The sequence below is a fragment of the Psychroflexus sp. MES1-P1E genome (assembly GCF_002836055.1).
Taxonomy (GTDB): domain Bacteria; phylum Bacteroidota; class Bacteroidia; order Flavobacteriales; family Flavobacteriaceae; genus Psychroflexus.
On record NZ_PJBS01000315.1, the window covers coordinates 1 to 45,787 of the forward strand.

Annotated in this window: 45 protein-coding genes; 13 read left to right on the plus strand and 32 right to left on the minus strand. The window is 35.7% G+C overall.

Features of this window, described 5'->3' with window-relative positions:
* From CXF67_RS12745 to CXF67_RS12755, 3 genes are all read left to right on the plus strand, one after another.
* A partial coding sequence (locus tag CXF67_RS12745; protein ID WP_257984690.1) for a TetR family transcriptional regulator C-terminal domain-containing protein occupies positions 1 to 633 on the plus strand: 633 nt, incomplete at its 5' end.
* Positions 634 to 636: 3 nt separating this feature from the next.
* Complete coding sequence (locus tag CXF67_RS12750; protein WP_102089089.1) at positions 637 to 1,944, plus strand: ABC1 kinase family protein; 1,308 nt, start codon at positions 637 to 639, stop codon at positions 1,942 to 1,944.
* 132 nt (positions 1,945 to 2,076) lie between these two features.
* Positions 2,077 to 3,081 (plus strand): 3-oxoacyl-ACP synthase III family protein, encoded by a 1,005-nt coding sequence (locus tag CXF67_RS12755; RefSeq protein WP_102089090.1) that lies wholly within the window; start codon positions 2,077 to 2,079, stop codon positions 3,079 to 3,081.
* A gap of 82 nt (positions 3,082 to 3,163) precedes the next feature.
* Here CXF67_RS12755 and secDF read toward each other — a convergent pair whose 3' ends face one another.
* The 4 genes from secDF to gyrB form a co-directional block, all read right to left on the minus strand.
* On the minus strand, positions 3,164 to 6,184 hold the full coding sequence (gene secDF / locus CXF67_RS12760) for a protein translocase subunit SecDF (RefSeq protein ID WP_102089091.1): 3,021 nt from the start codon (positions 6,182 to 6,184) through the stop codon (positions 3,164 to 3,166).
* Between the two features lie 190 nt (positions 6,185 to 6,374).
* Positions 6,375 to 7,298 (minus strand): malate dehydrogenase, encoded by a 924-nt coding sequence (locus tag CXF67_RS12765; RefSeq protein ID WP_102089092.1) that lies wholly within the window; start codon positions 7,296 to 7,298, stop codon positions 6,375 to 6,377.
* A gap of 26 nt (positions 7,299 to 7,324) precedes the next feature.
* Entirely contained in the window at positions 7,325 to 8,341 is a 1,017-nt protein-coding gene (locus tag CXF67_RS12770; RefSeq protein WP_102089093.1) for a DUF6588 family protein, read from the minus strand.
* 12 nt (positions 8,342 to 8,353) lie between these two features.
* Positions 8,354 to 10,294: a DNA topoisomerase (ATP-hydrolyzing) subunit B gene (gyrB, locus tag CXF67_RS12775; RefSeq protein ID WP_102089094.1), complete on the minus strand. Its 1,941-nt coding sequence runs from the start codon at positions 10,292 to 10,294 to the stop codon at positions 8,354 to 8,356.
* A 229-nt stretch (positions 10,295 to 10,523) separates the two neighbouring features.
* On the opposite strand from gyrB, the gene CXF67_RS12780 reads away from it, so the two are divergent.
* On the plus strand, positions 10,524 to 11,060 hold the full coding sequence (locus tag CXF67_RS12780) for a DUF2911 domain-containing protein (protein ID WP_102089095.1): 537 nt from the start codon (positions 10,524 to 10,526) through the stop codon (positions 11,058 to 11,060).
* A gap of 77 nt (positions 11,061 to 11,137) precedes the next feature.
* On the opposite strand, the gene CXF67_RS12785 is transcribed toward CXF67_RS12780, so the two are convergent.
* The 11 genes from CXF67_RS12785 to CXF67_RS12835 all read right to left on the minus strand — a co-directional run bounded on the left by CXF67_RS12785 (position 11,138) and on the right by CXF67_RS12835 (position 20,355).
* The gene (locus CXF67_RS12785) at positions 11,138 to 12,526 is read right to left on the minus strand and encodes a pyridoxal phosphate-dependent decarboxylase family protein (RefSeq protein ID WP_102089096.1); all 1,389 of its coding nucleotides are present in this window, start codon (positions 12,524 to 12,526) and stop codon (positions 11,138 to 11,140) included.
* 3 nt (positions 12,527 to 12,529) lie between these two features.
* Entirely contained in the window at positions 12,530 to 14,143 is a 1,614-nt protein-coding gene (bshC, locus tag CXF67_RS12790) for a bacillithiol biosynthesis cysteine-adding enzyme BshC (protein ID WP_102089097.1), read from the minus strand.
* 61 nt (positions 14,144 to 14,204) lie between these two features.
* Positions 14,205 to 15,527, minus strand: coding sequence for a 30S ribosomal protein S12 methylthiotransferase RimO (gene rimO, locus CXF67_RS12795; protein WP_102089098.1), 1,323 nt, complete (start codon positions 15,525 to 15,527; stop codon positions 14,205 to 14,207).
* Between the two features lie 109 nt (positions 15,528 to 15,636).
* Positions 15,637 to 15,936, minus strand: a complete 300-nt coding sequence (locus CXF67_RS12800) for a hypothetical protein (RefSeq protein ID WP_102089099.1) — start codon at positions 15,934 to 15,936, stop codon at positions 15,637 to 15,639.
* A gap of 2 nt (positions 15,937 to 15,938) precedes the next feature.
* Positions 15,939 to 16,898, minus strand: a complete 960-nt coding sequence (gene ftsY, locus CXF67_RS12805; RefSeq protein WP_102089100.1) for a signal recognition particle-docking protein FtsY — start codon at positions 16,896 to 16,898, stop codon at positions 15,939 to 15,941.
* 123 nt (positions 16,899 to 17,021) lie between these two features.
* A complete protein-coding gene (locus tag CXF67_RS12810; RefSeq protein ID WP_102089101.1) occupies positions 17,022 to 17,174 on the minus strand; it encodes a DUF4295 domain-containing protein in 153 nt (50 codons plus the stop codon).
* 3 nt (positions 17,175 to 17,177) lie between these two features.
* Positions 17,178 to 17,360 (minus strand): 50S ribosomal protein L33, encoded by a 183-nt coding sequence (gene rpmG / locus CXF67_RS12815; RefSeq protein WP_015024931.1) that lies wholly within the window; start codon positions 17,358 to 17,360, stop codon positions 17,178 to 17,180.
* Between the two features lie 21 nt (positions 17,361 to 17,381).
* Positions 17,382 to 17,621 carry a 50S ribosomal protein L28 gene (gene rpmB / locus CXF67_RS12820; protein ID WP_003440977.1) on the minus strand — a complete coding sequence of 80 codons (240 nt, stop codon included), beginning with the start codon at positions 17,619 to 17,621 and terminating at the stop codon, positions 17,382 to 17,384.
* Positions 17,622 to 17,705: 84 nt separating this feature from the next.
* Complete coding sequence (locus CXF67_RS12825; RefSeq protein WP_102089102.1) at positions 17,706 to 18,953, minus strand: competence/damage-inducible protein A; 1,248 nt, start codon at positions 18,951 to 18,953, stop codon at positions 17,706 to 17,708.
* Positions 18,954 to 18,957: 4 nt separating this feature from the next.
* Positions 18,958 to 19,572 carry a fumarylacetoacetate hydrolase family protein gene (locus tag CXF67_RS12830; protein ID WP_102089103.1) on the minus strand — a complete coding sequence of 205 codons (615 nt, stop codon included), beginning with the start codon at positions 19,570 to 19,572 and terminating at the stop codon, positions 18,958 to 18,960.
* Between the two features lie 12 nt (positions 19,573 to 19,584).
* Complete coding sequence (locus CXF67_RS12835; RefSeq protein ID WP_102089104.1) at positions 19,585 to 20,355, minus strand: 3'-5' exonuclease; 771 nt, start codon at positions 20,353 to 20,355, stop codon at positions 19,585 to 19,587.
* Positions 20,356 to 20,498: 143 nt separating this feature from the next.
* Here CXF67_RS12835 and CXF67_RS12840 point away from each other — a divergent pair, with 143 nt between their 5' ends.
* Complete coding sequence (locus CXF67_RS12840) at positions 20,499 to 20,927, plus strand: BLUF domain-containing protein (protein WP_102089105.1); 429 nt, start codon at positions 20,499 to 20,501, stop codon at positions 20,925 to 20,927.
* A gap of 54 nt (positions 20,928 to 20,981) precedes the next feature.
* Here CXF67_RS12840 and CXF67_RS12845 read toward each other — a convergent pair whose 3' ends face one another.
* Together CXF67_RS12845 and CXF67_RS12850 are read right to left on the minus strand one after the other, a co-directional pair.
* Positions 20,982 to 21,935 carry a transketolase family protein gene (locus CXF67_RS12845; protein WP_102089106.1) on the minus strand — a complete coding sequence of 318 codons (954 nt, stop codon included), beginning with the start codon at positions 21,933 to 21,935 and terminating at the stop codon, positions 20,982 to 20,984.
* Between the two features lie 49 nt (positions 21,936 to 21,984).
* Positions 21,985 to 22,830 (minus strand): transketolase, encoded by an 846-nt coding sequence (locus CXF67_RS12850; RefSeq protein ID WP_102089107.1) that lies wholly within the window; start codon positions 22,828 to 22,830, stop codon positions 21,985 to 21,987.
* Between the two features lie 143 nt (positions 22,831 to 22,973).
* Between CXF67_RS12850 and tgt the strand changes: the two genes are divergently transcribed.
* From tgt to CXF67_RS12875, 5 genes are all read left to right on the plus strand, one after another.
* On the plus strand, positions 22,974 to 24,104 hold the full coding sequence (tgt, locus tag CXF67_RS12855; RefSeq protein WP_102089108.1) for a tRNA guanosine(34) transglycosylase Tgt: 1,131 nt from the start codon (positions 22,974 to 22,976) through the stop codon (positions 24,102 to 24,104).
* A 10-nt stretch (positions 24,105 to 24,114) separates the two neighbouring features.
* Positions 24,115 to 25,191 carry an LptF/LptG family permease gene (locus CXF67_RS12860; RefSeq protein WP_102089109.1) on the plus strand — a complete coding sequence of 359 codons (1,077 nt, stop codon included), beginning with the start codon at positions 24,115 to 24,117 and terminating at the stop codon, positions 25,189 to 25,191.
* A 74-nt stretch (positions 25,192 to 25,265) separates the two neighbouring features.
* The gene (locus tag CXF67_RS12865) at positions 25,266 to 26,219 is read left to right on the plus strand and encodes an acetyl-CoA carboxylase carboxyltransferase subunit alpha (RefSeq protein ID WP_102089110.1); all 954 of its coding nucleotides are present in this window, start codon (positions 25,266 to 25,268) and stop codon (positions 26,217 to 26,219) included.
* Between the two features lie 165 nt (positions 26,220 to 26,384).
* A complete protein-coding gene (dnaB, locus tag CXF67_RS12870; RefSeq protein WP_102089111.1) occupies positions 26,385 to 27,926 on the plus strand; it encodes a replicative DNA helicase in 1,542 nt (513 codons plus the stop codon).
* 12 nt (positions 27,927 to 27,938) lie between these two features.
* Entirely contained in the window at positions 27,939 to 29,195 is a 1,257-nt protein-coding gene (locus tag CXF67_RS12875; protein ID WP_102089112.1) for an asparagine synthetase B, read from the plus strand.
* A 4-nt stretch (positions 29,196 to 29,199) separates the two neighbouring features.
* Here the strand turns inward: CXF67_RS12875 and lptB are convergent, their stop codons facing one another.
* Genes lptB through CXF67_RS12900 form a run of 5 tightly spaced genes read right to left on the minus strand, consistent with a single transcriptional unit; the run spans position 29,200 to position 32,805 of the window.
* Positions 29,200 to 29,955: an LPS export ABC transporter ATP-binding protein gene (lptB, locus tag CXF67_RS12880; RefSeq protein ID WP_102089113.1), complete on the minus strand. Its 756-nt coding sequence runs from the start codon at positions 29,953 to 29,955 to the stop codon at positions 29,200 to 29,202.
* Positions 29,952 to 30,617, minus strand: coding sequence for a hypothetical protein (locus tag CXF67_RS12885; RefSeq protein WP_102089114.1), 666 nt, complete (start codon positions 30,615 to 30,617; stop codon positions 29,952 to 29,954). Before CXF67_RS12885 ends, lptB begins: the two co-directional genes overlap by 4 nt.
* 19 nt (positions 30,618 to 30,636) lie before the next feature.
* A complete protein-coding gene (locus tag CXF67_RS12890) occupies positions 30,637 to 30,996 on the minus strand; it encodes a carboxymuconolactone decarboxylase family protein (RefSeq protein WP_015024916.1) in 360 nt (119 codons plus the stop codon).
* Positions 30,997 to 30,998: 2 nt separating this feature from the next.
* Positions 30,999 to 31,841 (minus strand): twin-arginine translocase subunit TatC, encoded by an 843-nt coding sequence (gene tatC, locus CXF67_RS12895; protein ID WP_102089115.1) that lies wholly within the window; start codon positions 31,839 to 31,841, stop codon positions 30,999 to 31,001.
* 1 nt (position 31,842) lies between these two features.
* Complete coding sequence (locus CXF67_RS12900) at positions 31,843 to 32,805, minus strand: KpsF/GutQ family sugar-phosphate isomerase (RefSeq protein WP_102089116.1); 963 nt, start codon at positions 32,803 to 32,805, stop codon at positions 31,843 to 31,845.
* Positions 32,806 to 32,893: 88 nt separating this feature from the next.
* Between CXF67_RS12900 and CXF67_RS12905 the strand changes: the two genes are divergently transcribed.
* A complete protein-coding gene (locus CXF67_RS12905) occupies positions 32,894 to 35,080 on the plus strand; it encodes an ATP-dependent DNA helicase RecQ (protein ID WP_102089117.1) in 2,187 nt (728 codons plus the stop codon).
* A gap of 51 nt (positions 35,081 to 35,131) precedes the next feature.
* Here the strand turns inward: CXF67_RS12905 and ctlX are convergent, their stop codons facing one another.
* The 4 genes from ctlX to CXF67_RS12925 form a co-directional block, all read right to left on the minus strand.
* Positions 35,132 to 36,064: a citrulline utilization hydrolase CtlX gene (gene ctlX / locus CXF67_RS12910; protein WP_102089118.1), complete on the minus strand. Its 933-nt coding sequence runs from the start codon at positions 36,062 to 36,064 to the stop codon at positions 35,132 to 35,134.
* Positions 36,065 to 36,976, minus strand: coding sequence for a dimethylarginine dimethylaminohydrolase family protein (locus CXF67_RS12915; protein ID WP_102089119.1), 912 nt, complete (start codon positions 36,974 to 36,976; stop codon positions 36,065 to 36,067).
* Positions 36,977 to 37,039: 63 nt separating this feature from the next.
* Complete coding sequence (locus tag CXF67_RS12920) at positions 37,040 to 37,723, minus strand: peptidoglycan DD-metalloendopeptidase family protein (RefSeq protein WP_102089120.1); 684 nt, start codon at positions 37,721 to 37,723, stop codon at positions 37,040 to 37,042.
* A 76-nt stretch (positions 37,724 to 37,799) separates the two neighbouring features.
* Positions 37,800 to 38,228, minus strand: coding sequence for an organic hydroperoxide resistance protein (locus tag CXF67_RS12925; protein WP_102089121.1), 429 nt, complete (start codon positions 38,226 to 38,228; stop codon positions 37,800 to 37,802).
* Positions 38,229 to 38,315: 87 nt separating this feature from the next.
* Here CXF67_RS12925 and meaB point away from each other — a divergent pair, with 87 nt between their 5' ends.
* On the plus strand, positions 38,316 to 39,395 hold the full coding sequence (gene meaB, locus CXF67_RS12930) for a methylmalonyl Co-A mutase-associated GTPase MeaB (RefSeq protein WP_102089122.1): 1,080 nt from the start codon (positions 38,316 to 38,318) through the stop codon (positions 39,393 to 39,395).
* 14 nt (positions 39,396 to 39,409) lie between these two features.
* On the opposite strand, the gene CXF67_RS12935 is transcribed toward meaB, so the two are convergent.
* Genes CXF67_RS12935 through CXF67_RS12945 form a run of 3 tightly spaced genes read right to left on the minus strand, consistent with a single transcriptional unit; the run spans position 39,410 to position 41,561 of the window.
* Entirely contained in the window at positions 39,410 to 39,973 is a 564-nt protein-coding gene (locus CXF67_RS12935) for a phosphatase PAP2 family protein (RefSeq protein WP_102089123.1), read from the minus strand.
* A complete protein-coding gene (locus CXF67_RS12940; protein ID WP_003440919.1) occupies positions 39,973 to 40,197 on the minus strand; it encodes a hypothetical protein in 225 nt (74 codons plus the stop codon). Before CXF67_RS12940 ends, CXF67_RS12935 begins: the two co-directional genes overlap by 1 nt.
* Positions 40,197 to 41,561 carry an MATE family efflux transporter gene (locus CXF67_RS12945; RefSeq protein ID WP_102089124.1) on the minus strand — a complete coding sequence of 455 codons (1,365 nt, stop codon included), beginning with the start codon at positions 41,559 to 41,561 and terminating at the stop codon, positions 40,197 to 40,199. The genes CXF67_RS12940 and CXF67_RS12945 overlap by 1 nt, the downstream gene beginning before the upstream one ends.
* 199 nt (positions 41,562 to 41,760) lie before the next feature.
* Here CXF67_RS12945 and CXF67_RS12950 point away from each other — a divergent pair, with 199 nt between their 5' ends.
* The gene (locus tag CXF67_RS12950; protein WP_102089125.1) at positions 41,761 to 42,363 is read left to right on the plus strand and encodes a hypothetical protein; all 603 of its coding nucleotides are present in this window, start codon (positions 41,761 to 41,763) and stop codon (positions 42,361 to 42,363) included.
* Here the strand turns inward: CXF67_RS12950 and CXF67_RS12955 are convergent.
* The 3 genes from CXF67_RS12955 to CXF67_RS12965 form a co-directional block, all read right to left on the minus strand.
* Positions 42,360 to 43,532 (minus strand): sigma-54-dependent transcriptional regulator, encoded by a 1,173-nt coding sequence (locus CXF67_RS12955; protein ID WP_102089126.1) that lies wholly within the window; start codon positions 43,530 to 43,532, stop codon positions 42,360 to 42,362. The genes CXF67_RS12950 and CXF67_RS12955 overlap by 4 nt on opposite strands.
* 204 nt (positions 43,533 to 43,736) lie before the next feature.
* Positions 43,737 to 44,867 carry a molecular chaperone DnaJ gene (gene dnaJ / locus CXF67_RS12960; RefSeq protein WP_102089127.1) on the minus strand — a complete coding sequence of 377 codons (1,131 nt, stop codon included), beginning with the start codon at positions 44,865 to 44,867 and terminating at the stop codon, positions 43,737 to 43,739.
* Positions 44,868 to 44,873: 6 nt separating this feature from the next.
* The gene (locus CXF67_RS12965; protein WP_102089128.1) at positions 44,874 to 45,458 is read right to left on the minus strand and encodes a nucleotide exchange factor GrpE; all 585 of its coding nucleotides are present in this window, start codon (positions 45,456 to 45,458) and stop codon (positions 44,874 to 44,876) included.
* Positions 45,459 to 45,787 lie beyond the last annotated feature (329 nt).

Here is a 45,787-nt window from a genome sequence, read left to right on the forward strand (position 1 = left end):
TTATCTAAGATCGACATCATAACTTATTATATGGATCATGTCTTAGAGCATGAACACATTCCTAGGTCGGTTTATAAGTTTGCTAAGGATAACAAATTTGAAGAAAAAGATTTTTATAAATACTTTGGAAATTTTCAAGCCCTAAGGGAAGATATCTGGGAATCCTTTTTTGATAATGCCCATTCCCTGATGAATCAAAATGAAGAAGTGGCTAATTATGGAAGTAGAGAGAAAATGCTCACCTTCTTTTTTACCTTTTTTGAAATTTTGACTGCCAATAGAAGTTACGTACTTTATGTTCTTGAGGAAAATGAGGATCAGCTTAAAAACTTAAAACAATTAAAAGGCTTGCGGAGAAATATCAAATCTTTTGCAAAGGAGTTGATAGAAGATGACAATGATGAAAAGTCTTACAGCTTTCTAAAACGAAATGAATCTATCTATTCTGAAGCAGCATGGATTCAATTTTTATTTCTGTTAAAATTCTGGAAAGATGATAAATCAGCAGATTTTGAAAAAACAGATGTTGCTATTGAAAAATCCGTCAACACCATTTTCGACGTACTTGATAATACCCCACTTGAAAAGGTTTTTGATTTCGGGAAATTCCTTTACAAAGAAACAATGAAATAAGCGATGAAAACAATTGATAAAATACCCACAGGCAAATTTAGTCGTACTTCAAAATTAATTGGAACAGGGACTAAAGTTGGCGCTAATTATTTAAAGTATTATTCCAAAAAAGCCTTCAACCCGGAATTGACTAGAGATAGTCTGGATGAAGACAATGCCAACGATATTTATGATGGATTAAAAAATCTAAAAGGGAGTGCGCTTAAGGTAGCACAGATGCTATCCATGGACAAGAGTCTGTTGCCAAGTGCCTATGTGGAAAAATTTAGTTTAGCTCAATTTAGTGTTCCTCCTCTATCTGCACCTTTAGTGAGAAGAACGTTCAAAAAGTATAACGGTAAGTACCCAGAAGAAATCTTCGACAAATTCACTGCAGATTCAGTAAACGCAGCGAGTATTGGTCAAGTTCACAGGGCTGAAAAAGATGGCAATAAGTACGCTATAAAGATTCAATATCCAGGAGTAGCAGAGAGCATTAGTTCTGACCTTGCGATGGTTAAGCCTATAGCGACAAGGATGTTTAACTTAAAAGGTGAAGATTCTAAAAGATACTTTAAAGAAATTGAAGATAAACTCATAGAGGAAACAGATTATATCCTTGAGGTTGAACAAAGTCAACGTATTTCTAAAGCGTGTGCAGTGATTCCGAACTTGAAGTTTCCAAAGTATTATGAGAATTTATCAAGTGAGCGAATTATTACCATGGACTGGATGGATGGTAAACATCTAAGTGATTTTGTTAAGTTAGAATTTAGTGAAGAGACAGGGAATTCAATAGGACAAACCCTTTGGAATTTTTATATGTTCCAATTTCACAAACTTAAGGAAGTCCATGCTGATCCTCATCCAGGAAATTTCTTAATCGATAAAGACTATAATTTAATCGCCATCGATTTTGGATGTATCAAAACAATTCCACTTCAATTTTACACACCCTATTTTGAATTGGCAATACCTAAAAATATAAATAACCCCGAATTCTTTTTTGAAAAGCTTAAAGAATTAGAAATCATAAGACCCGATGATTCTGAAAGGGAAATCGAATACTTCTCATCTTTATTTCACGAGATGCTTAGCTTATTTACCAGCCCATTTCATAAAGAGACATTTGACTTTGGAGATGCAGAATTTTGGTCTAAGATTTCAGGATTAAGCGAAAAGTATAGTAGTGATAAAGAATTAAGAAAAATGAATGGTAACAGAGGAAGTAAGCATTTCCTTTATATTAACCGAACATTTTTTGGTCTTTATAATTTGCTTCACGATTTGAATGCAAAGGTTGATATTAATGATTACAAGAAATATATGTAAATCATCTGAAGGTTATTGATTAAGTTGATTAAGAAACGCTCTTTGAAAATTAGTAGAAGAGCGTTTTTTTTTGGTCTTAATCTTAAGGAATCCTCAATTATAAGTAACTTGCGTTGCTAAATATTTAATTCAATGTATACATCAAAAATAATAGGTTTAGGAAAATTTGTCCCTGAGCACGTCGTTACAAACGAAGACTTGAGTAAAGTTATGGATACCTCCGATGAATGGATTCAAGAACGAACGGGCATAAAAGAAAGGCGCCATATTAAAAAAGGAGACGGGAATTCTACTGCAGTAATGGGCTTAAAAGCAGCTCGACTGGCTATAGAAAGAGCGCAAATTGACAAAGATGATATAGAACTTATCATTTTCGCGACGTTAAGCCCAGATTATTACTTTCCAGGCTGTGGTGTTCAGATTCAAAAAGAATTGAATATTAAAACCTGTCCTGCATTGGATGTTAGAAACCAGTGTAGTGGTTTCGTTTATGGACTTTCTGTAGCCGATCAATTTATAAAAACAGGTATGTATAAAAATGTGCTTGTAATTGGAAGTGAAAACCATAGTGGTGGACTGGACATGACCAATAGAAGCCGCCACGTGTCTGTCATATTTGGTGATGGTGCAGGTGCGGCTATTTTGAGCAGAAGTGACGATGAGTCAGGAATTTTATCGTCACACTTACACTCGGAAGGTGAATATATTGACGAATTATCTTTAAGAGGTCCGTCGACTGAGAAATGGGTGCCAGAAATCATCGCTGAAAACTCGCAAGAAAATATTCCTTACTTTCCAAAAATGAATGGACAGGTTGTTTTTAAACATGCAGTCTCAAGGTTCTCTCAAGTGATTGAAGAAGGCTTAAAATTCAATAACTTAACCAAGGAGGATATCGATATGTTTATCCCTCATCAAGCGAATCTAAGGATTTCTCAATTTATTCAAAAGAAATTTGGCTTGAAGGATGACCAAGTCCTTAACAATATCGAAAAATATGGAAACACAACTGCAGCTTCTATCCCTATAGCGCTCACGGAGGCTTGGGAAGAAGGAAAAATTAAAAAAGGAGACTTAGTAGTTATGGCTGCTTTTGGAAGTGGTTTCACCTGGGGAAGTGTTATCATTCGATGGTAGCCATATCTCATACGAACTAGACATAAAAAAAGCCTTGAAAATAATTTCAAGGCTTTTTTTATGAAGTTATAAGATTATTGTACTAAGCATTAACTTGGCCTTTTTCTTCAGCTACAGTTATGCTAAGATCAATTCCTTTTTTCTTAACTGAATCAAACATAATAGGCGTTGCAATAAATACAGAAGAATATGTACCTACAACCACCCCTATAATAAGAGCAAACATAAATCCTCTAATGCTATCTCCACCGAAAATAAAAATGGCTGTCAATACGACAAGTGTGGTTAAAGAGGTATTGATTGTTCTACTTATCGTAGAACTTACTGCTAAGTTAACCAGTTTGTTCATCTTCCAAGTTGGATGCTCATTGAAATATTCTCTGATTCTATCAAAAACAACGACTGTATCATTCAAAGAATAACCAATAACCGTAAGAATCGCAGCAATAAATGCTTGATCTATTTCTAGACTAAACGGTAATACATTAGAGAGTAGTGAGAAAAGACCTAAAACTATAATGACATCATGAATAACAGCAGCTACAGCACCTAGAGAAAATTGCCATCTTCTAAATCTCAAAAGAATATATAAGAAAACAACAATAAGAGATCCGATGATAGCATAATACGATGCCGTCTTAATATCGTCTGCAATCGTTGGCCCCACTTTTATAGAAGACATGATACCAAACTCTTTTTCATCATTTCCAGATTCACCAACCTTAAAGGATTTTAATATCATTCCTCCTGGGAGATACTCTTTTAAATTATTAAATAGAATGGCTTGAATCTCGTCATCTATGACCGTTCCTTCCTCTTCGATTTTATAATTAGTTGTAATTTTAAGCTGACTTGAAGAGCCGTAAGTTTTTGCTTCTACACTCAGTAAATCTTGAACCAATTTAGTTTGGATTTCAGTAGGGTTTACTGGTTGCTCAAATCTTACTGTATAGCTTCTTCCTCCAACAAAATCTACACCTTGGTTAAGGCCTTTGGTAGCTAAAGAACCTATACTGATAAGTATAGCTAGCGCAGAGATAATATAAGCAACTTTTCTTTTCTTTAAGAAGTCGATGTCAATATTCAAAAACCAATTCTTAGTTATACCTGTAGAGAATGGTAAAGATTTACCTTTTTTCCCTCCTCCAGCAATAAATAGTCGGGTTAAGAAAATCGCACAGAATAATGAAGTGACGATACCGATTAATAAAGTGGTTGCAAAGCCTTTAATTGGTCCTGTACCAAAAGTCAAAAGAATTAATCCAGTAAGACCTGTGGTAATATTGGCATCAAGTATAGACGACAGCGCATTTTTAAAACCGTCGCTAATGGCTTCGGCTTGTGTTTTGCCTTTTGCAAGTTCTTCTCTTATCCTTTCAAAGATAAGAACGTTTGCATCTACAGACATACCAATGGTAAGAACTATACCAGCGATACCGGGTAAGGTGAGAACAGCTCCAAGTCCAGATAAAACTCCAAATATGAATAAAATGTTTACAACTAGAGCAATATCAGCATAGAGCCCAGCTTTTCCATAATAGAAAATCATGTAAAGAAGAACAAAAATAAGAGCGATTCCAAAAGATAAAACTCCACTGTCAATAGCTTCTTGACCTAAAGAAGGTCCTACTATCTCACTTTGTACAATATTTGCTGAAGCAGGAAGTTTACCAGCTCTTAAAACATTCGCTAAATCTTGCGCCTCTTCAATAGAATATTCTCCTGAAATTTCACTTCTACCTCCAGTTATAGGACCACTTGAAACACCTGGTGCAGAATACACGATATTGTCTAAGACGATAGCAATTTGAGAACCTTGAGAGGACGCTTTACCTGTCATATCTTCCCAAATTTTAGAACCACGTCCATCCATTTGCATACTCACTGCTAGACGACCTACTTGATCGTAAGTTTGTTGAGCATCTGTAACTACAGCACCACTTAATTGTGGCTCGTTATTTCTATTGCCTTTTAAGGCATATAATTCAATTATTTCTGAATCCTTTGCTGGTTTTCCCCAAACAAATTTAGCGAACTTTTTACCAGCAGGCAATTGAGATTTAACCTGAGGCATTGATAGGTAGGAATTCACTTTAGCAGTATCTTTTATAGCAAAATACGCTATAATAGGGCCTTGAGGTTGTCCAACAGTCTGAACCAAACTTAAAAGAGGATTGGATTTTGAAAAATCTTCAATTTCTTCATCTTCAGAAGAAAGTAAACTTTCTAAATCGTCAGTTTCAGTCTCTCCTTGTTCCTCCACTTCTACTTGGGAATCTTCAGACTTTTCAGTCTCACTTTTGATATTTTCAGAAACAATAGCATCTGCGGTTACTAAGTAATCCGAGAATTCATTAGCTCTATAAACATCCCAAAATTCAAGCTGAGCAGTACTCTGCAAAAGGTTTTGAATTCTGCTGATGTCTTTAGCCCCTGGAAGTTCGATTAAAATTCTTCCAGAATCTCCAAGACGTTGAATGTTAGGTTGTGTAACACCAAATTTATCAATACGTTCTCTTAAGACCTCAAAAGCTGAAGTCACACTTTCATCAATTTTCCTATTGATAATTGGCTTCACACTGCTGTTTTCCATATCAAAGCTTACCTCATCGGATAAAGCTTTAGTTCCAAAAATATCAGGAGAAGCTAAACTAGCTCCTTCTTTACTTTCAAAAGCCTGATAAAACAATTCCAAAAAGCTGTCTTGACTATTTTTCCTTGCTTCGCCAGCATCAGCTAGAGCTTGATTAAAAGCAGGATCTTTTGAATTATTAGCTAAACCTTTTAATAAATCACCGACCGATATTTGAAGTATAACATTGATACCTCCCTTCAAATCCAAGCCTTTATTGAGCTCTTTACCTTTTGCAGTATTGTAGCTAATACCTGCAAAAATTGACTCATTCCCGATGGAGTCTAGATACTGTTCGGCAGCATTATTCCTTTCCTGTGTAAAGTTTTCTACACTTTCTGGTATTTCACTTTCTGCGAAAGTTTCTGCTTCTGTTTCAACGTTACTCGCTATAAAAGTAAATGACAATTGATATATACTTACCAAAGCAAATAGTACAGCAAATAGTTTAATGAGTCCTTTATTCTGCATTCTTAAAATTATTAGTGTCTTGTTTTAAATCAGGCAAATATAGGTTTTCGATATAGAAATGGCAATTTTTTTATTAAAGATAATTTTAACTTTTGAGTCATCTTTTTTTGTGGTCAAAAGTCCGAATCGATATCGAAAACAATCAGAAAACCCGACCTAAGTCGGGTTTAAAGTTATATGAATCAGAAACTTACTCTAAAAGACCATTTGTCTTTCTCACAGCTTCTGCACTTTCTTTAAGTTTTGCTTTTTCGGCATCATTGAGATCTATCTCAACAATTTTTTCAATTCCATTTTTTCCGATGATAACTGGAACACCAATACAAAGATCTTTTAGACCATATTCTCCATCTAATAAAGTAGAACAAGGGAACATTTTCTTTTGATCACAAACTATAGATTGAACAAGAGAAGAAACCGCAGCTCCTGGAGCATACCAAGCACTTGTACCTAGCAATTTCGTTAAAGTAGCTCCTCCAACTTTAGTGTCTTCAGACACTTGATCCAAACGCTCTTCTGATAAAAATTCAGTTACTCTCACACTATTTCTAGTTGCTAAACGAGTTAACGGAAGCATTCCTGTATCACTATGCCCTCCTATTACCATGCCTTCAACATCAGAACCCGGGCAGCCTAATGCCTCACTTAATCTATATTTGAATCTTGCACTATCTAGAGCACCTCCCATTCCAATAATTCTATTTTTTGGAAGTCCTAGTTCTTTATGAGCAAGATAAGTCATCGTATCCATTGGATTGCTTACGACTATAATTGTAACATCAGGAGAGTGCTTTACCAATTGAGTAGCAACATCTTTTACAATTCCAGCATTAATACCAATGAGTTCTTCTCTAGTCATTCCTGGTTTTCTAGGAATTCCAGAGGTGATAACCGCCACTTGAGAATCTTTTGTTTTTGAATAATCTCCAGTGGTTCCTGTAATTTTTGTATCGAAATCATTGAGCGTTGCAGTTTGCATTAAGTCCATAGCTTTTCCCTCGGCAAAGCCTTCTTTAATATCAAGCAGAACTACTTCTGAAGCAAAATCTTTTATAGCTATATACTCTGCACAACTAGCGCCTACTGCACCTGCACCTACTACTGTAATTTTCATCTTTAATTGTTTTATATAATTAGTAACTAAATTCCAAAATTAATTCCAACATTTAGGCTATTGTACTCTTGAAAACTATAATCGATATTCAGTTTAAAAAAAGCCAATGATAATTTTGTACCTAGAGTTGCTCTATACCCATTTACTGATGTATCTAAACGCAAAGGGTCTATAAAAGTATCACCTTGGACTTCTGAAACGCCAGTATTGACGATATATTCTCCTTTTAATCGAGTAACTGCAGATCCAGAAACCCCTCCTATACTCCCATAAAAATTAATAATAGGTAGTTTTGTAGAAACTAAAATTGCATAGTGCCAAGAGTCGATATCGGTAGAAATGGATTGATTGGTACCAGAAATAAAACTGCTTTGCTCTGAAAACTTGTATTCTCCTTCAAAACTGTTGTATCCTACAAAACCAGAGAATGCAATAGGTAAAAGCTTTAAGCCAGGAATCCAATTTGTAAACTCATGTTGTAATCCTGCACCATAGAACTGGGAAGTAACATCTTTAGTTTCAATTTCTGGTAAAAACCTCAACTTGAGTTCTGTACTAAAAGGGAGACCTACACTCCCTTGAATTATTAGATTAGGAATGTATTCTATGTTTTCTGAACCAAGACCTTGCGGTAAAGAGATTGAGCCTATAGTTTGATTTCCCTCTAAAATGTTCATATTAATGTCAGGGGAATTCTGACCAAATAAAGTACCCACCTCCTGTTCACTTGGCCCCGTAGCGAATCTTAAAAAATCATAGTCATTTTCATTTAAGATAAACCTTGTGTTATTATCTTGAATTTGAGAAACTCCTGCAATAAATGAAATTTCAAAACCACCAAGCCCTTTGACCTTAGCTGAATTATACCACCCATTAGAAAGACCATAAATCAAGGCTTCAGAACCTGGTTCTGCATAAAGATTCATAAATCTATTGGCATCTTCTAAACCAGAAGATAATAGATTCTCAATACCATTCTGTGAATAGGTTACTGAAAATGAAATAAAAAAAATTAAACAAATTACAGACCTATAATGTTTCATGATATATATTATTTAAGCATCAATATTCGCATAAACTGCATTTTGTTCGATAAACTCTCTGCGAGGTGGAACCTCATCTCCCATCAACATTGAAAAGATCCTATCCGCTTCAGCCATATCGACAATAGTAACGCGTCTTAGAATTCTGTTTTCAGGATTCATAGTCGTATCCCAAAGTTGTATTGCATTCATCTCTCCAAGACCTTTATAACGTTGAACGCTCACTGAAGTCTTGTATTCATTTACAATTTCATTCCTTTCTTTTTCATTCCAAGCATAACGCTTTTTACTTCCTTTTTTAATTAAATATAAAGGAGGAGTAGCGATATAAATATGACTGGCTTCTATAAGCTCTTTCATATATCTGAAAAAGAACGTCAGGATGAGTGTGGCAATGTGGCTACCATCCACATCCGCATCACACATTATAATTACTTTATGGTATCTTAATTTAGAAAGGTTCAAGGCTTTACTATCTTCTTCAGTACCTATAGTTACACCAAGAGCCGTATAAATATTCTTGATTTCTTCGTTTTCAAAAACACGATGTTGCATCGCTTTTTCAACATTCAGAATTTTACCTCTAAGTGGCAAAATAGCTTGAAATTTCCTGTCTCGTCCTTGCTTAGCCGTACCACCAGCAGAATCACCCTCTACTAGAAATACTTCGCAAGCTTCTGGATCTTGTTCTGAACAGTCAGAAAGCTTACCTGGAAGTCCCCCTCCACTCATGACGGTTTTACGCTGAACCATTTCACGTGCTTTTTTAGCAGCATGTCTTGCCTGTGCAGCAAGCATCACTTTTTGCACAATGGTTTTAGCATCATTAGGATTTTCTTCAAGGTAAATCTCCAGCATTTCGGTAACTGCCTGAGATACAGCAGAAGTCAATTCTCTATTTCCTAACTTAGTTTTTGTTTGTCCTTCAAATTGAGGGTTAGCCACTTTCACAGAGACTATCGCGGTGAGTCCCTCTCTAAAATCATCACCTGTGATTTCAAATTTCAACTTATCTAGAAGACCAGAATTATCTGCATATTTCTTTAGAGTTGCGGTTAAGCCTCTCCTAAATCCTGAGAGGTGAGTTCCCCCCTCATGGGTATTGATGTTATTTACATAAGAATGTAGATTCTCACTATACGAGTTGTTATACACCATAGCAACTTCTACAGGAATGTTATTTTTTTCACTTTCCATAGAGATTACATCGGTGATGATGGGCTCCCTATTTTGGTCTATAAACCTTATAAATTCTTTTAACCCTTCTTCAGAATAAAATTCATCCTGTCTATACTCGCCGTCATCATTAGTTTGACGCTTATCGATTATAGATATTCTTATGCCTTTATTTAAGTAAGAAAGCTCTCTTAAACGCTTAGCAAGAGTTTCATATTTAAATTCAACAGACTCTTGAAAAATTTCATAATCGGGTTTAAAGGTGATCTCCGTTCCATTATGTTCAGTATCTCCAGTAGGTTTAACAGGATAGATGGCTTTCCCTCTTTCGTACTCTTGCTCCCAAACTCTTCCATCTTTAAATACTCTGGCATGAAGTTTAATAGACAATGCATTTACAACTGAAACTCCTACGCCATGAAGTCCACCAGAAACCTTGTAGGAGTCTTTATCAAACTTCCCTCCTGCTCCAATTTTGGTCATAACCACTTCTAAAGCAGATACGCCTTCTTTTTTATGTAAATCGATAGGAATACCACGACCATTATCTAAGGTGGTGACAGATCCGTCTTCATTTATGACTAAGTCAATCTTATCACAATACCCTCCCATAGCTTCATCTATGGAATTATCAACTACTTCGTATACCAAGTGATGAAGACCTCTTTCTCCAACATCTCCTATATACATAGATGGGCGCATTCTCACGTGCTCCATCCCTTCTAAAGCCTGAATACTATCAGCTGAATAATTGTGTTTTTTGACTTCTTCGCTCATAACTTTTATTAAATTAACAACAGACAAATATAGTAAATTGGATATGTTTTCTGATGATTTTAACCTACTTAAATCGATTTTATTGAAGTTAATTTCAATTGCAGTATTTTGCTTTAGATTAGTATGATGTCAGCTTAGAATCCAATTTTAGTAAAATTATATATTACTTTAACACAAATTAAACTCAAAAGGAGAATCCATAGATTTAATTTGATAAAAAATTAAAAAAATGAAATTACTCAACTTATGTCTCCCCCTTGTGCTTATGCTTACAACAGTATCCTTATCTGCGCAAGATTTTAAAGATCTGGATAAAAGTCCGATGGATGCTGTAATCACAAGGAATCAAAACAACTCCCCACTGGCTAGAATCATTTACAGCAGGCCAAAAAAGAAGAATCGCGTTATCTTTGGAGACTTAGTTCCCTATGGTGAAATATGGAGGACAGGAGCAAACGAAGCTACAGAAATTACATTTTATGAAGATGTTCTTTTTAATAGTGAAAAAGTAAAAGCTGGCACTTATACACTATATACCATTCCTAATAAAGAAAACTGGGTTGTTATAATTAATAAAGTAATCAACACTTGGGGAGCATACAGCTATAAGGACTCTTTAGATGTATTAAGAACAACTGTGATGGCAAGAAATACAGCCGCTACTCTTGAAGATTTCTCTGTCACTTTTAAACCTACCGAATATGGCTCCGACCTTTTGATGGGTTGGGATGATACTTTCGTGGAAATTCCGATTCAGAAATTATAGCACACTTCATAACGAACATAAATTAAATTTACAAGACCTCCTCATTAGAAAATGAGGAGGTCTTGTTTTTAAAGGGTTTATTTCATAGACTCTAATATCTCTTTAACGTCCTTTTCAGTTGTATCTGGATTGATAAAGCAAAACCTAGCACAGGTAATTTCACCGTCCTTCCCAGTCCATTTGGTAGGAGTGACTAAAGCGAAACCACTATCGTGATTGGTATAGGTCCATTCTCTGTAATCATCTGCAGTCCACCCTAGTCTAGAAAATAAAACACAGGATAATCCAGGCTCTCGAACCAGTTCTACAAAAGGCAATTGTTCAATTTGTTTAGCAGCGTTATTTGCTAATTCAAGACCTCTTTCTATTGCTACAGTATATCGATCTGTACCGTGCATTGCCAAAGAATACCATAAAGGCAAACCTCTAAGGCGTCTTGTCAATTGAATTTGATAATCTGATGGATTAAACCCTTGAGCTCCTTCGTCTTTAAAGATATCTAAGTAAGCTCCTTTTTGGGAATGGGCATTACTAGCTAGATCCATATTTTTATAAATAATCGCTCCACAGTCGTAAGGAGAGAACATCCATTTATGAGGATCTATAGTCACGCTATCTGCTTTTTCAATACCGTTAAATAGATGTCTTACAGAAGGAGCAGCCAAAGCTGCACCCCCATAAGCAGCATCAACGTGAAACCATAAGTTCTCTCGCTCACACACTTCGGCAACGCCACTCAAATCATCAATAATCCCAGCGTTTGTGGTTCCTCCTGTCGCTACCACAGCAAATAATCGCTTCCTGTCAAATACAGACAAACCTTTGATTTCTTTTTCCAAACACTCCTGTGTGAGTTTGTGTTCATCATTATTATCTACAGTAATAATTTCGGCATCAATAACTTGCGCCATAGATTTTACGGAAGAGTGGGCTCCACTAGAAGTAATAATCAAACCCTTCAATGCTTTATTTTCATCATCTAAAGACCTCCAATACTCTCTAGCCGTCACTATTGCTGAAAGATTGGCTGCAGTTCCACCACTGGTAAAAACTCCAAAAGTTCCTTCTGGCATTCCAGTAAGAGACACCAACCACTCCATTGCTCGATTTTCGCAAAAAATACCACCACCGCCAGTCATCCAATAGGCACCATGAATACTTGCAGCCGAGGTCACCAAATCAAATAACACTGCAGCACGTGTAGGAGCAGCAGGAACAAAAGCCAAATGTCGAGGGTGATCTACAGGTACAGCAGCTTTCACCAAAACATCTTTAAACAATTGGAACGCTTTCTCACCTCCAATACCTTCTTTGGTAACGGTATCTCCAACAAGTTTTAAAAGCTCTTTTTCCTGTTTTGGTTTACCCAACTCTGGAGAAGTATTCGATATTCTATTGATAGCGTATTTCATGATATCGAGTGTCATTTCGATAGTATCCATGTCTACGGCGTGCATGCTTTTCATAATTTAATGTTTTTTATTGTAAATGGTTAACTCTAGGCAGAGGAACTTCATTTGAAAAGGGTCCAGTTCTTCCATTAATTCAGGGATCAAACGCGCTCCATAATCTATGTAGATTTCACTAAAATTTAGAGATCGCTCTTGAAGTGATCGCTTTGGAAATAACACCGTTTGTATCTTCAAGACAAGTTCATTCTCTGACTTTAATCTACGCTTTTGTGCTTTTAGCAGACGCTTCTCAAGATGATCTAGACCGTTTTTTTGCTTTTTCTCTTGTGCTGCAACAGCACCATAAAATGATTTATCTGTGTTTTTAGCCAGCTCATATAAATCTTCAAATTGCTTCTCTAAGACCTGCTTCTGCTTTCCAAAATCGATATCTATCTTTGAGAGTTTTTTGGTATGCTGGGCTTCTAGCTCTTCTGGTGAAAGAAAAAGGTCTTGAATTTTAGCATTTAATGTATTGAGCTTACTCGAGGTTTTATCTGAGTATAGCAAAACTGAATTTCGTAAAACGAGAGAAGGGAAGGTCACCTTTTCCGCTTTAAAATAAGATTTCAATTCCAACCAATAAGCCAACTCACCTCCTCCTCCAATGTATGCTAAATTTGGTAAAATCACTTCTTGGTAAAGCGGCCTTAGCGCTACGTTGGGCGAAAAACGCTCTGGATGTTGATCGACCAAATCTAAAACTTCTGCTTTTGTGAATTTCAAATCGGTATCCAACACATAGTAGTTTTCATCTTTTTGGACTATTCTAGATCGTGTTTTTTCATGCAAATAAAAAAGATTGATTTCTCTTGGGTTGACTTGAACGCTATACCCGAGTTTAGACAGTTTATCTGATTGCTTCTCGATTTGACGAAAAGCAGTGTGATAGACTAAATCATTTTTTATTTGCTTACTAAACTTGAACTTCAAGCGGGCATCATCAGCATCCAAAATGACCAGCCCGTAGTCTCCAAATAATTCGTTAGCTAAAAACTGTGTAGCTTCAGCAAGGGTTTCGTGCTTTAGATAGGCCTCTTTAAATAGATTTTTTAGATATTCAGCATTATCACTTTCCCCAAATTCTGTTTCAATGGACTTACTAAGTTGATCTAAACCCGCAGTAGATAAATGACCTACAGCTCCTTGAGCATTGGTTTTCCACTCTAACTTCTTCTGTTGAAAATTAAAATAATTAATTTCTTCAAAATCATGGTCTTCTGTGGCCATCCAATAAACAGGAACAAAATTAAAATCTGGATAGTTTTCCTTTAGCGATTTAGCTAAATTTAGTGTAGAAACTATTTTATAAAGAAAATAAAGCGGACCTGTGAATAAATTAAGCTGATGCCCAGTGGTTACTGTGAATGTAGAAGGTTCTTGAAGGGATTCAATATGAGATTTAGTATCCTCCGATGATGATAGGGTCTGGTATTGTTCTTTCAGAACTTCAACTAAAACCTTTCTGTTATCATCATCATAACCCTTCTGCTTTTCTGTAATTTGATCTTTAAAACTTTCAATGGATGGAAATCTATTATAAAACAACTTTAAATCTTGGTTTTGCTCGATATAATCTGAAATAAGATCACTAAAATAACCTGTTGAACGGAAAGATAAACAGTCGGCCATAAATTTAAGTTTGAATCTTCACAAATATAAATAAGGGTGATGAAAGGCTATTAAAGTTAAATTAATTCAAAATAGCTTCTACTAAAACCGGCTCACCATACAAATCAAAATCAGCAGCTTCAGTTATTTTTATATGAGTGAAATCTCCCGTTTTTAAGTAATGTAATTTGCTATCTATAAGAACTTCATTATCCACATCAGGTGAATCAAATTCCGTTCTTCCTACAAAGTAATTGCCTTCTTTTCGATCGATGACACATTTGAAGGTTTTTCCAATTTTTTGTTGATTCAACTCCCAAGATATTTGTGACTGAATCTCCATAATTTCATTAGCACGTTGCATTTTAACTTCTTCAGGCACGTCATCCTCAAGGTTATAAGCATGTGTATTTTCTTCATGAGAATAGGTGAAACAGCCAAGACGCTCAAAACGCATCTCCTCTACCCATTGTTTTAACTCTTCAAAATCTTCTTCAGTCTCACCAGGATAACCTACGATTAGTGTAGTTCTGATGGTCATCTGAGGAACTTCTTTTCTAAACTTGATAAGCAAGTCTGTTGTTTTCTTATGAGTAGTTCCTCTTCGCATAGATTTCAGTATATGGTCTGAAATGTGCTGCAATGGAATATCAATATAATTGCAAACTTTTGGCTCTTCCCTTATAACGTCAAGGACGTCGACTGGAAAACCAGTTGGAAATGCGTAATGTAGACGGATCCATTCTATACCCTCTACTTTAACTAATTCCCTAAGCAATTCAGCTAAATTTCTCTTTTTATATAAATCAAGTCCGTAATAAGTCAGGTCTTGAGCAATCAATATTAGTTCCTTAACTCCATTTGCAGCAAGGCTTTTAGATTCTTTTACAAGATCTTCGATCGGTGTAGATCTATGAATTCCTCTCATTAGCGGTATTGCGCAAAATGAACATGGACGGTCACAACCTTCAGCAATTTTTAGGAAAGCATAATTTTTTGGAGTCGTCGTTATACGCTCCCCAATAAGTTCGTGTTTGTAGTCTGCTCCTAAGGCTTTAAGAAGCGCTGGGAGTTCAGTTGTTCCAAAATATTGGTCTACGTCAGGTATTTCTTTTTGAAGGTCTGGTTTATAACGTTCTGACAAGCAACCTGTCACAAACACTTTTTTAACTTCACCTTTCTCTTTCTTCTGAACAAAATCAAGAATTGTATTGACAGATTCTTCTTTTGCATTATCAATAAAACCACAGGTATTAATCACTACTATATCACCCTCTGTTTCGTGAGCAACCTCTTTACCGTTGGCTTTGAGTTGTCCCATCAGAACTTCGGAATCGTAGATGTTTTTACTACACCCTAAGGTGACTACATTGATTTTATTCTTTTTTATTGATTTTGTCCTCATCTGCTTCTTGAAAATTTAATTGCGAATATACAATCTCTTAAGTTGTAATATGATTTAACACCCTTAAACCTATTATAAAAGCTTGAGTGTGTTTATTTAATGTACCCACTTAGATCGAATTATGAATCCAAACGATTAAGTCTTGTTCATAGTACCGTATAGCTGAAATAATAACTATGCTACCTAGAGCATAAATCCAGTTGGTAGAGTTTGATTTCAAAAAATAAAACCCTAATAACCCGAGGACAACTAAGGGAAGGGCTATTAATAAATTAGCCATCACCCAACCGCCTTGAAAGATAGATGATAATTTAAGAATTAAAAAAAAAGCGGAATAGATCACGATTATTTTAGTGATAATCAATTTATTCTTGTCCGATGAAAAAGGCTTTGGTATTTGGTCTGTCATAATTATTTATTACTAAAAAAAGAATCAACAAATTCATATTTATTAAAGATCTGAAGGTCATCAATACCTTCGCCAACACCGATGTACTTTACAGGAATTTTAAATTGATCACTAATTCCAATCACAACACCACCTTTGGCTGTGCCATCAAGTTTAGTAATCGCTAAGGCTGTAACCTGAGTAGCAGCGGTAAATTGCTTGGCTTGTTCAAATGCATTTTGACCTGTAGAGCCATCCAAAACCAAAAGAACCTCATCAGGAATATTGGGGATAACTTTTTGCATAACCCGTTTAATTTTTATGAGCTCGTTCATCAAGTTCACTTTATTATGTAAACGGCCAGCAGTATCCAAAATTACAACATCAGCATTTTGCTTAATGGCGCTCTGAACAGTATCGAAGGCAACAGAAGCAGGATCACTTCCCATTTTTTGTTTAACGATAGGCACCCCTACACGATCTGCCCAAATCTGAAGCTGTTCCACAGCTGCGGCTCTAAAGGTATCTCCAGCCCCAAGGACCACTTTTTTACCCTTGAGCTTGTATTGTTTCGCCAGCTTACCGATTGTTGTAGTTTTACCAACACCATTCACGCCAACGACCATAATAACATAAGGTTTTTTACTTACGGGCAATTCCAAACTCTCGAGTTCTCCATTTTCAGATTCGCTCAACAAACCAGCGATTTCTTCTCTTAAAATCAAATTGAGCTCATCCGTACCTAAGTATTTATTTTTAGCAACCCTCGCCTCTATCCTGCTAATAATTTTAATGGTAGTTGTAATTCCTACGTCACTAGAGACTAAAATTTCTTCTAAATCATCAAGTACACTCTCGTCTACCTTAGATTTTCCGGCTACCGCTTTACTTAATTTACCAAAAAAGTCTGATTTAGATTTCTTGAGACCTTCATCTAATTTCTCTTTCTTTTCTTTGGAAAATATTTTTTTGAAAAAACTCATTTTTTCTGTGATATAATTCTATTTACCTCAACTTCTTGTTGATTATAACCGCAAAGATAGTAAAAAGCACAAAAAAGCCATCACATAAAATGCGACAGCTTTATATATAATAAAAAACTAAATTTAATTAGTCTTTATAAAGTCATTGACTTCTTCTGGAGTCATTATTTTTTCTACAAAAACATAAGCACCTGATTTTGGTGATCTTACCATCTTAATAGCTTTGGTAAGTCTTTTTGCTCCTGTTTGTATTGTACCAACCGATTTCTTTGCCATAACTTATTTAATTTCTTTGTGAACAGTCATTTTCTTCATAATAGAATTGAACTTCTTAAGCTCTAACCTATCTGGAGTATTTCTTTTGTTCTTCGTTGTAATGTATCTAGATGTCCCTGGAAGGCCAGACTCTTTGTGCTCTGTACACTCCATAATTACTTGAACTCTATTTCCTTTCTTTGCCATAATATAAATGCTTTATAATCTCTATTTTGTCAAGAATCCTTTAGCACGTGCATCTTTCAAAACAGCGTGGATTCCTTTCTTATTGATGGTTTTCAAAATAGAAGTGGATACTTTTAAAGTTATCCATTTATCCTCACCTGGGATATAAAATCTTTTCTTAACCAAGTTGACGCTAAATTTACGTCTAGTTCTATTTAATGCTTTGGAAACATTATTTCCGGACATTGCTCTTTTTCCAGTAAGCTCACAAACTCTTGACATTATATATACTTTTATGTGTTATTAAAAACAGGATGCAAATTAACGACATTTTTCTCAATTAATAAAAATAAATCTCAGAGTTTTTTAATTTTTTAAAATAGCTTCGTAAATCAGCTCTAGGGCTTTATTCACTGCTTTTTGAGTCACTCTTTCGCGATGTTTTCCAAATTGAAATTCATGAACTTCTGTTTTTTCTGGTGAAGCAATAGCGATAAACACCGTTCCTATCTCTGCATCACTATCTCCTTTGGAAGGTCCTGCGTTTCCCGTTGTTGCAATAGCATAATCAGCTTTAAACATCGCTTTGGCTTTGTTGGCCATTGCTTCAGTGATTTCTGAACTCACTACAGAGTACTTAGAAATAAGAACCTTTGGAATATGAAGTATATCATTTTTGGCAGAGGTAGCATAACTGACGATAGATCCTATAAAATATGATGAAGCACCAGGTATTTCTGTAAACTTAGAGGCTAACCGTCCTCCGGTACAACTTTCTGCTGTAATTAAAGATTGTCCGCGATCCACAAAGGCTTGAGCGATGCGCTCTTCTAGAGTTTGCTCATCTTCATATCCTTTTATAATATCGCCTATAACTCTGTTTAGACGTTCTACAGCCGTAATTAAACCCTCTTTAAGCAGCTTCTCATCCTCTCCCCTAGCGCTCAACCTTAACCTTACTCGTCCTAGACTTGGCAAGTATGCTAATTTTATAAATTTAGGCAATTGATTTTCCCAATCTTCGATACGCTCTGCAATGGCACTTTCTCCTAATCCATAAGTAAGAACCGTTTTGTGAATGATAAAAGGTGTTTTAAATCGATCTTGAAGTCTAGGTATAACTTGCTCGGTCAATATGGATTTCATTTCATAAGGCACTCCTGGCATAGAAATATAAACGACCCCCTTTTTTTCAAACCACATTCCTGGAGCAGTTCCATATTCATTGTGTAGGGTGATAGCTTGTGAAGGAATCCAAGCCTGAGATTTATTGGCTTCTAAAATAGGAGTGTCCACATATTTTGTAAATATGTCCTCGACATGTGCCAAAACCTTTTTATCTAAAACTAATTCATCATTAAAATACTTACAAAACGTGTGTTTTGTAATATCATCTTTGGTAGGGCCAAGACCTCCAGTTACAATCACAATATTTGAGCGTTTAGACGCTTCTTCAAAAGCTCTTAAAATATGGGATTCCTCATCTTGAATCGACGAAATTTGATACACCTCTACCCCTATTTTATTGAGCTGTTTGCCGATATAAGCTGAATTTGTATCTATAATTTGACCAATGAGAATTTCATCTCCTATAGTTATTATTTCTGCCTGCATAGTTTTATTTTACTTGAATTGAAAAGCATGATGTATCTTCGATAAATCCCTCTAAATGATCTCCTTCCTGAACTCTTCCTACTCCTGCCGGAGTTCCTGTAAAAATAACATCTCCAATCTTAAGCGTAAAGTATTCTGAGACGTAAGCTATAAGCTCATCGATTTTCCAAAGCATTTCTGAAGTAGAACCTGATTGAACTGCCGTTTTGTTTTTTTCTAATCTAAAATCAATGTTATTGAGATCTTGAAATCTGTCCTTAGGTAACCACGTTTCTCCTATAACCGCAGCCCCATCAAAACCCTTTGCCTTTTCCCAAGGTAACCCCTGCTCTTTTAATTGATTTTGAATATCTCTTGCTGTAAAATCTATACCCAAACCTATTTCATCGTAATATTTATGAGCGAATTTCGTCTGAATATGCTTTCCTACTTTATTGATTTTTACCAAAATTTCCACTTCATGGTGCACGTCTTTAGTAAATGCAGGAATAATAAAAGGATTATTTTTTAATAGCACTGAAGAATCTGGCTTAAGAAAAACCACTGGATGTTCAGGCTTTTCGTTTTTTAGTTCAGAAATATGTTTTGCATAATTTCTACCAATACAAATTAGCTTCATATAAAGAGGATCTTATTTAGTGGCCAGTTTTCTCAATTTAATAGCTGTAAGTACTTTTTTGGTATAAAGTGGAAAATCAGAATTTTGAATCCAACCAAAATAGCCAGGTTCTTTTTCTAAGACATCTTCAACTTTTTTACCCTTAAATTTTCCAAACCCAAAAACCTCTTCATCCTTTTTATTCATAACAAGAAACCCAGCGAGATCGGCAAATTTCTTATGTGCACTAAAGGTAGATAACCATTTGGTATCATTTTCTAAATCTGGATACCGGTCAAGTTGGGATTTTAAAACCTCATAAGTAGCGTTGGTGTCTGCCTCTGCACTATGGGCATCTGTCAAATCTTTATCACAATAGAATTTATAAGCGGCTTCCAAGGTTCGCTTTTCCTTTTTATGGAAAATAGTTTGAACATCTACAGCGTTTATTTTCTTAAGATCAAAATCAATTCCCGTTCTCAACATCTCTTCAGCTAATAATGGTATATCGAATCTATTGCTATTATAGCCTCCAAGGTCACACCCTTTTATCATAGCATTGATTTTCGGAGCGAGTTCCTCAAACCTTGGTTCATTCACCACATCTTCATCACTTATTCCATGAATTGCTGTGGTTTCTTTTGGAATAGGAATTCCTGGATTTACCTTCCAGGTATAACTCTCTTTATTGTTGTTTTCAAAAACTTTTAAGATAGAAATCTCAACAATTCTATCTTTTGAAATATTAATCCCAGTAGTTTCTAAATCAAAAAAACAAATGGGGCGGGTTAATTTTAATTCCATGGCGAATTTTTTTTACAAAGTTATGATTTGAAATTAAGGAAATCTTCAAATCTTAAAAAATTGAGATGTTTTTATGAAAGCCTTTTTTTTGGACATTAATATTTCAAAAAAAAAGCTTAAATTAGAGTTTAAAAAAAAATCAAATGTCATTGAAATTTGTATCTTATATGAGCTCTCAATCTAGAGTGATGTCCAGTAAAAATATTGAAGATTTTTTATTTCAGGTAAGGGAGAAAAATAAACAATTGACGATAACTGGCGTATTGCTTCTTATTCAGGGTAAATTTGTTCAATATATAGAAGGTCCTGCACAAGAGATCGACAAAGTGTATGAATCTATCAGTAAGGATAGTAGACATAAAGATATGATTCTTTTAGATTCTGGAGACTTGACCGAACGCCAATTTAAAGACTGGTCCATGGCTTATAAGAAGGTACATGACCACCACATAAAAAAAATAGTAGGCAAAGAAAATTTAAATCTTGAGGATATATTTTTAGGGAATACCTCCAGCAAAAATCACCCAGTGCTGAAGGTCCTCTATGATTTTGTAAAAACTCTTTCCAGCTAAAAAAGCCTTTAGGATGTTTCCAGAAGGCTTTTTCTTAAAATTAAAAATAAACTATTATTTTCTTAAAATCACAGCTTCCGCTTTTTCAATAATGGCTTTTGCATTTAGGCCATATTTATCAAGAAGCATAAGTGGCTCTCCACTTTCTCCAAAGGTATCGTTAGTAGCAACAAATTCTTGAGGAGCTGGGTAATTGAGAGTCAGAGTTCTAGCTACGCTTTCACCAAGTCCTCCTAAAAAGTTATGCTCTTCTGCCGTCACTACACATTTTGTTTTTCGTATTGATTTTAAAATAGCCGTTTCATCTAAAGGCTTTATCGTATGGATATTAATCACCTCAGCAGAAATTCCTTTCTCTTCTAAGATTTTGGCAGCTTCTAAAGCTTCCCAAACCAAATGCCCCGTAGCAATAATAGTGACATCATTGCCTTCGGTTAAATGAACTGCTTTTCCAATTTCAAATTTTTGATCCTCTGGGGTGAAGTTAGCCACTTTAGGGCGACCAAACCTCAAATAAACCGGACCTTCATATTCTGCAATCGCAAGAGTAGCCGCCTTGGTTTGGTTATAATCACAGGTGTTTATCACAGTCATTCCGGGCAACATTTTCATCAAACCCAAGTCTTCAAGGATTTGGTGAGTGGCACCATCTTCTCCTAAAGTTAAACCAGCATGGGAGGCACAAATTTTGACATTTTTACCAGAATAAGCTACCGATTGTCTGATCTGATCATAGACTCTACCCGTTGAGAAATTAGCAAATGTGCCTGTAAATGGAATTTTACCTCCTATAGTCATTCCAGCAGCAATACAAATCATATTGGCTTCTGCAATTCCTATCTGGAAAAAACGCTCTGGATGATTGTCCTTAAATTCATCCATTTTTAAAGATCCTGTTAGGTCTGCACAAAGAGCTACGACATTAGGATTGGTTTTACCAAGTTCAGCTAGGCCAGCTCCAAATCCAGATCGGGTATCTATATTTCCTGTATTTTTATATATTTTCATGGTCTTTATAATCTAATGTGAAAAAATTAATGTTGTTCTAAACGACTCCTTAGTAATCACCAAGAGTTTCCAAGTTTTGAGAAAGTGCTTTTTCGAGTTGCTCGTCATTTGGAGCTTTACCGTGCCAAGCGTGAGTTCCCATCATAAAATCTACACCATTTCCCATCTCAGTTTCCATAAGAATAACAACAGGTTGTTTTTTACCTGTTAGTCCTTTTGCCTTTTCTAGAGCTTCTTTTATGGCAGTGATATCGTTTCCTGCTTTTAATTCTATAACCTTCCAGTCAAAAGCTTCAAATTTCTTCTTAAGATTTCCAAGAGGCAATACATCGTCTGTAGCCCCGTCTATCTGCTTTTTATTATAATCTATAGTCGCAATAAGGTTGTCTACACCTTTTGATCCTGCATAGAGAATCGCTTCCCAATTTTGACCTTCCTGTAGCTCTCCATCACCATGAAGACTATAAATGAGATGTGTATCTTTATTTAATTTTTTGGTCTGTGCTGCTCCTATGGCAACAGACATTCCCTGCCCTAAAGATCCAGAAGCAATTCTTATACCTGGCAAACCTTCATGAGTAGTTGGATGACCTTGTAGTCTAGAATCCATCTTTCTAAATGTGTTAAGCTCTTTTACAGGGAAAAATCCAGACCGAGATAAAACACTGTAGAAAACTGGAGAAATATGTCCATTAGATAAAAAGAATAAATCTTCGTTTTTTCCATCCATATCGAAGTCTACGGAATACTCCATGACATCTTGATAAAGGACAGAGAAGTATTCTGCACAACCAAGAGAACCTCCAGGATGACCAGAATTTACTTGATGGACTTGGCGAAGAATATCTCTCCTTACTTGCGTGACAAAATCTTGTAAATGTTGTGTTGTTGACATAAGATAAATAAGAGTTTTAAAGTTGCTCAAAAGTAAGAATTTATTATAAAACAGAGTCCCTCATATTTTGGCTTCCTATTATCTTCATCTGTTGAAAATAGTTTTAATAGAGTAGAGTATATTTGCAGGCTATTGAAATATATATGACATTCGAATTACTAAGTAAAGACCCCAATTCCAAAGCTAGAGCTGGAAGACTAACCACAGACCATGGCGTTATTGAAACTCCTATATTTATGCCCGTTGGTACTATTGGCACTGTCAAGGGAGTTCACCAAAGAGAACTCAAAGAAGAAATTAATCCTGACATTATTTTAGGAAATACCTATCATCTTTATCTAAGACCCGGAACAGGAATCCTTAAAAAAGCTGGAGGACTTCATAAATTCATGAACTGGGATAGAAATATCCTTACCGATAGTGGCGGTTATCAAGTCTATTCACTTTCTGCAAATAGAAAAATTAAAGAAGAAGGGGTGAAGTTTAAATCTCATATCGATGGCTCGACCCATCTATTCACTCCTGAAAGTGCTGTAAATATTCAAAGGGAAATTGGTGCAGATATTATAATGGCTTTTGATGAGTGCACACCTTACCCTTGTGATTATAAATATGCGCAAAGATCAATGCACATGACCCATAGGTGGCTAGACCGTTGCATGAGTCACATGAAAAATACATCACCGCTTTATGGACACAAACAAACGCTTTTTCCCATCGTGCAAGGAAGTACATATAAAGACTTAAGACAGCAGTCTGCAGAATATATCGCTAATGTTGGTGCAGAGGGTAACGCCATTGGAGGACTTTCAGTAGGTGAACCTGATGATGAAATGTATGCGATGACCGAAGTTGTAAATGCCATTTTACCTGAAGACAAACCACGCTACTTAATGGGGGTAGGAACCCCTTCTAATTTATTAGAAAATATAGCTTTGGGTGTAGACATGTTCGATTGTGTTATGCCTACCAGAAATGGCAGAAACGGCATGCTATTCACCTCTGAAGGCACCATTAACATCAAAAATAAAAAGTGGGAGGAGGATTTTTCACCTTTGGATCCAGCAGCTTACACTTGGGTAGATACAGAATACTCTAAAGCGTATTTAAAACATCTTTTCTCCGTCAAAGAATTATTAGGAAAACAAATTGCTACCATACACAATTTAGGGTTTTATTTATGGTTAGTAAGAGAGGCTAGGCGACAAATACAAGCAGGCACCTTTAGAACTTGGAAAGATACTATGGTTAAAAAATTATCGATAAGACTTTAATACTAGAGCATTGAAAATTATAGATTGGTACATACTAAAGCGCTACTTAACAACATTCGTTGCTTTGCTTTTGATGTTTATACCTATAGGCATTATCGTCAATCTTTCAGAAAAGATTGACGATATCAAAGAAAATGAGGTGCCTATTGAAGAAGTTCTGGTGTTTTATGGCAACTTCACCATATACTTTGCCAACTTATTATTCCCTATTTTTCTATTCTTATCCATCATATGGTTTACTTCCAAATTAGCAAACAATACAGAAATCATCGCTATTCTGAGTTCAGGCATTTCATTTTCGAGATTTTTAAGACCCTACCTTATCGGTGCTACTTTGGTATGTGGCATTGCCCTTATGTTCACTATGTATCTGGTGCCTAATGCAAGTCAAGGGTTTAATGAATTTAAATATCAGTATTTCAAAAAAGGTAAACAATCGCAAGAAACGCAAAATGTTTATCGGCAAGTCAATGATAACGAGTTTATTTTTGCTACAAACTTTCAAACCAGTACAGGAACCGCTAGAAACTTTACCCTAGAACATTTTGAGGGCCAAGAAATGACTTTTAAAATCTCGGCCTCTCGATTAAAGTTCAATGCAAAAGATTCTACATATACCTTAAATAATTTTGAAAAGAGAACTATAAATGAAAGGGACGATGTTATACAAAGACAGTCTTCTTTAGATACGATTTTGCCTTTTGAATTTGGTGAATTAACTCCAGTAGAATATATCGCAGAAACTCTAGATTATGGAGAATTAAAAGACTTTATAACGACTGAAAAGCGAAGAGGATCTGCCAACATTAGCAGTTATCAGATTGTAGCCTATAAGCGATGGAGTGTTCCAGTCTCTGCCTTTATTCTCACAATCATTGCAGTCTCTGTATCGGCCATGAAAAGACGAGGAGGCATGGGAGCTAATCTCGCGATAGGAATCGTTATTGCTTTCGCCTTTATCTTTTTAGATAAAGTTTTTGGAACCATTGCAGAAAAATCGACATTCTCGCCACTAATCGCGGTTTGGTTCTCCAATATTTTGTTTGGTCTTTTAGCTATTTATTTACTTATCAAAGCTAAACGCTAATCTAAAATTTATCATTTAAACAGACATATATTTATATATTTGCAGACTGACTTTTAAAGAAACACCCTGTATTCATGGAATATTTAGATTTTGAATTACCGATTAAAGCCCTTCAAGAGCAATTCGAAAAGGCTTGCGAAATAGGTCAAGATAGTGAGGTAGACGTCACAGAGACTTGCAAGCAGATCAAACTTAAACTAGATAATAAAAAGAAAGAAATCTATTCCAATCTTAATGCTTGGCAAAGAGTTCAATTATCTAGGCATCCTAATAGACCCTACACCCTAGATTATATAAACGCTATTTGTGGCAATACCTTTATGGAGCTGCATGGCGATAGAAACTTTGGCGACGACAAAGCTATGATCGGCGGACTTGGTAAAATCAATGAACAGAGTTTTATGTTTATTGGTCAACAAAAAGGGTACAACACCAAAACCCGCCAGTACCGAAACTTTGGAATGGCCAATCCAGAAGGTTATCGAAAGGCCTTACGTTTGATGAAAAAAGCTGAAAAGTTCAATTTACCAATTGTCAGTTTTATAGATACCCCTGGAGCCTTTCCAGGACTTGAAGCAGAAGAGCGAGGACAGGGTGAAGCTATTGCCAGAAACATCATGGAAATGAGTCAACTTAAAGTTCCCGTTATCGTCATCATTATTGGAGAAGGCGCTAGTGGAGGAGCTTTAGGAATAGGTGTTGGAGACACAGTAATGATGCTGGAAAACACTTGGTATTCTGTGATTTCTCCAGAATCTTGTTCTTCTATCTTATGGAGAAGCTGGGAAAATAAGCAAACGGCCGCCGAAGCTTTAAAGCTAACAGCAACCGATATGAAGAAATTGAAAATTATCGATAAAATTATCAAAGAACCTCTTGGAGGTGCACATAGCAATAGAGAGAAAACTTTTGAAATTGTAACGAAGACTATTCTTGCAGAATTGGAAGAATTGAAAAAGTTATCCCCAGAAGAATTAGTGCAAAAACGAATGCAAAAATTTATTGATATAGGAGTTTACAATGAGTAAATCCTAGCATAGCTGAATTTATCTCAAAATCCAGATACAAATTATCTGGATTTTTTTAGTTATCAACATAAATTTTTAGTTATCAACAGGTTACTGTTGAAAAAGCTGAGTGTTAAGCTGATGCTTTTTACACTTTATTAGTAACCTTTTATTTACATTCGTAGTATGGAAAATGCAACCCAATCTTCATTTAAAAATTCTCCAAAAGGAGATGTTATCAGTTTACAAAAAGGAAAAATACCTCCACAAGCTACTGATCTTGAAGAGGTTATACTTGGAGCGATGATGATTGATAAAAAAGGTGTTGATGAAGTTATAGATATCTTACATTCCGACGTTTTCTATAAGCAAGCCCATAAAAACATTTATGAAGCCATCATAATCTTATTTGAAAAGGGAGACCCCATTGACTTGTTAACGGTTTCCACAGAATTAAAAAAACAAAAAAAACTACAAGCCTCAGGTGGTGAATATTACCTGATTCAACTCACTCAAAAGGTATCTTCATCGGCGCATATTGAGTATCACTCTAGAATAGTTCTTCAAAAGTATATTCAAAGATGCCTAATTAAGATTTCCAATGAAATTATAGAAGAGTCTTACGATGAAGGCACCGATGTTTTTGATCTTTTAGATCATGCAGAATCCAAATTGTACGAGGTCACTCAAGGAAACATCAAGCGATCTTCGGAGACGGCTCAAAACTTGGTGATGCAGGCCAAAAAACGAATAGAAGAAATCTCCAACAAAGAGGGATTAAGTGGTGTGCCTTCAGGATTTACAGATTTGGACAAGTTAACCTCAGGATGGCAACCTAGTGATCTTGTGATTATCGCTGCTCGACCTGGTATGGGTAAAACAGCGCTTACACTTACCATGGCAAGAAATATTGCTGTTGGCCAAAATATCCCCGTGGCCTTCTTTTCTTTAGAAATGTCTTCTGTTCAGTTGATTACACGTCTTATTTCTTCTGAAACTGGATTGAGTTCAGAAAAACTAAGAACAGGAAATCTAGAGCCTCACGAATGGGAGCAGTTGAATGTAAAAGTGAAATCCCTAGAACAAGCTCCTCTCTTTATCGATGACACCCCCTCTTTATCTATTTTTGACTTAAGAGCAAAAGCAAGACGACTTTCTTCTCAACACGGTATAAAATTGATAGTAGTGGATTACTTGCAGTTGATGACTGGTGGAGGATCTCAAAAAGGAGGGAATCGTGAACAGGAAATTTCTAGCATCTCCAGGAACTTAAAAGCCCTAGCAAAAGAATTAAGCATTCCTGTTTTGGCATTGTCTCAACTCTCTAGAGCCGTAGAAACCAGAGGTGGCAGTAAACGACCATTACTTAGTGACCTTAGAGAATCTGGCGCTATCGAACAAGATGCAGATATTGTCTCTTTTATTTATCGTCCTGAATATTATGATATTGACGAGTGGGATGATGAGGATCAATCCCCTACTCAAGGTCAAGCTGAGTTTATTATTGCAAAACATAGAAATGGTGGCTTGGATAGTATTCGCTTGAAGTTTATCGGTCAGCTTGGTAAATTTGAAAACTTAGATAATTTTGATTCTCCTTTTGAAATCAATTCCAGCATGAATGCAGGGAAATCAGAAACCCCTTCTTTCCCAAATGCTGAAGATGTCTTTGGTTCACCATCACCAAGTCAAAATATAGATAGCAAGGACGATGAAGTTCCTTTCTAAAACTACTCAACTATGAAGAGTTTGCTTTTTGGCCTAGTATTTCTAATAAGCTTTACGGGATATTCTAAGTTCATCCTAATTCCTATGGATTTTGAGACTCAAGACAATCACCTAAAAGCTTACGGCATCTCTTATTGGTTATTGGAAAAAGAGCAAAAAATACAATGGCTACTTAATTATAGGGGCGGATCTTTTTTATCTCCTTATTCTGAAGATTTAGAACGTGAATGCACCATTAGAGGTGTATCTTTTGAAATTAAGTCCAATGCTGAGACAGAACAAATTTTAGAAATCATCAACAGTCCTTCGCAAAACATGGAAGCTATTCTTCTCGAAAAAGCACCAAAAATTGCAGTGTACTCTCCACAAGGTAATGTACCATGGGATGACGCTGTGACTATGGTTCTGGAATTTGCAGAAATCCCTTACGAAACCATCTATGATGAAGGTGTTTTGAATGATGAGTTGCTATTGTACGATTGGCTCCATCTTCACCATGAAGACTTCACGGGTCAATATGGAAAATTCTATAGGGCTTACCGCTCTGCTCCTTGGTATATACTGGAGAAAAAAAAAGCTGAGACCTTAGCAGAGTCACTGGGTTATGCTAAAGTGTCTAAAGCGAAACTTGCCGTTGCTAAAAAGATTAATGCATATGTGATTGGTGGGGGCTTTATGTTCGCCATGTGCAGTGCGACCGATTCTTTTGATATTGCTCTTTCTGCTGAAGGTACTGATATTTGCGAGCCTATGTTTGACGGAGATCCTTCAGATTCTGGTTACCAAAATAAAATCGACTATTCAAAAACTATGGCTTTTACAGATTATATCCTAGAAAAAGATCCTATGGTTTATGAATACTCGTCCATAGATATGACCAGTACCAGAAATATCCCAAAGACTAAAGATTATTTCACCTTAATGGATTATTCAGCAAAATGGGATCCTATCCCTACTATGCTGTGTCAAAATCATACTGCAGTGGTAAAAGGATTTATGGGGCAAACCACCGCCTTTCGGCCTAATCAAATTAAATCTAACGTTCTTGTGATGGGTAAAAATAAGCTCAATGACGAAGCGAGATACATTCACGGGATAAAGGGGAAAGGCTTTTTTACCTTTTACGGCGGGCACGATCCAGAGGATTATCAACACAGAGTAGGCGATCCCAGAACAGAATTGGAATTACATCCCAAATCTCCTGGCTATAGACTTATACTCAATAATATTTTGTTTCCTGCTGCTGAAAAGAAAAAAAAAAAAACCTAAGGCTTTATTCAAATATTTTTTTCTTACGCAGCTCAAAATTCTGACCTAAATAAACTTTTCTAACCATTTCATCGTTAGCCAATTCTTCAGGCTCACCATGTTTTAGTATTCCACCCTCAAACATGAGGTAAGTTCTATCTGTAATCGCCAATGTTTCCTGAACATTATGATCTGTAATTAAGATACCTATATTTTTATTTTTAAGCTGAGCGACAATTTTTTGAATATCCTCAACGGCTACAGGATCTACTCCTGCAAAAGGTTCATCTAGGAGAATAAATTTAGGGTCTGTGGCTAAAGCTCTGGCAATCTCGGTCCGGCGTCTTTCTCCACCAGACAAAAGGTCACCCCTGTTTGTTCGAATATGATTTAAACCAAATTCACTAATAAGAGATTCCATTTTTTCTTCTCTTTCGTTCTTATTAAGATCTGTAAGTTCCAAAACACTCATAATGTTATCCTCAATACTCAATTTCCTGAATATAGATGCTTCTTGAGCAAGATAACCAATACCATTTTGAGCCCTCTTATACATCGGAAATTTCGTGATGTTCGTCTTATCAAGGAAGATATGACCCGCATTGGGTTTTATTAAACCCACAATCATATAAAAAGAGGTAGTCTTTCCTGCACCATTAGGACCCAGAAGGCCAACGATTTCTCCCTGAGTGACTTCAACACTTATACCTTTAACGACCTTAACGCCCTTGTAGGCTTTAACTAAGTTTTCAGCTCTTAATGTGGCACGGTTTGAATTCATAACTGTATTTTTTTTGAAGATTTTACACTGAACATAATCATCTCGACTACACCAATAAAAATAATCGAATAAGCTAATAGCTCGATACTCTCTTCAGAAGCATCTTTCACCGGTCGCATAAAATCTTTTAAAGCAATACTCTTTTCTCCATTATCTTCAATAACATACTTGTCATGGGTATCTCTTAATAAGTCTATCCACATCAGTTTACGCCCATAGAGTCTTGAAAAAACATGAAGGATAATAAGTCCTGAAAAGAAAAAGGCAAACCCATAGGTTTTGGATATTGCTACAAATTCAAAAATGAATTTTTTCCAATTTCTAATGACCATAACAATAATCAGGACAAGAATGATGAGGGCTAGAACCTGCCAAGCTTTATCAAATAACTGTACATTTAACCAAAAATCAAATTCTCTAACAAAATGAACGCCAAGAAAACCTGCCAATGTCAAGTTAAATATTTTATAACTTTTAGACTTTGAGCTAAAGACAATTAAGAGAATAGAGCTTACAAAAAGCAAAATTTCTTGTGTGATTTCAATAAGAGAATCTTCTTTCACTTCACCTTCAGCAAAATCAAATTGAATGACTAAAGCCATAATAAACATAAGGCCTGCATAAGCAAAAAGTCTAACTATAGTTGGTAATAGTGGTTTCATAACCGAAAATTAGTTGTTTTTATTCTGTTTTTCCAAACTTCTGTTCTAAAGCTTCCCAATATTCAAAAGCTCTTCTTAAGTGAGGGATAACTATTGTCCCCCCTACTAAGGTACCAATACTTAAAGCCTCAACAATTTGAGCTCTTTTCAGACCCTCTTTATAAGAAGACTCTAGGTGATATTTCACACAATCATCACACCTCAAGACCAAAGAAGAAACGAGGCCCAATAATTCTTTAGTCTTTACATCCAAAGCTCCTTCTGTAAAGGAATTGGTATCTAAATTAAAGATTCGTTTAAGAACTTTATTGTTTTCATCTAAAATCTTTCCATTCATTTTAGCCCTGTACGCCTCAAATTCATCTACTAAATCCATCATAATTATCTATTTTTTTTTCTTTTTTCTTCTTTACGTTGCTTTCTTAAAACCAATACAGAAATGAAAATACTCACCTCATACAAAACCAAAACCGGTATAGCAACAATCACTTGGCTGGCGATATCTGGAGGTGTTATCAATGCTGAAATAATCAATATAAACACCAAAGAGTACTTTCGGTTTTGCCTTAGAAATTCCGGTGTTACCAAACCTACTTTGGTCAAAAAATATATGATAACAGGCAGTTCAAAAATTAAGCCACTAGCGAGTACAGAGGCTCTCACCAAACCTATATAGCTACTTAAATCAAAATCGTTGAAAACTTCTTTGCTCACGGTATAACTCCCTAAAAAATTAACCGATAAAGGAGTGATGACATAATATCCAAATAAGACCCCTAAGAAGAATAAGAAAGAGGTGACAATGATAAACCACCTTGCGTTTTTCTTTTCAGAAGAGGCTAATCCAGGTGCTATAAAAGCCCAAAATTGATAAATAACGTAAGGAAAAGCCATAATAAAACCAGCGGTAATAGAGGTCCAAATATGAGCACTAAATTGCCCTGCCATGGTTCTACTTTGTATTCTGAAAGGAAGCTCATCGAAACAAAAACTTTCCTGCAACCCGAGGTATTCAGAAATATTACATAATACACTATAGGTATAAAAATCTGCCCGCTTTGGCCCAAATATAATCACGTCAAAAATGAAAGACTTCAACCAAAAAGCAATCGCACCCCCGACAAGGATAGCTAGTGTTGCCCTCAATAAATGCCACCTTAAATCTTCAAGGTGATCTAAAAAGGACATTTCGTTTGGATTTTTCGTTTGCTTGGATTTAGCCATATTATATAATGCCTTCTTTTACGAGATTATGAAGGTGAACTACTCCAGCATATTTTCCATTTTCATGAGAGATAAGTTGCGTAATATCATAAGTTTCCAAAAGATCCAAAGCATCAATTGCCATGGCAGAGTTGGCAATAGTTTTTGGGTTTTTGGTCATTATATCTTTGGCTTTCAATTTGGTAAAGTTTTCAGTAGTGCTTAACATCCGCCTCAAATCTCCATCTGTAATAATACCGATAACTTCATCATTTTCTAAAACTACCGTTACCCCAAGCATGTTAGTTGAAATCTCAATAATCACATCCTTAAGAGGAGTTTCAGGATTCACCTGCGGCTTCATATTTTGTGAAGTGATGTCGCTCACTCTCAAATATAACGTTTTGCCCAAAGCTCCACCTGGATGGAATTTAGCGAAATCATCTTTTGAAAATCCGCGTAATTTCAATAAACATACCGCTAGAGCATCTCCCATGACTAATTGAGCTGTTGTACTAGTCGTAGGCGCAAGATTATTGGGGCAAGCTTCTTTTTCAACAAATGTATTAAGCACAAAGTCGGCTTGCTTACCCAAAAAAGAATCTTTGTTTCCTGTAATTGCGATTAACGTATTTTTAAAATTTTTGATAAGCGGTGCAAGGACCTTTATTTCTGGTGTATTCCCGCTTTTTGAAATACAAATCACAATATCGTCTTTCAAAATTGTTCCAAGATCTCCATGAATAGCATCTGCAGCATGCATAAAGACAGCAGGGGTTCCTGTTGAATTTAAAGTCGCTACAATTTTAGTAGCGATGATTGCGCTTTTTCCAATGCCAGTAATGATCACTCGCCCTTTAGATTCAAAAACAGCCTTTACAGCATCAGAAAAAGACTTATCAATTGAAGCTTCAAGATTTTGTATTGCCTTAGATTCCATTAATATGATATCTTTGGCGTAAGATTGTATCGCTACATCTTCCATAATTTGCTACATTTAATAATTGCACTCTATAAAGATTGCGTATATTTAATTTTACAAAGGTAAATAAAACTAAATAGTAATATTTCAATTGGAACAAATCAATTTACATCAAGAATTAAAGAAATACTTTGGTTTTAACGAGTTCAAAGGTCTTCAGGAACAGGTTATAAAAAGCATTATTTCAAACAAGGATACATTTGTGATCATGCCGACTGGCGGAGGCAAATCTTTATGTTATCAACTACCCGCATTAATTAAAGAGGGAACAGCCATAGTTGTCTCCCCGCTTATAGCCCTTATGAAAAACCAAGTGGATGCTATAAGAAACATTTCTGAACACCACGGGGTTGCTCATGTTTTGAATTCATCTTTGAATAAAACACAAGTCAAACAAGTCAAGGAAGATATTTCTAGTGGCATTACCAAGTTGGTCTATGTCGCTCCAGAATCTCTTACTAAAACTGAATACATAGAATTTCTAAAAGGTGAAAATATTTCCTTTTTAGCTATAGATGAAGCCCATTGTATCTCCGAATGGGGGCATGATTTTAGACCTGAATATAGAAACTTAAAAAATATTATTGAACGCATAGGAGATAATATTCCTATAATCGGTCTTACAGCCACTGCAACCCCTAAAGTCCAAGAAGACATCCTTAAAAACCTAAGGATTCCAAATTCAAAAACCTTCAAGGATTCATTTAACAGGCCTAACTTATATTACGAAATTCGCCCAAAAACAGATGATGTAGATTCTGACATTATAAAATTTGTTAAGAAAAACTCGGGTAAAAGTGGTATTATCTATTGCCTAAGTAGAAAGCGGGTAGAGCAATTGTCACAAGCACTTCAAGTCAATGGCATCAAAGCCGTTCCCTATCATGCTGGACTTGATGCTAAATCAAGAAGCAGGCATCAAGATATGTTTTTGATGGAAGATATAGATGTCGTAGTGGCAACTATTGCTTTTGGGATGGGGATCGATAAACCCGATGTTCGATTTGTAGTTCATAATGATATTCCGAAGAGTATAGAAAGTTACTATCAGGAAACGGGAAGAGCAGGAAGGGATGGTGGTGAAGGCCATTGTGTTGCCTATTACAATCATAAAGACATTGAAAAGCTTGAGAAATTTATGAGCGGAAAACCTATTGCTGAACAAGAGATAGGTCATGCCTTACTTCAAGATGTGGTTGCATTTGCTGAAAGTTCTATTTCACGTAGAAAATATATTTTACATTATTTCGGCGAAGAATTTGACAATGAGACTGGTGACGGCGGTGACATGGACGATAATATACGCTATCCTAAAAAGAAAAAAGAGGCTAAAGACGATGTTGATTTAGTACTGAAAACAGTATTAGAAACCGGACAGTTATTTAAATCTAAAGAAATAGTTCACACACTTTGTGGAAGTATCAACGTTCTTATTAAGTCTAATAAAACTGAAAATCTTAAAATTTTTAAGGCTGGGAAAGATAAACCTGCGAGCTACTGGACAGCTTTATTGCGCCAAGTTATAATTTCAGGATTCCTCAAAAAGGAATTAGAGTCTTATGGAGTTGTGAAATTACAACCTAAAGGAGAAGAGTTTTTAAAGAACAATACTTCTTTTATGATGACAGAAGATAATGACTTCAGTAACTTATCTACTATCAACACCTCCTCCAAACCATCTGGAGGTACCGACGAAAAGCTACTTAAGATGCTAAAAGATCTTAGAAAAAAAGTAGCTAAAAGAAAGGAGATCCCACCATTTGTAGTATTTCAAGATCCTTCTTTAGAAGACATGGCTTTAAAATATCCTATCAATGCAGAAGAAATGGTCAATATTCACGGTGTTGGTGAAGGAAAGGCTAAAAAGTTTGGGAAAGAGTTTATAGAGTTGATTCAATATTATGTTGAAGAAAATGAGATTTTAAGGCCAGACGATTTGGTAGTAAAAAGCACTGGTGCCAATAGTGCTAACAAACTGTATATCATTCAAAATATAGATAGGAAATTACCGTTGACAGACATTGCTGATGGCAAAGGTTTCGAAATGAAGCAGTTTATTAAAGAAATGGAAGCCATTGTATTTAGCGGAACTAAATTAAACATCAATTACTGGTTAGATGATATTTTAGACGAAGATCAACAAGAGGAAATTCACGATTACTTCTTAGAAGCCAATTCAGATAGTATCAACGCAGCTATTGAAGAGTTTGATGGCGATTACGATGAAGAAGAATTGAGACTTTACCGAATAAAATTTATTAGCGAAGAAGCTAATTAAATTAAAAAGCCAGCTTTTAAAAGCTGGCTTTTTAATTTATATACAATTTTTTTAAATAGTTTTAGGTATAAACACTTCTGCCAGCATGCATCTTGCACTACCACCACCATGCGTTTCTATAGTCTCTAAATCACTGCTTAAAATTTTACAATACTGTTCTATAATTTTAATCTGGTGTTGAGACAATGCCTGATGGGCAGTTTGGCTCATTACTAAAAATTTATCTGCTTGGCCTTGAACTTGAAGCATATTTCCTGCAAAATTATTCATTTGTTCTTCAGAAATAGAAATAATTTCTTTCCCATCTTGCATAAGACTATCGGCAACTAATTTCTGTTCCTTTTTATCGTCGATAGTATCTAAGCAAATCACTGCGAATTCTTCTGCTACACACATCATAACATTGGTATGATAAATGGGAAGTCTCTCTCCTTTAAAGTTTTGGTAAGCATTGAATATAATGGGAGTATACTCAAAATCTTCACAGAACTCTATAACTAAATCTTCGTCTGCTCTTGGTGATAACGCACAATAGGCTTTACTATTTACCCGATCCAAGATCAAGCTCCCTGTCCCTTCTAGATAAAAATCCTCTTGCTCTGCAGAAGTATAATCTATAAAGTTCCTGATGAATCGACCTTCAGCTTCAATGGTCTTAAAAATATCCTCACGTCTCTCCTTTCGCCTATTTTTAGCGAACATGGGATAAAGAGCTACATCTCCGTTTTCATGAAAAGAAACCCAGTTATTTGGAAAAATAGAATCTGGAGTATCCTGTGAAGCAATATCGTCGATTATTATGATATTAACCCCAACTGATTTCAACTTATCTGCAAACGTATCAAACTCCTTCTGTGCTTTGGCATTGACACTTTCCTGTAAGTCTCCAGTGGAGTGTTGAAAGTAATTATTCACTGCTGTTTCTTCATTCATTCTGAAGTTAACAGGGCGTATCATGACTAAGGTATCTGTAATTTGTTTCATTTATTCTCTTATTAAAGGCAATGTTGAACACCTCAACAAACCCTCTTGTTTAGCAATTTCTCTATAATCTACAGTTTCTACTTGTATCCCTTTGGAAGTTAGCCAAGCATTTAATCGCTTAAAATATGCATCAGAAATAACCACTTTTTCAGAAATTGAAAAAATATTGCTATTCATATCATACATTTCTTGAGCATCAATTTCAAAGACTTGATCTTTTCCATATAGATTAACTAGCCAGTTATACTCCTCTTCCTCTAAGAATCCATGTTTGTGGATAATCACAAGATTATCTCCTACAGGTTGGAAGCAACAGTCTAAATGCAAAGCATTTGATTTAGGATCTGTATTAGATTTCCTAAGATTGAACGATTTTACAGTTTTATGAGGAAATAATTTTTGAAGCTCATCTACAGCTTCTACATTAGTTCTAGCAGTGATAAAGCTTGAATAATCCTCACCTCTATAGGTTCCTACAAAAATATAATCTCCATGAGGCATAACATCTCCACCTTCTATATGACAATGTTCTGGAAGTTTTATTTTTTGGTCATCATCAATTGTATCTAAGACAAAATCAATGGCTTCTATTTCTTTCTCTCGATCGGGTAGAATATTAGCAAATACAAATTTATTATCTATCACAAACCCGATATCTCTGGAAAATATCTGATTATACCCTTTGATAACATGAGGTCTAAAAACTTCAACATTGTGTTTTTTTAGAATAAAAGCAACAGCTTCGATCTCTTCTACCATGTCTTTTTCTTCAGGGTAGGTCCCTTCCTTAATGTGTTTAATTGATTTTGGATCGTAGGCATCTTCAAGATCGGGCTCACCTCCATTGGAATTGGCAACACCTAGAATTACAGATTTAAGTCTAGAAGTTTCGTTTGTTATATGTGGTTTCAATTTTTTCTTTTCTTTTTTTTACAAACATAACTAAAAGGCCATAGGTAAACTATTGTTAAAAAGTTAGATTTCAAAATTTAGGATAAGGTTGGGATCAGGACAATTATTGCGGTAATGGTTAAGTTTTCCTTTAGAAGACACTCCTGGATAATCGCCAACGTAATCTTCCAAATCAAAGATTAATTGGTAATGTAAATGTGGAGGATAATTTCCATTAACCTCATTAGACCCAAGACTAGCAAAAGCTTCTCCCTTAGTGATTCTTTCTCCAATATTAAACTTAGACAAGGTATCTAAAGCGAGGTGTCCATATAAAGAATACCAACGAAGTTTATGGATATGATGTTCCAAAACTAGTGTTGGCCCATAGTCTCCATGGTTTATATTATTCTTTAAGCTATGCACTACACCAGATGTAGGCGCATAGATAAGAGTGTCTGAAGGTGCCCAAATATCAAGACCTAAATGGATATCCCTTTTGTTTCCTGCAGTTTCTATACCAAAATAAGAGCTTCTAGAATAAAGATTTCTTTGTTCCAAATATCCTCCAAAGGCGGCTTTAGCCTTTTTCTGGTTCAAATAAGAATGGATATGGCTTTCTAGGGCGAATTCTGTTGATAAATCTAAGTTAACTTCAGATGTTTTTTGTGAAGATAAATCTAAGTGAATGTAATCCTTTTCAGAAAAGTCAGGACCTAATATAGAAAAGAACTCTTCTGATAAGTGGTTTTTTAATAAACTCAACATATAAGTAAGTATTAAAACTTTAAACTAATAAAACCCCAGCAGTACTGAGGTTTTAAACTATTTTATAAGCAATCGATTACTCGTCTCTTAAAAGATTGAGAGTGACATCTATATTATCTCTTGTCGCTCTTGAGAATGGACATAGCTCATGAGCTTCATTTATTAAATTTTCCCCAGTCTTGATGTCTTCCACACCAGGTAAGTAAGAATCTAAAATTACGGATAACTGTAGATTTCCATCTTCAACCTTACCAATACTCACATAAGCTGATACACTAAAATCTCCTAAATCAACTTTATGCTTATCAGCAACAAGACTTAAGGCACTTCCAAAACAAGCAGAATATCCAGATCCAAAAAGCTGTTCAGGGTTAACTCCTTCTGCACCATCTCCTCCGAGTTCTTTAGGCATACTCAGTGGTAAATCTATTGAACCATCTTCGGTTTTCACATGTCCTTTTCTTCCTCCTTTTGCTGTAGCTTTCGCAGTATAAAGTGTTTTCATTATTTTAAATTTTAATTCAATCGAATATACTAATCACAGTAGCACATTAAAAAAATGAATTCATAAATTTGTACTAAATGTAAAACTATGCCTTCTTCAAAAAATAAATCAGCACTTCAGGAGAAAAAAAGCGATTCTCTTTCTAATTTGAGCGCTATCTCTGCTGAGAGGATTAAATCTTTGAGGCGAGAGAAAAAAGATATTAATGAGCTTATACAAGGTGTTTTAAAAGGAAATAAAACAGCTTTAAGTCAAGCTATTACCCTAATTGAAAGTCGAAGTAAAAGGCATACTGATGATATAAAAACAGTCATTTCATCGTGTTTACCTCATGCCAATAAATCTCTAAGAATCGGTATTACGGGAGTACCTGGTGTTGGTAAAAGCACTTTCATTGAGCAATTGGGTCTTCGTCTTACTCATAAAGGTCACAAAGTAGCAGTATTAGCAGTGGATCCTTCAAGCTCTGTGTCTAGAGGAAGTATTCTTGGAGATAAGACAAGAATGGAAAAATTGGTTCAAGAGCCTAATGCCTTTATTAGACCAACTGCATCTAGTGAATCTCTGGGTGGAGTTGCCAGAAAAACAAGGGAAAGTATATTACTATGCGAAGCTGCAGGATTTGACATCTTACTTGTTGAGACTGTTGGCGTTGGACAGAGTGAAACTACAGTACATAGTATGACTGACTTCTTTTTATTATTGAAGCTAGCAGGAGCAGGAGACGAATTGCAAGGCATCAAACGGGGCATCATAGAAATGGCGGACGCTATTATCATCAATAAGTCGGATGGTGAAAATATTAAACCTGCTAAGAGAGCTAAAGTTGAATTCACTAATGCATTACACATGTACCCAGCAAAACAAAACGGATGGTCTCCTAAAGTTAAATTAGCAAGCGCTCTAAATAATGTAGGAATTGAGAAGGTCTGGACTATGATTTCAAAATATGCTACGATAGTAAAATCTAACGGTTTTTTTGAAAACAAACGAGCCGATCAAAATCAATTTTGGCTGACGCAAACCATCGAAGATTCATTAAAAAGAGAATTCTACCAAAATGAAACCATTAAAGCTGAATTTCCTGAAGTCCTCAAAAAGATTCAATCTCAACAAATAAGTCCCTTTGAAGCTGCAGATTATCTTTTAAAGAAAGCAAAATTGTAAGTCTTGCTTTTGAATTATTTATCGAACCTGAATCGCAGGTACTTACATAATTTATAAAACAAAAACCCAATGGCTATTCCAAAAACTGCTCCAGTAAAAATATCTGCTGGATAATGAACTCCAACGTAAATACGGCTATAAGTTACCATAAAAGCCCAGAAAAAGAGCCAGTAAAATACATATTTATAGTAAGGTTTCAAAACATTGGACACTAGAGTTGCAACCGCAAAAGAACTGATGGCATGCCCAGAGAAATAGCCATATTTACCACAGCGCTTAGCCAAAAACCTACCGTATTCAATAAAGGATTCGTTACAAGGTCGTAATCTTTGAAAACTGTCTTTAAAAAAGTTAGCCGTCTGATCTGTAAAAGTGATCATTAACGCTACAACAACTACTGTAATCAATAGTCCTCGCAATCGTATTTTTTTGAAAATCAAAAATAAAAGAATAACATAAAGCGGAATGGAGGTTTCCTTTTCGGTAAGTAGCACCCAAAACCAATCCCATTCTTTAATTCCAAGATTATTGAGATAAAGAAAAAGTTCGCGATCTATCTGTTTTAGAGTTTCCAACATTATTGATAACGATCTACTTCTCTATCGTAAAATTCACTAGCTTCTTTTACTAGATTATTGGTTTCCTCAAGAAATTCTTCTTCATTTTCAACATCAAAATTTTCAAACCACTCAATATCATCTGTTTTTAGATCGATGATAAATCTCGGGAATTCTGTATGAATAATAAATATAGAATCTGGAACATCTGTATTATCACCTAATATAAACCGGGGTAATTTCATTATGCAGTAGATTTTGTTTTTTCAAAAGTAAGAATTTGTTTTTTGGAGAGCATATTAAATCGAATATATAACATAATAGCCGATGCTGTTAAGCCAGTGAGTAAACCGAGCCAAATACCTATATTTCCTAGAGCCTCAGCTTTACCAGCAAAATAAGACACAGGAAATCCAATTAGCCAATAAGCAACAAAACAAATCAACGTCGGAATCTTAACATCCTGAAGACCACGTAGAGCTCCTAAAATAACAACTTGCAAACCATCACTCAATTGAAAAAGGGCTGCAATAACAAGTAGTTGCGAAGCTAGCATGAGGACTTCTGCATCATCTATATAAAGAGTAGGTAAAAATCCTTTAAGCAAGATAAACCCAAGCGCAAAAAAACCTTCTATAATAAATACTTGTAAGAATACAGAATACGCTACATCCCTTAAAGTTTTAAACTGTTTTTTTCCCTTTTGATTGGAAACGCGAATTGTAGCAGTGACTCCCAAACCAACCGCTATCATAAAGGTCATAGAGGCCAAGTTTAAGGCAATTTGATTAGCAGCCTGAGCATTGGTTCCTAAAGTTCCTGCTAATAAGACGGTGGCTGTAAAAATCCCCCCCTCAAACAGCATCTGTAAGGCCGTAGGGAAACCGAGATTAATCAAACGTTTAAATATTATCTTATTCAAAGACTTTTTCATCAACACGAAATACGGCTTGAGCTTAGGGCGCTTACTTAAAATTAAATACAGAAGAACAAGCATGAAAACTCGAGAGATAAGAGTCCCAATTGCAGCCCCCTCTAATTCCAATCTTGGAAAAAACCAAACCCCATAAATCAATAAATAATTAAAAATAACATTGACCACATTTGCTGAAAGTATAGCGTACATAGCATATTTGGTCATGGAAAGACCATCTGCGAATTGCTTGAATCCCTGAAAAATCATCAGCGGAATCAAGGAAAATGCTACAATATCTAAATAGGGTAATGCTAAGTCCACAACATCTTTAGGTTGATCGAGGTGATATAAAATAGGTTTGGCTAATAAAAGGAGGAGAAATAATATAATTCCATTAACAGTACACATCACTAAGCCATGTTGAAAAAACACACGCCCTTTTTGAATGTCTGCTTCTCCATCCGCTTCTGCGATAAAGGGAGTGATTGCAAAGCTAAAACCTATACCCAGAAAAAGAGCTAAAAAAATAAGTGTATTACCCAAAGAAACAGCTGCCAATGGAGCTGCTCCTAAATTACCTATCATCAAATTATCTACAAAACCTACTAAAACATGACCCAGCTGTCCCATCATTATGGGGAAAGCAAGACTGAAGTTTTTGGGAAATTCTTTGGTGTAAGTTGATAAATTCAAGGCTGTTTTTTTTTGATGTGCAAAAGTACGCTTTGGGATTTAAAAAAGGCAGACCGGGTGTTGTAAAATCTTTAAATCTCAAAAAAAGTTTAGAATCATTTACAACTTAGACCTGTAGACGTAAACTTGCTCTTCTAATAGAGGTAATGGATAATATTTTTAAATTATATTTGAATTTTAAACTTGAAAACAAGCAGATTTGAAGCAAGATTTTGATAAAGATGAAATCATTGGCCATGTAGCTACACTTCTAGAAGAAATACCAACTTCTCTAGAGATCGTCAAAGACGATTCCAAGAAGAAAGAAAGATTTAGATATTTAGCTAAGCACATGGTTGAGAAAGCCATAAATAAAGAGGCCCTTTTGGTTTCTGATAATGGAAGAGGCATTGCTATTTTCTTCAAAATGGATGGGAAAAGCGATGGTTTTTGGGCGGAATTGGTGAGCGACTTAAAACTTGCCGTCAACGTCACAGGATTAAGAAAAGGACTTAAAGCCTTGAAATCTCAAAAATTTGTAAGGCAGCAACGCCCCACTGAAGGGGAATTTTTATACTGTTGGTTTTGGGGGATTTTACCTGATGCTAGAGGGAACAGCAGCGACAAAACCCCCTACAAGATGAAAGACGAAATGTATCGTATTTCTAAATCACTTCAATTGCCTATTTATGCGGAAACTCGAGTTAGAAAGGTGAGTATTGCTTATAGAAGGTATGGGTTTGAGATGGTGAAAGAATGGGAACACCCGAGTGGCGATATCATGTATTTTTTAAAATACGTCCCTCCTGCGCTTAATAATTAGGTCGACTTAAGTTGCACGAATTGCTTCACATCTTTATCTGAAATTTGCTGATCGCCTAATATGATAAGGCGCTCGACAACATTCCTAAGCTCTCGTATATTACCAGTCCAATCCAGTTGTTCTAAAATTGAAATAGCTTTGTCGTCAAAGGTTTTGGGCTTGGTTCCTTGCTCTCCAGCTATTTTTTCTGTAAAATGCTGTATCAATTCTGGAATATCTCTTCGTCTTTCATTTAGAGAAGGAACATGAATAAGAATTACAGCGAGCCTGTGGTATAGGTCTTCTCTGAATCTCTTTTCAGCAATTTCATCCTTTAGGTCTTTATTTGTTGCTGCAACAACTCTCACATCTACTTTAATGTCTTTATCGCTTCCTACACGTTGCACTCTATTTTCCTGTAAAGCCCTTAAAACTTTTGCTTGAGCAGACAAACTCATATCACCTATTTCATCAAGAAAAATAGTCCCTCCATTGGCAGCTTCAAATTTTCCAGCCCTATCTTTATTGGCAGAAGTAAAGGCTCCTTTAACGTGACCAAAAAGTTCACTTTCAATTAATTCTGAGGGTATAGCTGCGCAATTCACCTCTATAAATGGTCCTTTATTTCGTTCACTTTTTTCGTGAAGCCAATGAGCGACAAGCTCTTTTCCTGTACCATTTTCACCAGTAATCAAAACTCTTGCTTCTGTAGGAGCCACTTTATTAATCATAGATTTAATCTGTTCCAACTCCTCAGAATTACCTATCATTTCAAATTTCTTAGACACCTTTTTTTTCAGCTGCTTGTTTTCTTGTGCCAATTGAGTATGATCTAAAGCTATTCTTACAGTATTCAATAAGCGATTAAGATCTGGAGGTTTAGAGATATAATCGAAAGCCCCCATACGCATAGTTTCTACAGCAGTCTCAATATCCCCATGTCCAGAAATCATGACTACAGGAAGATCTGGATTTAGTTTCTGACAAGCTGACAAGACTTCCAAACCATCCATTTTTGGCATTTTTATATCACAAAGGATAAGATCATAATTGTTCTTTTTAATGAGCTCAATACCTAATAAACCATCCTCAGCTTCTTCAACAATGTAGTTTTGCTCTTCTTCAAGTAATATTTTTTTGAGAACACGTCTTATCGCATCTTCATCTTCAATAATTAAAATTTTGGACATCGCTTTTCATATTTATAAAAATTAAATATAGACCATATCTAAGGGTTTAGAAAAAAGCATCTTCTTTTTTTATATATTTTAAATTCTGTTCTTCTAAAAAAACAAAACCCACCCTACAATGTAGAGTGGGAAAAAATTGCTATGAAAAAAAACACCGCTAAAAAATAACGATGTTCAAATATATATAATTAAATGTTAACCAACTTATGAGAACATATCTTTTACCTTTTCAAAGAACGATTTGTCCATTCGGTCAGGATTAGGTTCAAAGTTTGAATCCCCTAAATTTTCTTCAAAATATTCTTTTTGTTCTTTAGATAAGGTTTGCGGCGTCCATACATTAATATGCACAAGTAAATCACCAACACTATACCCGTTTAAATTAGGCAGACCTTTGTTTCTTAATCTTAGGATCTTACCACTCTGCACACCTGGCTCTACTTTAATCCTCACTTTACTATTTACAGTTTGAATTTCTTTGCTAGCCCCAAGAGCAGCTTCAGGATAACTGATGTAGAGATCGTAATGCAAATTTTCTCCGTCACGCTGAAGACTTTCGTGCTCCTTAACCTCTATAAGAACAATAAGGTCTCCAGGAATACCATCCCCAACAGGTTCATTTCCTTTGTTGGAAACTTTCAGTTGCATACCATCTTCAACTCCTGATGGAATTTTAATGGATACGGCTTCTTCGACCATTTTTAGACCATGAGCATCTGTACCTTGACCCTTTTTATCAATAATTTGGCCCGAACCTGCACAAGCTGTACATACGGATGCCGTTTGCATTCTTCCTAGAATTGTGTTTGTCACTCTGGTGACTTGACCAGAACCCCCGCATGTTGAGCAGGTCCTAAATGTAGTATCTTCTGGCTTTTTCTTTCTAGAGACTTTCATCTTTTTATCTACCCCCTTAGCGACCTCTTCTAGTGTAAGGCTAACGCGTATCCTCAGGTTCCCACCTTTAGCACGTTGTCTACCCCCAAAACCACCTCCAAAACCGGAGAATTCTTGAGATCTACCTCCAAATCCTCCACCGAAAATGTCGCCAAATTGACTGAAGATGTCATCCATGTTCATTCCACCACCGCCTCCGCCAAAGCCTTGGGAACCGTCAAAAGCACCATGACCAAATTGGTCGTACTTTTGTCTTTTTTCTTCGTTTCCTAAAACTTCGTAAGCCTCTGCCGCTTTTTTAAATTTGGCTTCAGCTTCGCTATTGTCTGGATTTTTATCTGGATGAAACTTAATAGCCATCTTTCGGTAGGCTTTTTTAATTTCAACTTGTGAAGCTCCTTTAGATAATTCTAGTATGTCGTAATAATCTTCTTTCATAAAATTTTATTTTCCAGTCACTACTTTAGGGTATCTTATAATTTTATCACCCAATGTATATCCTTTTTCAATTACGTCAATAATTTTACCTTTCATGTCTTCACTTGGTGAAGGCACTTGGGTAATAGCTTCGTGTAATTCAGAATCAAAAGCATCACCTTCTTTTACTGACATTACCTCAAGCCCCCTGTGAATAAGAGTTTCTCTTAGTTTAGTATTAATAAGCTCAATACCTTCTACAAGAGATTCATCTTCAGATTTTTTGATTTGGAGTAAAGCACGATCAAAATCATCAAGAACGGGAAGCATAGCTTGCATCACATCTTGGCTAGCTGTTTTGAACAACTCCATTCTTTCCTTTGAAGTTCGGCGCTTATAATTTTCAAACTCAGCAAAAAGTCTTAGGTACTTATCATCTTTAGCATCTAACTCTTGCTGAAGTCTCTCTTCTGTAGACAGCTCAACTTCGGGAGTATCCTCGACTTCATCACTTTGTTGATCATGGACTTCTGAAGTTTCCGCTTTTGGATTGACATCAACATCATTTTGTGTTGATTCTATATCGTCTTTGTTTGATTTATTTTCACTCATCGATTGCAAATTTAAGAATGTTAAGGCAAATGTATTGCCAATTGTGTTCTAATGCCATAATGACAGTATTCTACTCTGGACTATTTTTAGATATAAATTTTTAAATCTAAAAAGAAAAGCAATTAATTCTCTTTCAGCATAATTAATCGCTAGGGTGGCAATTTGTTAAAGCGATAAAAACTGAAACTTATGATGTCAAGGAAAACACAGTAACTTTTGATTTAGCTACATCATATAATATAAATTTAGAGCAATCTAAAGTTAAGAAAAGGAGAGTATAGAAAATCACTTGAAAGGATATGCAAATGGTAAAGAAGATCAGTTCTACA

What these genes read in the sequence shown, in the direction of transcription:
- tatC (WP_102089115.1), bottom strand. Translation starts at nt 31,841, where the DNA reads ATGGCTAAATCCAAGCAAACGAAAAATCCAAACGAAATGTCCTTTTTA.
- rimO (WP_102089098.1), bottom strand. Translation starts at nt 15,527, where the DNA reads ATGAGGACAAAATCAATAAAAAAGAATAAAATCAATGTAGTCACCTTA.
- bshC (WP_102089097.1), bottom strand. Translation starts at nt 14,143, where the DNA reads ATGGCCGACTGTTTATCTTTCCGTTCAACAGGTTATTTTAGTGATCTT.
- gyrB (WP_102089094.1), bottom strand. Translation starts at nt 10,294, where the DNA reads ATGAGCGAAGAAGTCAAAAAACACAATTATTCAGCTGATAGTATTCAG.
- CXF67_RS12830 (WP_102089103.1), bottom strand. Translation starts at nt 19,572, where the DNA reads ATGAAGCTAATTTGTATTGGTAGAAATTATGCAAAACATATTTCTGAA.
- CXF67_RS12940 (WP_003440919.1), bottom strand. Translation starts at nt 40,197, where the DNA reads ATGAAATTACCCCGGTTTATATTAGGTGATAATACAGATGTTCCAGAT.
- CXF67_RS12965 (WP_102089128.1), bottom strand. Translation starts at nt 45,458, where the DNA reads ATGAGTGAAAATAAATCAAACAAAGACGATATAGAATCAACACAAAAT.
- CXF67_RS12865 (WP_102089110.1), top strand. Translation starts at nt 25,266, where the DNA reads ATGGAATATTTAGATTTTGAATTACCGATTAAAGCCCTTCAAGAGCAA.
- CXF67_RS12840 (WP_102089105.1), top strand. Translation starts at nt 20,499, where the DNA reads ATGTCATTGAAATTTGTATCTTATATGAGCTCTCAATCTAGAGTGATG.
- ctlX (WP_102089118.1), bottom strand. Translation starts at nt 36,064, where the DNA reads ATGAAACAAATTACAGATACCTTAGTCATGATACGCCCTGTTAACTTC.
- CXF67_RS12800 (WP_102089099.1), bottom strand. Translation starts at nt 15,936, where the DNA reads ATGACAGACCAAATACCAAAGCCTTTTTCATCGGACAAGAATAAATTG.
- CXF67_RS12770 (WP_102089093.1), bottom strand. Translation starts at nt 8,341, where the DNA reads ATGAAACATTATAGGTCTGTAATTTGTTTAATTTTTTTTATTTCATTT.
- CXF67_RS12920 (WP_102089120.1), bottom strand. Translation starts at nt 37,723, where the DNA reads ATGTTGAGTTTATTAAAAAACCACTTATCAGAAGAGTTCTTTTCTATA.
- dnaB (WP_102089111.1), top strand. Translation starts at nt 26,385, where the DNA reads ATGGAAAATGCAACCCAATCTTCATTTAAAAATTCTCCAAAAGGAGAT.
- rpmB (WP_003440977.1), bottom strand. Translation starts at nt 17,621, where the DNA reads ATGTCAAGAGTTTGTGAGCTTACTGGAAAAAGAGCAATGTCCGGAAAT.
- CXF67_RS12780 (WP_102089095.1), top strand. Translation starts at nt 10,524, where the DNA reads ATGAAATTACTCAACTTATGTCTCCCCCTTGTGCTTATGCTTACAACA.
- CXF67_RS12890 (WP_015024916.1), bottom strand. Translation starts at nt 30,996, where the DNA reads ATGATGGATTTAGTAGATGAATTTGAGGCGTACAGGGCTAAAATGAAT.
- CXF67_RS12900 (WP_102089116.1), bottom strand. Translation starts at nt 32,805, where the DNA reads ATGGAAGATGTAGCGATACAATCTTACGCCAAAGATATCATATTAATG.
- CXF67_RS12765 (WP_102089092.1), bottom strand. Translation starts at nt 7,298, where the DNA reads ATGAAAATTACAGTAGTAGGTGCAGGTGCAGTAGGCGCTAGTTGTGCA.
- CXF67_RS12825 (WP_102089102.1), bottom strand. Translation starts at nt 18,953, where the DNA reads ATGCAGGCAGAAATAATAACTATAGGAGATGAAATTCTCATTGGTCAA.
- meaB (WP_102089122.1), top strand. Translation starts at nt 38,316, where the DNA reads ATGCCTTCTTCAAAAAATAAATCAGCACTTCAGGAGAAAAAAAGCGAT.
- CXF67_RS12810 (WP_102089101.1), bottom strand. Translation starts at nt 17,174, where the DNA reads ATGGCAAAGAAATCGGTTGGTACAATACAAACAGGAGCAAAAAGACTT.
- CXF67_RS12935 (WP_102089123.1), bottom strand. Translation starts at nt 39,973, where the DNA reads ATGTTGGAAACTCTAAAACAGATAGATCGCGAACTTTTTCTTTATCTC.
- rpmG (WP_015024931.1), bottom strand. Translation starts at nt 17,360, where the DNA reads ATGGCAAAGAAAGGAAATAGAGTTCAAGTAATTATGGAGTGTACAGAG.
- tgt (WP_102089108.1), top strand. Translation starts at nt 22,974, where the DNA reads ATGACATTCGAATTACTAAGTAAAGACCCCAATTCCAAAGCTAGAGCT.
- CXF67_RS12850 (WP_102089107.1), bottom strand. Translation starts at nt 22,830, where the DNA reads ATGTCAACAACACAACATTTACAAGATTTTGTCACGCAAGTAAGGAGA.
- CXF67_RS12835 (WP_102089104.1), bottom strand. Translation starts at nt 20,355, where the DNA reads ATGGAATTAAAATTAACCCGCCCCATTTGTTTTTTTGATTTAGAAACT.
- CXF67_RS12845 (WP_102089106.1), bottom strand. Translation starts at nt 21,935, where the DNA reads ATGAAAATATATAAAAATACAGGAAATATAGATACCCGATCTGGATTT.
- secDF (WP_102089091.1), bottom strand. Translation starts at nt 6,184, where the DNA reads ATGCAGAATAAAGGACTCATTAAACTATTTGCTGTACTATTTGCTTTG.
- CXF67_RS12755 (WP_102089090.1), top strand. Translation starts at nt 2,077, where the DNA reads ATGTATACATCAAAAATAATAGGTTTAGGAAAATTTGTCCCTGAGCAC.
- CXF67_RS12885 (WP_102089114.1), bottom strand. Translation starts at nt 30,617, where the DNA reads ATGAAACCACTATTACCAACTATAGTTAGACTTTTTGCTTATGCAGGC.
- CXF67_RS12750 (WP_102089089.1), top strand. Translation starts at nt 637, where the DNA reads ATGAAAACAATTGATAAAATACCCACAGGCAAATTTAGTCGTACTTCA.
- CXF67_RS12785 (WP_102089096.1), bottom strand. Translation starts at nt 12,526, where the DNA reads ATGAAAAGCATGCACGCCGTAGACATGGATACTATCGAAATGACACTC.
- CXF67_RS12925 (WP_102089121.1), bottom strand. Translation starts at nt 38,228, where the DNA reads ATGAAAACACTTTATACTGCGAAAGCTACAGCAAAAGGAGGAAGAAAA.
- CXF67_RS12875 (WP_102089112.1), top strand. Translation starts at nt 27,939, where the DNA reads ATGAAGAGTTTGCTTTTTGGCCTAGTATTTCTAATAAGCTTTACGGGA.
- ftsY (WP_102089100.1), bottom strand. Translation starts at nt 16,898, where the DNA reads ATGAGTTTTTTCAAAAAAATATTTTCCAAAGAAAAGAAAGAGAAATTA.
- CXF67_RS12955 (WP_102089126.1), bottom strand. Translation starts at nt 43,532, where the DNA reads ATGTCCAAAATTTTAATTATTGAAGATGAAGATGCGATAAGACGTGTT.
- dnaJ (WP_102089127.1), bottom strand. Translation starts at nt 44,867, where the DNA reads ATGAAAGAAGATTATTACGACATACTAGAATTATCTAAAGGAGCTTCA.
- lptB (WP_102089113.1), bottom strand. Translation starts at nt 29,955, where the DNA reads ATGAATTCAAACCGTGCCACATTAAGAGCTGAAAACTTAGTTAAAGCC.